The organism is Micromonospora psammae (assembly GCF_036902725.1).
GTDB lineage: Bacteria > Actinomycetota > Actinomycetes > Mycobacteriales > Micromonosporaceae > Micromonospora.
Genome location: NZ_JBAKHM010000012.1, coordinates 57,672 through 114,814, shown reverse-complemented (window position 1 = coordinate 114,814; position 57,143 = coordinate 57,672). Strand labels below are relative to the sequence as shown.

Genomic DNA, 57,143 nt, shown 5'->3' with positions numbered 1-57,143 from the left:
GAGGCGGCCGAGCGGACCCCCAGCGTCCGCATGTTGTGCAGCCGATCGGCCAGTTTGATGATCAGCACCCGGACGTCCTTGCCGGCCGCGATGATCATCTTGCGGATCGTCTCCGCCTCGGCGGCCTTGCCGTAGAACGCCTTGTCGAACTTGGTCACCCCGTCGACCAGGTGGGCCACCGCGTGGCCGAAGTCCTCGGCGAGCGCCTGGAGGGTGTAGCGGGTGTCCTCCACCGTGTCGTGCAGCAGCGCCGCCACCAGGGTGGTGGTGTCCATGCCGAGATCCGCGCAGATCTCGGCGACGGCCAGCGGGTGGGTGATGTACGGCTCGCCGCTCTTGCGGAACTGGCCGCGGTGCATGTTCTCCGCGATGGTGTACGCCCGGCGCAGCACCGACGGGTCCGCGCCGGAGTGGATGCTGCGGTGACTGCGCACCAGCCGGGCGACCGGATCGCCGTCGGTGGTCGGCCAGGTCAGCAGCGACCGCAGCCGGCGGGCCAGTGGCAGCTCTCCCGGCTGGGTCGGGAGCGCGCCCCCCAGGGCGGCGCCGTGTCCGGCGTCGACGTCCACGAGGGACACCTCCTCACCCCGGCTCCTCGGTCACCGTCACCAGTAACCGGAAGCAGGCCCACGAAACGGGCAGGACTGCACTCCTTCAACAGCCTAAGTGAGGCACGGTCGTCCGATCGGTCACTTGCTCATGAGCGTTCGGTCGAGAGTTGGTGGGATCCGCCGTTCTCGGCCTTCGCCAGCAGGTCCCGGAAGCGGGCCGCCCCGGAGACCGGGGACGACCACTCGGAGGACATCTCCACCAGCCGGGTCTCCGGCCGCTCCAACCAGGACAGGATGCGCTCGGTCTCCTCGGCCGAGGCGCGCGGCACCGGCCCGTGGCCGGGCTGCACCGTCTCGGCGGTGGCCCGGATCGCGGTGATGGTCGGTCGGGGGTGGACCCCCGGCGGGGAGACCCCCGCCCCGGCCAGCCGCCCGTGCCGGACCAGGGCCAGCTCCCAGCCGCCGCCGGCCGCCGGCCGGGCCGCGGCCAGCTCGGCGATCCGGGTCAGGCCGGCCAGCCGCTGCATCCGGACGGCCGCCCGGAGCACCGCGGCGAGCCGGGACCGCACCACCGCCGCCTCCTCGTACCGCTGGGCGGCCGAGAGCGCCTCGATCCGGGCCAGCAGGGCCTGCACCACGACCTGGGGGTCGCTCGCCGTCGCGGTGCGGAACGGGGCGGCGGCGCGGTGGTCGTACTCCTCGGGGGTGATCCGGTGCTCGCAGGGCGCCGGGCAGCGGCCCAGCTCGGCCAGCGCGCAGGCCGGCGTGACCGTGCGCAGCGAGAGCCGGTGCGTGCACTGGCGCAGCGGAACCGCGTCGTGGAAGCCGGCGGCGGCCAGCTCGGCGGCCTGTTTGGACCGGAACGGACCCAGGTAGGCGGTGTCGCCGGGGGAGAGGTTGCGCACCACCGACAGCCGCGGGTAGGGACCGTCGGTCAGCTTCAGCCACACCATCCGCTCGGGGAACTTGGACCGCCGGTTGTACGGCGGGGCGTGCGCGCCGATCAGGCGCAGCTCGCGGACCTCCGCCTCCAGGGAGTGGGCGCACTCGACCGCCTCCACCCGCTCGGCCGCGGCCAGCATCTCCGACATCCGGGCCCGCTTCTCCGCGGCGGTGAAGTAGCTGCGCACCCGGGTGGCGATGTCGCCGGAGGTGCCGACGTAGAGCGGCCGGTCGTCGGCGGCCCGGAAGATGTAGACCCCGGGCGCCTTGGGCAGCCCCTCGGCGAGGTGCCGCTTGCGGCGCTGGGTGGGGGTGACCGCGCGGGCGAACTCGATCGCGTCGCCGACCGTGTCGACCCGGTGCCCGCCCAGCCGGGCGATCAGCCCGTGCAGCACGTCGACGGTCGCCAGGGCGTCGTCCAGCGCCCGGTGGGTGGGCTGGGTGGCGGTGCGGAAGTAGGCGGCCAGGGTGCCGAGCTTGCGGTTGGGCACCTCGTCGCGGGTCAGCACCCGGCGGGCCAGCGCGGCGGTGTCCAGCACCCGGGGGTTGGGCCAGCGGTAGCCGTGCTTGGCGCAGGCCGCCTTGAGGAAGCCCACGTCGTAAGGGGCGTTGTGGGCGACCAGCACGGCGTCGGTGATGAACTCCAGGAAACTCGGCAGCACCTGCTCGATCGGCGGCGCCGGGATCAGCATGGCCTGGGTGATACCGGTCAGCACGGTGATGAACGGCGGGATCGGCACCCCTGGGTTGACCAGGGTGGCCAGCACCCCGAGCTGCTCGCCGCCGCGCACCTTGACCGCGCCGATCTCGGTGATGCCGCCGCCGTCCGGCGCGCCGCCGGTGGTCTCCAGGTCGACCACCACGAAGGTCGTCGCGTAGAGCGGCAGCGCCGGGTCGACCCCGCCGCCCGCCGTCGGATCCAGACCGGCCAGCGTCTGCTGGACGTACTCCCCAGGTGCCACGCGCGGCAGGCTAGCGGCCAGGTCCGACACTCCCGCCCCAGCAGCCTCACAGGTGGTCACGGGTCTAGGATGAGAGATCGGCTCACTCATCCGGCAGTGGGCCCGGTCGCGGTGGGAGACTTGCCACATGCCCCTCACCGAGCCGTACGACGACCACCTCCCGGAGGAGGGGTCGTCCGCCGCCGCGCCCGGGGCCGGCGTCGATCCGGGTGCGGGGGCGCCCGAGCCGGAGCCCACCCTGCCCGAGCCGGTCCGGCAGCGCATCGTCGCGCTCACCGCCGCCGTGCTGCCCGGACTGCCCGTCGACGAGGTGCCGGTGCCGCTGCGCCGGGTGGCCAAGTTCGCGCCGAACCGCCGCGCCCGGCTGGGCGCGCCCGCGATCGCCGCCCAGCTGACCGCCGACCCGCTGTTCCGGCAGCGGGTCACCGCCCGGGTGCTCGCCGACTCCGGCGACCTGGGCGCGGCCGTGGTCGAGGGCACCGCCCCGGCCGCCGCCGACCCGGTCGAGGTGGCCGCCCTGGCCTACCTGGCCCGGCCGCGCGGCTGGCGGGAGCTGATCGAGGCCAGCGGCGCCGCGGTGCGCGCCGAGGCGGACAGCGCGGTCGTCGCCGAGCTGGTCCGCGAGGCCGAGCAGCGGGCCACCCGCGCCGAGCACGACCGGGCGGTGGCCCGGGTCGAGGCGGAGAAGCTCCGCGACGAGCTGGCCCGGGTCCGCGAGGAGCTGGGGCAGCTGCGGGAGGAGGCCCGCCAGCTCCAGCGCACGTTGCGGGAGACCCAGGCCCGCGAGCGCAAGGCCACCGAGCTGCTCGCCACCGAGCGCGGCCGGGCCGCCCGGGCGGCCGCCGACAGCGACGCCGAGCTGCGCCGGGCGCGGGCCCGGCTGGCCGAGGCGGAGGCGGCGGCGGGGATGGCCCGGGCCAGCGCCAAGGAGGCCCGCTCGGTCGACGACGCCCGGCTCTGGCTGCTGCTGGAGACCATCGGGCAGGCCGCCGTCGGGCTCCGCCGCGAGCTGGCCCTCGACCCGGTCGAGAAGCTCCCCGCCGACTTCGTCGCCGACGCCTTCGCCGAGAACCCGGCCGCTGCTCCCACCGGTGGGCCGGCCGCCAGGGCCCGGGACACCGACGACCCGGCCCGCCTCGACCAGTTGCTCGCCCTGCCCCGCGCGCACCTGGTGGTGGACGGCTACAACGTGACCAAGCGGGGCTTCGGCGAGATGTCGCTGGAGCAGCAGCGCAAGCGGCTGATCACCGGGCTCGGCGGGATCGCCGCGCAGACCGGTGACGAGGTGACCGTGGTCTTCGACGGCGCCGAGCGGATGCACGGCCTGCCGCCGACCCCGCGCGGGGTACGGGTGCTCTTCTCCCGCAAGGGCGAGACCGCCGACGAGCTGATCCGGCGGCTGGTCCGCGCCGAGCCGTCGGGGCGCCCGGTGGTGGTGGTCTCCTCCGACCGGGAGGTCGCCGACGGGGTCCGCCGGCACGGGGCGTACCCGCTGGGTGCGGACTCGCTGCTGCGCCGGCTCTCCCGCTCCTGAGGTGTTGATCACCGGATGTCCGGTTCTGTCGTACCCGGGCTCTAGTGTCCGACCTGACCGACGGTGGCCGGGCGGTGACGAAGTCGTCGCCCCCGCCGCCGCACTGCGTCAGGAGGCACGATGCTCATCGACTGCGACGGCTGCGGGATCCGCGGCGCCGGCTGCGCCGACTGCCTGGTGACCGCCCTGCTCGACGACTCGCCGACGACCGGCCTGGACGCCGCCGAGCGCCGGGCGGTCGAGGTGTTCGCCCGGGCCGGCTTCGACGTGGAGGTGCTCGGCCACGAGCCCGGCCCGCCCGTGCGACGCCGCGTACCGGGTCGCCGCCGGGCGGCGTAGCCGCCCCCGTGCCGATGCGGCGGCTCCCGCTGACGGTGCCGCACACGGTGCGTGCCGGCGTGCCGACGTCCCGTCCAGGGTCGACCGCGCGGGCAATAGGATGGGCGCTCACGGCGGGAGGAGCGGTGGGATGACCGGGGGACGACGCCACGCCGGCAGGCCGACGACCGACGGGGTGCCGAGGTGACCCCGCGCGGTTGGGCGCTGCTCACCCTCGCCGGCCTGGTGCTGGCGCTGCTCGTGACGAGCGCGCTGCTGGTGCCCTGGCACCGCCCGCCGGCACCCCGCGCCGACCAGCTCGCCGCGCTGCGCGACCTCCCCGTCGACCAGGTCGACCGGAGCCGCGCCTTCCGCGCCGCGCTGCGTCCCGGCACGTACGGCGCACTCGTGGCCGGCCTGCTCGTGGCGCTGCTGCTCGGGCTCACCCCGCTCGGCGCCCACCTGGTCGAACTCGCCGGCCGTCCGTTCGGCGGCCACTGGGCCGCCCGCGCGGTGCTCGGCGGCCTCGCCGTGGTGCTCGTCGCCGACCTGCTCACTCTGCCCTTCGCCGCCTGGCGGCAGGCCGTGCTCACCCGCTACGGGCTCAGCACCCACGGCTGGAGCGGCTGGACGGTCGACCTGCTCAAGTCGTACGCGGTCAGCGCCGTGATCGGCGCGATCGCGCTGCTCGGCTTCTACACCGTCACCCGGCTCGCCCCGCGCTGGTGGTGGGCGTTCGGCGCGGCCGGCGCCGCCGGGCTGGTGGTGCTCCTCTCCTTCGTCCTGCCGGTCCTGGTGGAGCCGGTGTTCAACCGGTTCACCCCGATGGAGCAGGGCGCGCTGCGCACCGAGCTGATGGCCATGGCGGCCCGCGACGGCGTGCCGGTGCGGGACGTGCTGGTCGCCGACGCGTCGCGGCGGACCAGGGCGGTCAACGCGTACGTCTCGGGGCTGGGGCCGACCCGGCGGGTCGTCGTCTACGACACCCTGCTGCGCGAGGCCACCCCGGCGGAGGTGACCAGCGTGGTGGCGCACGAGCTGGGGCACGCGAAGGACCGGGACGTCACGGTCGGCACGCTGACCGGGGCGCTCGGCGCCGCCCTGACCGTGGTCGGGCTCTACCTGATCGGCTCCTGGGCGCCGCTGCTGCGGCTGGCCGGAGTCGACTCCGTCGCCGAGCCGCGCGCGCTCCCGCTGCTGATCGCCCTGGTGACGGTGACCGGGCTGATCGCCGGGCCGGTCCAGTCGCTGGTCTCCCGCCGGGTCGAGGCACGCGCCGACGCCCACGCGCTCGCGTTGACCGGCGACCCGGCCACCTTCGAGGCCATGCAGCGCCGGCTCGCCGGGATCAACCTGGCCGACCCCGATCCGCCGCGCTGGGAGTACCTCTGGGCGGCGTCGCACCCGTCCACCGTGGAGCGGATGGCCGCCGCCCGCGCCTACGCCAGGGAGGCCGGCCGATGAGCCGGACGTTGCTGATCACCAACGACTTCCCGCCCCGCCCCGGGGGCATCCAGTCCTTCGTGCACGGCCTCGCCGTGCAGCAGCCCGCCGGCTCGGTGGTGGTCTACGCCTCCAGCTGGAAGGGCGCCGAGAAGTTCGACGCCGACCAGCCCTTCCCGGTGGTCCGGGAGCGGACCCGGGTGCTGCTGCCCACCCCGCTGGTGGCCCGCCGGGCCGCCCGGCTGGCCCGGGAACACGAGTGCGACACCGTCTGGTTCGGCGCCGCCGCCCCGCTCGGCCTCCTCGCCGCCGGGCTGCGCCGGCGGGCCGGCGTCCGCCGGGTGGTCGCGCAGACCCACGGCCACGAGGTCGGCTGGGCGGCGCTGCCCGCCGCCCGCGCCGCGCTGCGCCGGATCGGCCGAGGCGCGGACGTCGTCACCTACCTCGGCGACTACACCCGGGTACGCCTCGAACGGGCGCTGCACGGGTTGACCGACCTGCGCCGGCTCGCCCCCGGCGTCGACGTGGACACCTACCACCCGTCGGTCGACGGCGAACCGGTCCGGGTCCGGCTCGGCCTGGCGGACCGGCCGGTGGTGGTCTGCGTGTCGCGGCTGGTGCCCCGCAAGGGCCAGGACATGCTGATCCGGGCCATGCCGGAGATCCGCCGTCGGGTCCCGGACGCGGCGCTGCTGATCGTGGGCGGCGGACCGTACCGGGCGACGCTGGAGAAGCTCGCCCGGCAGACCGGCGTCGAGCGGGACGTGGTCTTCACCGGCTCGGTGCCCGCCGTCGAACTGCCGGCGCACTACGCCGCCGGTGACGTGTACGCGATGCCCTGCCGCACCCGTAACCGGGGCCTCGACGTGGAGGGGCTCGGAATCGTCTACCTGGAAGCCTCCGCGACCGGCCTGCCGGTGGTGGCCGGTGACTCCGGCGGCGCGCCCGACGCGGTCCGCGAGGGCGAGACCGGGTACGTCGTGCGCGGCCGGGACGTCGCCCAGCTCGCCGACCGGGTGGCCACCCTCCTCGCCGACCGGGACCTGGCCCGCCAGCTCGGCGCGGCCGGCCGGGCCTGGGTGGAGAAGGAGTGGCGCTGGGAGACCCAGGCCCACCGGATGGCCGCCCTGCTCGCCGGCTGACGACCGGTCCGGATGCGCCGGTCCGGGGCGTGACACCACCGCGAGCGTGACACCGCAGAGGCATCGACATGCTTCTGCGGTGTCACGCTCGTTCGGCAACGGCCGGTCCGGCACGACATGCGCGTGGCGCCTCGAGGAGCGGTCGCGGTCAGGCTCCGGCGGGCACCGGCTCGGCCGGGGCGGTAGCGGCGTCCCGGCGGGACAGCTTCCCGGGCCACCAGGTGCGGGCGCCCAGGTCGAGCGCCAGCGCCGGGATGAGCAGGCTGCGCACCAGCAGCGCGTCGAGCAGGATGCCGACGGCCACGATCACCCCGGTCTGCATCGACGGCACCAGCGGCAGCACACCCAGCGCGCCGAAGGTGGCGGCGAGCACGACCCCCGCGCTGGTGATGACGCCGCCGGTGACGGTCAGCGCGTGCAGCACGCCCCGTCGGTGCCCCAGCCGCGCCGTCTCCTCCCGGGCCCGCGTCATCAGGAAGATCGTGTAGTCGACGCCGAGGGCGACGAGGAACAGGAACGCCTGCAGTGGGATGCCCACGTACAGCTTGGGGTGGCCCAGCGCCTCCAGGACGAGGCCGGCGGCCCCCATCGCGGCGGCGTACGACAGGACCACGCTCACCATCAGCAGCAGCGGCGCGACCAGCGCCCGCAGCAGGAGCACCAGGATGACGAGAACGACCGCGAGCACGAGCGGGATGATCACCCGGTTGTCCCGGCCGACGACGCGCTCCTCGTCCACCAGGACCGCGGTCCTGCCGCCGACCAGCGCCTGGGCGCCGGGCACCTCGTGGACCGTCGCGCGGAGCCGCTGCACGGTCGCCAGGGCGGCGTCGCTGTCCGGCGTGTCGGCCAGCACCGCCGGGATCCGCACCCAGGCGCCGTCGGCGGAACGCTCCGGCTCGTCGACCCGGGCCACGCCGGGCACCGCCCGGGCGGCGGTGGTCACCTCATCGGCCGTACCGGCCGTGGCCAGGATCTCGGCCGGGGACGCCGAACCGCTCGGGTAGTGCGCCGCGATCAGCCGCTGACCGGTCACCGAGCCGACCTCCGACGTGAAGGATTCCTCGTTGGGCAGGCCGATGCTCAGGTTGCCGATGCCGAAGGTCAGCGCGACGAGCGCCGCCGCGGTGCCGATCCAGACCGCGCGGGGCCGCCCCCCGACCAGCGCCGCGATCCGGCGCCAGAGCCCGTGGTCGCCGGTCGCGTCGGCGGTGGCGGCGGTCGGGGTGTGGCGCGGCACGAACGGCCAGAAGATCCACCGTCCGCACAGGACGAGCACCGCCGGCAGCAGGGTGGTCATGGCGAGCAGGGCGGCGCCGATGCCGACCGCGCCGACCGGGCCCAGCCCGCGGGTGGACGGCAGCTCGGCGGCGAGCAGGCAGAGCAGTCCGATCGCGACGGTCGCCGCCGAGGCGCAGATCGCGCCGAACGACCGGCGCAGCGCCACCCGCATCGCCTCGTGCCGGTCGGCGTGCCGGCGCAGCTCCTCCCGGTACCGGGCGATCAGCAGCAGGGCGTAGTCCACGCCGACGCCGAAGACCAGCACGGTCAGGATGGTCTGGCTCTGGAAGTCGACCGTCACCCCGCCGTACCGGGCCATCAGATAGACGATGCCGCCGGCGAACTGGTTGGCGATGCCGGCGGTGATCAGCGGGATCAGCCAGAGCACCGGGCTGCGGTAGGTGACCAGGAGCAGCACCGCGACGGTGGCCGCGGTCGCCAGCAGCAGCGTGAGGTCCATCCCGCCGAACGCGTCGAAGACGTCGCTCTCCGCCGCCGCGTCACCGGTCAGCGCGGTGCGCAGGCCGGCCGGCTGGTCGACGGCGAGCCGCTCCTTGACGTCGGTCACCGCCGCCAGGCGCCCGGTGTCGTCGCCGACGACCGGGAAGGACACCAGCAGGGCCTTCCCGTCCTCGCTGGGCACCGGGGGCGGCACCGCACCGCCGTCGGCGTACCGGGCGAACACGACGCGGTCGGCCTCGGCCTTGGCCCGGTCGGCGTCGGTGAGGCCGCCGTCGCGGACGTAGACGGCGATCGCCACCGGCTTCTCCGACTCCGGGAAGGCCGCCTGCGCCCGCGCGACGGCCCGGCTGCTCTCCACGCCGGCGGGCAGCAGGCCGAGCGTGTCGTTGTCCTGCACCTGGCTCAGCTTGACGGAGAGCGGGCCGGCCACCGCGACGAGGACGAGCCAGAAGACGATCAGGGCGTACTTGCTGCGTCGGCCGGACGGCAGACCGGCCAGTCTTTGCCGGGACATGTCGGGTTCCTCCGAGGATCGGGTTCGCTTCCTGCCTTCGATCCTTCTGGCCGGCGGGCGCCTGAACAGGAGTGTCACGTCCCCGACGCCGGTGGTCCTAGCACCACCGAACCCGCCACGGTCGTGACCGAGAATGGAAACCGTGGACAGCCCCGTACGAGAGTTCGCCCGCCAGACGCTCCGGCCCGGCGCGACCGCCGCCCTCCAGGGCCTGGCCGTGGCGGTGCTCTCGCTGACCACCAACCTCGCGCTGTTCGCGCTGTCGCTGGTGTCGCTGCTGCTCATCCCCGCCTTCGGCATCGGCTTCGCGCTGTTCCCGATGGTGACCGCGCTGGTACGGCTCTCGACCGGGCTGCAGCGCCAGCTCGCCCGGTGGGCCGGCGTGCCCATCGCCACGCCGTACCGGCCGCTGCCGGAGGGGGCGCAGTTCGGCACCTGGCGCCGCTTCCGGTGGGTGGTGGGCGATCCGGCCACCTGGCGGGACTTCGCCTGGCTGGTCCCCGGCGCGCTCACCGGCGGGGCGTGCCTGCTCGCCTTCGCCCTGCCGCTGTACGGGCTGGAGGGCGCGCTCGGGGTGCCGCTGCTGCTCTACCTGATCGCCGACTCGTACGGCTACGGCCTGTTCTGGCCGATGACCAACCTCGCCGAGGCGCTGGCCGCGCTGCCGCAGGGCTGGCTGCTGCTGCTCGGCGGCCTGGCCGTCGCCCCCTGGCTGGTCTGGCTGCACCTGGCCTTCGCCCGGCTCTTCCTGGCCCCGACCCGGGCGGCGGAGCTGGCGCTGCGGGTCCGCCAGCTCACCGTCACCCGGGCCGACACCGTCGACGCCCAGGCGGCCGAGCTGCGTCGCATCGAGCGGGACCTGCACGACGGGGCGCAGGCCCGGCTGGTCGCGTTGAGCATGAGCATCGGCCTGGCCGAGCAACTGCTGGCGCAGGACCCGGCCGCCGCCGGGAAGCTGCTGGCCGAGGCGCGGGAGACCAGCGGCCAGGCCCTGGTCGAGCTGCGCGACCTGGTACGCGGCATCCACCCGCCGGTGCTCGCCGAACGCGGTCTCGACGGCGCGGTCCGCGCGCTCGCGCTGGCCGTTCCGCTGCCGGTGGAGGTCGAGGTCGACCTGCCGGGCCGCCCGGAGGCGCCGATGGAGTCCGCGGCGTACTTCGCGGTGGCCGAGGGGCTGGCGAACATCACCAAGCACAGCGGCGCCGCGCACGCCTGGATCCGGCTGGGTCACGCCGACGGGCGGCTGAGCATCCTGGTGGGTGACGACGGCCGGGGCGGCGCCGATCCGGCGGCGGGCAGCGGACTGGCCGGTATCGGGCGACGGCTCGCGGCCTTTGATGGAACGATGGTGGTGACCAGTCCGCCCGGCGGGCCCACAGTCATGACCATGGAGCTGCCGTGCGAGTTGTCATCGCCGAAGACCTCGCCCTCCTCCGGGACGGGCTGACCCGCATCCTCGAGGCGTTCGGGTTCGAGGTGGTCGCGGCCGTCGACAACGGACCGTCGGTGCTGTCGGCCCTGGTGACCCACCGTCCGGACGTGGCCGTTCTCGACGTCCGACTGCCGCCGACCTTCACCGACGAGGGGTTGCAGGCGGCCATCCGGGCCCGCACCGAGATCCCCGGCCTGCCGATCCTGGTGCTCTCCCAGCACGTCGAGCAGCTCTACGCCCGGGAGCTGCTCTCCGACCGCGCCGGTGGCGTCGGCTACCTGCTCAAGGACCGGGTCTCCAACGTGGCCCAGTTCGTCGACGCGGTACGCCGGGTGGCCGGCGGTGGCACGGTGATGGACCCCGAGGTGGTCTCCCAGCTGCTGGCCAGCCGTTCCGGGGCCGAGCCGTTGCAGGAGCTGACCGCCCGGGAGCGCGAGGTGCTGGGCCTGATGGCCGAGGGGCGGTCCAACGCGGCGATCGCCGCCCGGCTCTTCGTCACCGAGAAGGCGGTCAGCAAGCACATCAACAACATCTTCAGCAAGCTGCGAATGCCGCCGTCGGACGACGACAACCGGCGGGTGCTGGCGGTGCTGACGTACCTCAACGGGGACGACGGCCGGTGGCCGGTGCCGGGGCGGGCCCCGCGTCGTACCGCCGCCGGGCCGTCACTACCCGCCTGAGCCGACCGCCCCGGCGCCGGCCAGGGTGGACAGCGCGGGGGAGCGGTCGAGGCAGCCCGCGGCCGGCCCCGGCCGACCGAAGTACCAGCCCTGGCCGGCGTCGCAGCCGATCGCCCGCAGCCGGTCGGCCTGCCCTTCGGTCTCCACCCCCTCGGCAGTCACCGTCAGGTCCAGCGCGTGGGCGAGCGAGACCAGCGAGGCGAGGATCCGCTCGTCGGTACGGCTGGTCGGGTCGGTCACCGGCGCGCGCAGCCCGGCCACGAACTCCCCGGCCACCTTCAGCTCGGTCACCGGCAGGTCCCGCAGGTACGCCAGGTTGCAGTAGCCGGTGCCGAAGTCGTCGATGGCGATCCGGACGCCCAGGTCGGCCAGGACCCGCAGGGCCCGGACCGGCTCCTCCGCGGTGCTCATCATGGTGCTCTCGGTGATCTCCAGCTGGAGCCGCTCGGGCGGCAGGCCGGTCTGCCGCAGCAGCCCGCCGACCTCCTGCACCAGGCCGGGCCGGTGCACCTGACGGACCGCCAGGTTGACGCTGACGAAGGGCGCCGGGGCGCCCCAGCTCTCGGCCTCCCGGCAGGCCTCGGCGAGCACCCACCCGCCGAGCCAGACGATCAACCCGGTCTCCTCGGCGAGCCCGATGAAGCGGTCCGGGCGCAACACCCCCAGCTCCGGGTGGCGCCACCGGACCAGCGCCTCCACGCCGAGCAGCGCCCCGTCGCGCAGCGAGGTGAGCGGCTGGTAGTCCAGGTAGAACTCGCCCCGGTCGATCGCCGCGGGGATGGCCGCCGAGAGGGCGTACCGGTCCAGCTCGTCGCGGTGCCGGTCGGGGTCGAAGATGGACCAGCGGGCCCCGCCGGCGGCCTTGGCCCAGTGCAGCGTGCTGTCGGCCGCGCGCATCAGCTCGACGGGCGAGGCGCCGGCCACCGGCCGCTCGACGATGCCGACGCTGGCCGACACGGTCAGCTCGTGCCCGTCCACCAGGGCGGGTTCGCCGACCGCGGCCAGCGCCGCCTCGGCGACCCGGACCACGTCGTGCGTGCCGGTGGTCCGCTCGACCAGGACGACGAACTCGTCCCCGCCGAGGCGGGCGACGAGGTGGTCGCCGAGGGTCCGGCGCAGCCGCGCCGCCACCGACACCAGCAGCGCGTCGCCGACCTGGTGCCCGAGCGAGTCGTTGACCACCTTGAACCGGTCGAGGTCGAGGAAGCAGACCCCGATCCGGTCGGCGCCCCGGCCGGGCCGGTCGATGGCGGCGGTGAGCCGCTCGGTGAACAGGGTGCGGTTGGGCAGGTCGGTCAGCGGGTCGTGGGTCGCCTGGTGGCGGAAGCGGGCCTCGCTGTCGCGCAGCGCCCGCTCGGCCTGCGCGCGGGCCGTCATCGCGGCCCGGCGGATCGACTCCTGCTCGTCGAGGGTCCGGTCCCGCAACGCGCGGGCGTACCCGGTGGTCACCGTGGCCAGCAGCCGGGCCATCCGGTCCTCGACGTCGTCGGCGACCAGCCCGAGGTCGCGGACCAGCCGGAGCTGGATGACCTCCACCGTGCGGCCCAGCCCCTCGGCGGAGGCGATGTGCGCGGCGACCAGTTCCGCGCCGACCTGGTGGCCGACGCGGGGGTCGAAGGGCTCCGCCCGCAGCGCGCCGGCCAGCCGCCCGGTGAGCCGGTGCAGCAGCGCTTCCAGCTGCGCCTGGGTCATCGGCAGGTAGCTGGTGCCGGAGACCGCCTTGGCCCAGGCGCGGGCGAACGTCCCCGGGCAGGACGTCGCCGCCGGCTCAGCCACCGAGACGTCCGACGCCACCGATGAAGACGGCCCGCTCGGCGTCCTCGGCGCTCTCCGCCGTCTCGGGGCGCCACTGGGGCACCCAGACCACGCCCGGTTCGACCGGCTCGAACCCGTCGAAGAACGCGGTCAGCTCGGCCCGGTCGCGGATCGACAGTGGATTGTCGGTGCGCCGGTAGACCCGCTCCGCCTCGGCCCGCTCGCCGGTGTGGCCGCGGCTCTCGTCGCTGGCCTGCGACAGCACCAGGTAGCTGCCGGGCGCGAGCGCCGCGCGCAGCGTCCGCAGGATCTCCTCGGGCCGGTCGGAGTCCGGGATGAAGTGCAGCACCGCCACGATCATCACGGCGACCGGCTGGGAGAAGTCGATCAGCCTGGTCACCTCGGGGTGGGCCAGGATCGCCGCCGGCCGGCGCAGGTCCTCCTGGATCACCGTGGCGCCCGGGTTGTCGCCGAGGATCTCCCGGCTGTGCGCCACGGCCACCGGGTCGACGTCGACGTAGACCACCCGGGCGTCGGGGGCGATCCGGTGGGCGATCTCGTGCACGTTGCCGACGGTGGGGATGCCCGAGCCGATGTCGAGGAACTGGCGTACGCCGGAGTCGACCAGGAACTGCACCACCCGGCGCAGGAAGGCCCGGTTGGCCTGGGCCATCAGCGGGGCGTCGGGCACCGCCTCCATCATCGCCCGGGCCGCCGCCCGGTCGGCGGCGAAGTTGTGCGAGCCGCCGAGGTAGTAGTCGTACATGCGGGCGACGCTGGGGCGCTCGATGTCGATGGTGTCGGGTGCCCAGTCCGGCCGCTGCATGCCCTACCTCTTTCGACAAACGCGAGAGCGTCGCCCGCGCGGGCCACCCGGGTATTCTGCCCCTCCGCCGCCCCGGTGCAAAGACCGCCGTCGCTGCGCGGTCGTCCGCTCACCCGGGGTTGTCGACGGCACCCGGACAGACCGAGGGGCCCGGGTCCGACGAGCGGACGCGGACCCCTCGGGCACGCTCGGGAGCGGTCAGAACTTCGGCGCGTCCGGGGCCTCGAGCAGGCCGAGCCGCAGCGCGGTCATCAGCGCCTGCGCCCGGTTGGCGGCACCCAGCTTCTCGTAGAGCTTGGAGATGTGGGTCTTGGCGGTGGACTCGCTGACGAAGAGCTGCTTGGCGATGCCGGCCACGCTCATGCCGTCGGCGAGCAGCCGCAGCACCTGGCCCTCCCGCGGGGAGAGCTGCGGGCCGGAGGGGGCCAGCCGGCGCTTCATCGCCTCGGCCAGGTCGGCCGCGGTGAACGCGCTGGGGGAGGAGGCGGCGTGCCGGGCGGCGGCCACCACCTCGTCGGCCGGCGCGGTCTTCGGCACGAACGCGCTCGCCCCCGCCTCCAGGGCGCCGAAGAGCTGGTCGTCGCCCGCGTACATGGTGAGCACGACGATGCCCATCGAGGCGCTGGACTTGCGCAGCGCCCGGGTGGCCTCCAGGCCACTGCCGTCGGGGAGCCGCAGATCCATGATCACGACGTCCGGCTGGAGCGCGCCGGCCTGGCGTACGCCCTCCGCCGCGGTGGCGGCCTCGCCGACGACCTCGAACTGCCGGTCGCGCTCGAAGGCGTGCCGAAGGCCCTTGCGGATCAGATCGTGATCGTCGACAAGGAGGACCTTGGTACGAGTTGCCGGTGTCGGACTTGTGGTCATCCTCGGGTTACTCCCCTTCTGCTGCTGCGCTGCCACGCACGGTATCGCGCCGGGGCGAAGAACCCACCACCACCGCCACGGTCGTGCCGCTGGGCTGGCGGGGCCTGATCTCCAACCGGCCCCGGATACGTTCCGCCCTCTCGGCCATGATCGCAAGACCGTAGTGCCCGTCCGTGCGCTGGTCACCGATGCCGTGACCGTCATCCGACACTTCGATCTGCGCGTACGGGGGGTCCACCTCGCAGGTGACCCAGAGGTTCGAGGCCCCAGCGTGCTTGCGGGCGTTGGTGACCGCCTCCTGGGCGATGCGCAGCAGCTCAGCCTCGGTGGCGGCGGGGAGTCGGGCGGTGGACTCGTCCAGCGACAGGTGCACCCGCAGGCCGCCGGAGGCGCCGACCGTGCGCGCGTACTCGGCGATCGCGGCGGCCAGCCCGCCGTGCCGGTCCACCTCGCTGCGCAGCTCGAACAGGCTCAGTCGCAGCTCGGTGATCACCCGCGTCACCTCGGCGCGCAGGGTGCGCAGCGCCTCGGCGGTCTCCTTCGGGTCCTCCTCGACGTAGGCCAGCGCGTTGTCGATGCCGTAGCCGACCATCACCAGCTCCTGGGCGACCCCGTCGTGGATCTCCCGGGCCAGCCGCTGCCGCTCCTCGTTGGTGGCCAGCGAGCGGACCTCGTCGAAGAGCAGCGCCGCCTCCAGCCGCAGCGCGGCCGGCCCGGTCAGCGCGGTCACCCGGGACACCACCGGCGGCGGGTACGCGTGCGCGGTGTCCGCCTCGATCACCACCAGGCCGATCGTGCGGACCCCGGCGACCAGCGGGACGATCAGCGCGGAGACGTCCCCCCGCCGGTGCGAGCGGGCCTGTGAGCGGGCCGCGGTCTGCGGCTGCTGGCTGGCCCAGGCGTCGGCGATCGCCGAGTCCGCGTCGAGCGTGGTCTCCCAGTCCACCCGGTCCACGCCCACCTGGGCGAGCACCACCAGCCGGCCGCCGCCGCTGGCCGACAGGACCGCCGCCCGGTCGCCGGGGGCGACGGTACGCAGCTCCTCCAGCAGGTGCTCGGAGATGCCGCCCGGGTCGAGGGTGGCGCCGGGCAGCTGCCGGGCCACCGTGCGCAGCTGGGTCAGCAGGCGGGTCGCCTCCGCGTACGGCTGGGGCTTGCCCTCGCCGCGGACCCGCATCACCTGGTGCAGGGTGCCCGCCGCGTAGAGCCCGAGCGCGGCCAGGATCAGCCACTGCGCGCAGACCGCGAGGTACCCGGGCTGGCCGAGCTGCCGCCCGCCGTCGACCTCGGTGAACGCCCCGGCGACGAGCAGGGTGGCCGCGGTGACCCCGAGCAGCGCGGCGCCCTCCCGGAACCGCCGGCGTAGCGCGGTGACGGTCACCGGCACCGCCAGGTACGGCAGCACCGCCGAGGCGCCGAGCCCGGCGACCGACCCACCCAACGCGGACTCGACGGCGACCTGGCTGGCGGCCAGCCCGATCACCACCGCCTCGGCGAGCCGGCTGAGCGGACCGAGCAGCCGGTGCTCGGGCGCGAGCAGCGAGGGCAGGCCGGCGACCGCCAGCAGGGCGATCCACCACAGCTGGCCGGGGTCCCGGGTGGCGGTCAGGGTCAGGACGGCCACCAGCGCGAGCAGGACGCCGCGGGCGGCGGCGGCGAGGGGACGCGTCTGCGGCCGGGCAGGTGTGGAGGCGGGCACGTGACGGATCGTAGTCAGCCTCGGTAGATGTCCGCGATCTCGGACGCGTACGTCTTGTGCACGATCTGCCGCTTGACCTTGAGCGACGGGGTCAGCTCGCCGGTCGCCTCGGTGAAGTCGCGGGGCAGGACGCGGAACACCTTGATCGCCTCGGCCTTGGAGACGGACTGGTTGGCCTGGTCGATCGCGCCCTGGATCTCGGCCCGCAGCGTCTCGTCGTCGCGCAGCTGCTCGACCGTGGTCTCCGCCGGCCGGTCGTGCGCGGCCAGCCACTTGGGCAGCGCCTCCTCGTCGATGGTGACCAGCGCGCCGATGAACGGCTTGGCGTCGCCGACCACCACGCACTGGCTGATCAGCGGGTGCGCCCGGACCTGGTCCTCCAGCACGGCCGGGGCGACGTTCTTGCCGCCGGCCGTCACGATGATCTCCTTCTTCCGGCCGGTGATGCTGAGGAAGCCGTCGTTGTCGAGCTGGCCCAGGTCGCCGGTGCGGAACCAGCCGTCGGCGCTGAGCGCCTCGGCGGTCGCCTGCTCGTTCTTCCAGTAGCCCTGGAAGATCAGGTCGCCGGAGAGCAGGATCTCGCCGTCGTCGTCGATCCGGACGGTGACGCCGGGCAGCGGCCGGCCGACGGTCCCGATCCTGGTCGCGGTGGGCAGGTTCGCGGCGGCGGCCGGGGAGGTCTCGGTCAGGCCGTACCCCTCGCAGATGGTCACCCCGATGCCGCGGAAGAAGTGCCCGAGCCGGGCCCCGAGGGGCGCGCCGCCGGAGATGGCGTCGCGGCACCGGCCGCCGAGCGCGGCGCGCAGCTTGCGGTAGACCAGCTTGTCGAAGAGCGCGTGCTGGGCGCGCAGCGCCAGACCCGGCCCGTCGGGGGTCTCCAGCGCCTCGCTGTACGCGATCGCCACCCGCTCGGCCCGGTCGAAGATGCCGCCCTTGCCGTCCGCCTCGGCCTTCTGCCGGGCGCCGTTGTAGACCTTCTCGAAGACCCGGGGCACGGAGAGCACGAAGGTCGGCTTGAACTCCTGGAGCTCGCCGACGAGGTTCTTGGTGTCGAGGCAGTGCGCCATGGTGGCCCGGGCCTGCACGACGCCGATCTGGATGAGCCGGGCGAAGGCGTGCGCCAGCGGGAGGAAGAGCAGGGTGGAGGCGCCCTCCCCGAAGAGGTTCGGCAGCACCGGCACGGCGTTGGCGATGTCGGCGTACATGTTGCGGTGGGTCAGCACGCAGCCCTTGGGCCGACCGGTGGTACCGCTGGTGTAGATGATCGTGGCCAGGTCATCGGCGCCGACGGCCTTGCGGCGTCGCTCGACCTCGGCCGGCTCCACCGCGGCGCCGGCCGCGACGATCTCGTCCACCCCGCCCAGCTCGATCTGCCACACCTGGCGCAGCTCCGGCAGCCGGTCCCGGACCCCGGCGACGAGGGTGGCGTGCGCGTTGGACTCGACCACGACGGCGACCGCGCCGGAGTCGGCGAGGATCCAGGCGGCCTGCTCGGCGCTGGAGGTCTCGTAGATCGGCACGGTCACCCCGCCGGCCGCCCAGATGGCGTAGTCGAGCAGGGTCCACTCGTACCGGGTGCGGCTCATCAAGCCGACCCGGTCGCCGGGGGAGACGCCGGCGGCGACCAGGCCCCGGGCGACCGCGATCACCTCGTCGCGGAACTGCCGGCAGGTCACCTCGGTCCGCGCGCCGTCCCCGCCGAGCCGGACGAACTGCACCGCGTCCGGCGCGGCCTCGGCGTTGTCCCAGACCGGGTCGGTCAGGTTGGCCGCATCGCCGATGGTGACGATCGGCGGAACGGAGAACTCGCGCACCTGCACTCCCTCGTGCTCGCACTGCCCTGGCGGGCCGCCCCGGGGGTCGGCTCTGTCGCAACCTACCCGTCCGCCCCGGCCAATGGGACAGGCAGGTTGCCCGCACGCCTACCGGGACGCGGCGACGGCCGCGTCCCGGCGCGGCGTGGCGGGGTGGAGCGGCGCGCGCGGGGGACGCGCCGGGTAGCCTCCCCCCATGGCGGACTCCTCCACCCAGTCGATCATCATCGGCGCGTCACCGGACCGGGTGGCCGCGGTCATCAGCGACTTCCCGAGCTACCCCCAGTGGACCGACGCGGTGCAGCGGGTGGAGGTGGTGGAGGAGTACGAGGACGGCTATGCCAGCCAGGTCCGCTTCACCATCGACGCCGGGGTGATGGCCGACGAGTACGTGCTGGCGTACGAGTACGCCGAGGACTTGTCCCGGATCGAGTGGCACCTGGTGGCGCCGTCGAAGATGCAGCGGTCCCAGCGGGGGTCGTACGACATCGTCGGCAACCCGGACGGCACCTCGACGGTGACCTACACCCTGGAGGTCGAGCTGTCCGTCGCGATGCTCGGGATGTTTCGCCGCAAGGCCGAGAAAATGATCATGGATACGGCGTTGAAGCAGCTCAAGCGCCGGGTAGAGACCTCCGGTGCGGCGCAGTGACGCGGCCGTCGGCGGCGGGGTAGGGGAGCCGGGCATGGGGAGCACGGATCCGGGCTCGGCCCGGGAGGAGGCCGAGCGGCTGGTGGCCACGCTGCTCGCGACGGCCCGGCTGGCCTCCGCCACGTCCGGGGCGGGCCCCTGGGGTCCGCTCGGTGGGATCCTGACGGGTGTCCTCGGTCACAGTGCCGGCGGTTCCCGATCCGCGGGCGCCCACCCAGGTCAGTCCGGGGGATTCGCCACCGGATCGCCCGAGTGCTGCATCTGTCCGGTCTGCCGCGGTATCGCGGCGTTGCGGGACCCGAGTCCCGAATTCGCCGAGCGGCTCGCCACCGGGGCGGGCGATCTGGCCGCCGGGATCGCCAGCCTGATGCGCGCGTTCGGCCCGCCCGGGGCCGGGGAACCCACCCCCGGGGCGCCGACCGCCGCCACCGAACCGCCCGGCGGGACCGCGGGCGGGGGCCCGGCCGCCGACCGCGTGTGGCGCGATGCCACCCGTACCGGGCATGATTCTCCGTCGGCGCCGCAGCGGGACGTCTGGTCCGCCGCCACCCGGGCGGAGGACGCGGTCGTGCCGGCCGCCGCCCCGCCCGGCGACGACGCCGGGCCGGTCACGCCGGCCCAGGCCCGGCCGACGGCCGATGCTCCGGTGGTGCCCGCCTCGCGTGCGCCGGCCGGCGCGGGCGGGGACGCACCAGGCGACGAGGCCTGACCACCGGACATCCCGGCATCGCACGGCCGGTTCCCGGCCGATGTCGGTCAGCACAGCAGAGGGGAGTGGCAGCGGTGACGCTGACCATCGGAGTCGACGTCGGTGGCACGAAGGTGGCCGGCGGTGTCGTGGACGACACCGGCAAGGTTCTCGTGCAGGCCCGACGGGACACCCCCGCGGACGACGTCGGCAAGACCCGGGACGTCATCATCGAGCTGGCCACCGAGCTGGCCGCCGGACACGACGTCGCGGCCGTCGGCATCGGCGCGGCCGGCTGGATCGACGCCTCCCGCTCCACCGTGCTCTTCGCCCCCAACCTCGCCTGGCGGGACGAGCCGCTGCGGGAGTACGTCAGCGCCGCGACCGGCCTGCCGGTGATCGTGGAGAACGACGGCAACGTGGCCGCCTGGGCGGAGTTCCGCTACGGCGCGGCCCGCGACGCCGACGACTCGATGGTCATGTTCACCATCGGCACCGGCGTCGGCGGCGGCATCGTGCTCGGCGGCGAGCTGGTCCGCGGCGCGAACGGCATCGCCGCCGAGCTGGGCCACATGCTGACCGTCCCGGACGGCCACCAGTGCGGCTGCGGCCGGCTCGGCTGCCTGGAGCAGTACGCCAGCGGCAGCGCCCTGGTCCGGTTCGCCCGCGCCGGCGCCCGCCAGGAGCCGCAGCGCGCCGTCGCCCTGCTCGAGCTGGCCGGCGGCGAGGCCGAGGCGATCACCGGCCCGATGGTCACCGCGGCGGCCCAGGGCGGCGACCCGATCTCCGCCGAGGCGTTCGCCCAGATCGGGCGCTGGCTCGGCACCAGCCTCGCCGACATGGCCCAGATCCTCGACCCGCAGGTGCTGGTGGTCGGCGGTGGCGTCGTCGAGGCCGGCGACCTGCTGCTCGGCCCCACCCGGCGCTCCTTCACCGACGCGCTGGCCCAGCGCAGCCGGCTGGCGGTCGCCGAGATCCGCCCCGCCGAGCTGGGCAACACCGCCGGCGTGATCGGCGCCGCCGACCTCGCCCGCCGGCTGTGAGCACCGCCGGATCGGAGGCCGCCGCGACGGGTGGCGTGCCGCTGCGGGTGGTGTCGTACAACATCCACAGCCAGCGCGACGACACCGCCGCGCTGGCGGCGGTGGTCCGCGCCGCCGCACCCGACGTCGTGATCGTGCAGGAGGCGCCGCGCCGGTTCCGGTGGCGGCAGAAGTCCGCCGCGCTGGCCGACTCCTTCGGCCTGGTGGTCGCCGCGGGCGGCTTGCCCTCGCTGGGCAACCTGCTGCTGACCAGCCTCCGGGTCCGGGTGACCGCGACCCGCTGCCAGCGGTTCCCGCTGACCCCCGGCCGGCACCTGCGCGGCGCGGCGTACGCGGAGTGCGTCGTGGGTGGCGCCCGTTTCCTGCTGGCCGGCTCCCACCTGTCCACCGACCCGGGGGAGCGCCCGGGCCAGGCCGCCCTGCTCAAGCGCGAACTGGCCCGGACCGGCCTGCCGGTGGTCTGCGGCGCCGACCTCAACGAGGGCCCGGACGGCCCGGCCTGGCGCACCGTCGGGGAGGGACTGACCGACGCGGCGGTGGCCGCGGACGCCGCCGACCGGCACACGTACTCGTGCGCCGACCCGCGCCGGCGGATCGACGCGCTCTTCGTCGACCCGCGCATGGCGGTGGTCGGCTACGACGTGGTCGACACCCCGCTGACCCGCCGGGCCAGCGACCACTTCCCGGTCCTGGTCGACCTGCTGCTGCCCACCGCAGGCTGACCCGCCGCTCAGGGCAGCGGCCGGCCGCCGCGCCGCGGCGGCCGGCCGTGCCCGTCGTCCCCGTTCCCCGCGGCGGGCTGGACAAGGGGTCGCCGGTGCGGGAAGGATGCTCGCCGGACCGGCGTTCGTGCCGCAGCCTAAGGAGATTCCCGGTGTCCTCCTCCACCGAGCACGGCCGGCCCGATCCGGAGACCACCACGCTCGCCCTGAGCCGGGACGGCCGCCCGGTCTCCGACCGGGGCGAGACGGTCTGCGTGATCGGCGCCGGCGCCAGCGGCCTCACGGCCGTGAAGAACCTCGCCGAGCACGGCTTCGGCGTCGACTGCTACGAGCGGGAGACCGGCGTCGGCGGCGCCTGGAACTGGCGGCACGACCGCAGCCCGGTCTACGCCAGCACCCACCTCATCTCGTCCCGGCCGTTCACCCAGTTCCCCGACTTCCCGATGCCGGACTCCTGGCCGGACTATCCGCACCACAGCCAGCTGCTGTCCTATTTCGAGCGCTACGCCGACCACTTCGACCTGCGCCGGCACATCTGGTTCGGCACCGAGGTGGTCCGGGTGGAGCCGGTGGCCGGGGACCGGTGGGACGTCACCACCCGCAGCACCGGCGGGTACGGCCCGGAGCGCACCTCCCGGTACGCCGCCGTGGTGGTCGCCAACGGGCACAACTGGTCGCCGAAGCTGCCCAGCTACGAGGGGCTGGAGGAGTTCCGCGGCGAGATCATGCACGCCTCGTCCTACAAGGACCCGGCGCAGCTGCGCGGCAAGCGGGTGCTGGTGGTCGGCGCCGGCAACACCGGCTGCGACATCGCGGTCGAGGCGGCCCAGCAGGCGTCCCACTGCTGGCACTCCACCCGCCGCGGCTACTGGTACGCCCCGAAGTACGTCCTCGGCCGCCCCGCCGACCAGGTCAACGACGCGCTGCTCGCGCTGCGGGTGCCGCTGCGGGTCCGGCAGTGGCTCTACCACTGGACGCTGCGGCTCACCGTCGGCGACCTGACCCGGTTCGGGCTGCCCAAGCCGGACCACCGGGTCTACGAGACCCACCCGATCGCCAACAGTCAGCTGGTCTACTACGTCGGCCACGGCGAGATCACCCCGGTGCTGGAGCTGGCCCGCTTCCACGCCGGCGGGGTGACCCTCACCGACGGCCGGGAGATCGACCCGGAGCTGGTGGTCTTCGCCACCGGCTACCTGCCGCGCTTCGAGTTCCTCGACCCGACGATCCTCGGTGACGCCGAGGGCGTGGGCCGGCCCCGGCTCTGGCTCAACGCCCTCGTCCCGGGCCACCCGACCCTCGCGGTGGCCGGTCTGGTGCAGCCCGACTCCGGCATCTTCACCCTGTCGCACTGGCAGACCGTCCTCTTCGCCCGGCTGCTCCAGCTGCGCGCGACCCGGCCGGACCGGGCGACGGCCTTCGGGGCGAAGGTGGCGGCCGGCGCGGGGGAGCGGTACGCGGGAAAGGTCAAGGACAGCAGCCGGCACTGGTTCGAGGTGGGCCACGCCGACTACCTGCGCGCCGTGCAGCGCGCCCTCGACGAGCTGGAGAAGACCCGGTGAGCGCGAGGAACGCAGCGCAGCGGAGTCCCGCAGTCGCGAACGAAAGGCAGACCCGGTGAGCGCGAGGAACGCAGCGCAGCGGAGTCCCGCAGTCGCGAACGAAAGGCAGACCCGGTGAGCGCGAGGAACGCAGCGCAGCGGAGTCCCGCAGTCGCGAACGAAAGGCAGACCCGGTGAGCGCGAGGAACGCAGCGCAGCGGAGTCCCGCAGTCGCGAACGAAAGGCAGACCCGATGAGTGAGCGGCTGCGGATCATGCGGGGCCGGGAGTGGGCCCGACCGGTCCGGCCGGTCCGGCGGGAGGTGCTGGGCGCGGCCCCGGAGCTGGAGGAGGGGCGCCCACCGATCCTGTTCGTGCCGGGCTTCGGCCACGGCGCCTGGGCGTTCGCCGAGCACTGGCTGGAGCACGCCGCGTCCCGCGGCTTCCCGGCGTACGCGCTGAGCCTGCGCGGGCACGGCGGCAGTGAGCCGGCGCCGGAGGCGACGCTGCGGGCGTACACCCATGACGTGGTCCAGGTGGCGGCGGGCCTGCCGCGCCGGGCGGTGCTGGTGGGGCACGGCGCCGGGGCGCTCGTGGTGACCCACGCGCTGGCCCGCTATCCGGCGCGGGCGGCGGTGCTGGCCGCCCCGGTGCTCGGCGGCTGGGCGACGGCCGGCACGGCGCTGCGCCGCAACCCCCTCGGCACGTTGCCCGCGCTGGTCGGCGGCCCGCTGCGGCTGCACCGCCGGCAGCTGTTCAGCCGGGAGCTGCCGGAGGCCGACGCCCGCCGGTACGTCTCCCGACTCGGCCGGGCGGGCCGGCGGGCACAGTGGCAGCTGCTGGCCGGCCGGGAGGCCGAGCCGGCGGTGGGCCGCCCGCCGGTGCTGGTGCTGGGCAGCCCCGACGACCGGGTGGTCCCCCCGGCCGCGCTGAACGAGGCCGCCCGCCGGTACGGGGCGGCGCCGCTGCTCTTTCCGGGGATGGGGCACGACCTGATGCTCGACGCCCGCTGGCGGGAGCCGATCGACGCGATCCTCGACTGGCTGGTCAAGGACCCGTCGGCCCGGTGACGGGGCGGCTCAGCCCGAGCCGCCCAACCGGGTCACCAGCGAGCCGGTGTCGTCCAGGGCGTTGAGGTAGGAGCGGGCCCAGGCCCGGATGTCGTGGCGGTGCAGGTGCGCGCGCATCGCCCGCATCCGGTCGCCGCGGTCCTCCGGGGCGGCCCGCAGCGCCGACAGCAGGCCCTGCTTGAGCCCCTCCAGGTCGTGCGGGTTGACCAGGTACGCCTGGGGCAGCTCGGCGGCCGCGCCGGCGAACTCGCTGAGCAGCAGCGCCCCGGTGTCGTCCACCCGGGCGGCGACGTACTCCTTGGCGACGAGGTTCATCCCGTCGCGCAGCGGCGTGACCGCCATGACGTCGGCGACCCGGTAGAGGGCGGCCAGCTCGGCCCGGTCGAAGGGCTGGGTGAGGTAGTGGATGGCCGGCTCGCCGACCCGGCCGAACTCGCCGTTGATCCGGCCCACCTCGCGTTCGATCCGCTCGCGCAGGATCTGGTACTGCCCGACGCGTTCCCGGCTCGGCATGGCGACCTGGACCAGCACGGTGTCCCGGACCTTGACGTCCCCGCTGGCGAGCAGCTCGCTGTAGGCCTTGAGCCGCTGCTCGATGCCCTTGGTGTAGTCCATCCGGTCGACGCTGAGGATGACGTGCTCGGGGGCGCCGAGGTCGCGGCGCAGCCGGGCGGCCCGGTCGGTCACCGTCGGGCGGCCGGCGAGCGCGGCCATCTCCGCGGTGTCGATCGACACCGGGTACGCCCCGATCCGGACCACCCGGTCGTCGACGCCGATCCGCCGGTCGGTGGCGGGCAGGTCGAGCACCTTCGCCACCAGCTGGGCGAAGTTGTGTGCCGCCTGGGCCCGCTGGAAGCCGATCAGGTCGGCGCCGAGCATGCCGCGCAGCAGCTCGGCCCGGCGGGGGAGCTGCATGAACAGCTCCGGCGGTGGGAACGGCACGTGCAGGAAGAAGCCGATCCGCAGGTCGGGGCGGAGCGCCCGGAGCAGGCCGGGGACCAGTTGCAGGTGGTAGTCCTGCACCCAGACCACGGCGCCCGGTTCAGCCACCTCGGCGGCCGCCTCGGCGAACCGTTGGTTGACCCGCTGGTACGCCTCCCACCAGCGGCGATGGTATTCCGGCTGCTCGACGGCGTCGTGGTAGAGCGGCCAGAGGGTGGCGTTGGCGAAGCCCTCGTAGTGGTCGCGCAGGTCGTCGGTGGTCAGGGCGACGCTGTGCAGGCGGACGCCGTCGACGTCGGCGAGGGTGGGGGCGGCGCCGGTGCCGCCGGCCCAGCCGACCCAGGTTGCCGGGCTGTGCCGCAGCAGCGGGTGCAGCGCGCTGACCAGCCCGCCGGGGCTGCGGCGCCACTCGCAGGCGCCGTCCGGTGCCGCGCTGTCGTCGATGGGGAGCCGGTGGGCCACCACCACTAGGGAAGTCTGTCGCATCTCGGGCATTCCGATCTGCAGCGGACCGGCCGGCCGACAGAAGGAAGAACCGGGCAGTCGGAGGGGGAAGTGACGGACAGCGGTATTCCTACTGACCGTAAGTTACACCACTGTTACGCCGTCGGCGGGTCGGCGACGTCCCGGGATGCGGGCGGCGGCGCTCAGACCACCGCGCCGTCGTCGGGGTCGTGGTCGTCCTCGTCACCGGGGCGCAGCCGCCAGACCAGCGTGACGAAGCCGGCCAGGATGCCGGTGAAGCCGAGCAGGGTCACCACCGAGGCGTCCACCGGCAGCAGCCCCGGGTTGAGGAAGAGCACGAACCCGACCACCACCGACAGCACGCCGACCACGGCGTACTTCGACACCCGGGGCAGCGGCGGGGGCGGGGGCGGGGTGTAGCCCTCCTCCGCGTCGTCGTCCGGCAGGTCGGCGCCGAAGGTGTCCAGCCCGTCCAGCAGCGACGGCTCCTCCTGCCGCCCCCGGCCCACCGAGATCCCGGAGATGTCCGCCGCGTACGGCAGCCGCCGCACGTCCGTGGCGGTCGGTCCGGTCGGCTCCTCGGCGCGGGCGGGCGGGCCGCCGCCGGGACCGGCCTGGTCGGCGGGCTCCTCGTCGACGTCCTCGGCGGCGGGCCACGGGTGGCTGCCGGCCGCCGGCGCGGTGTGGAAGGCGGCGACGATCCGGTCCCACTCGGCGTCGACGTCCGGCTCGCCGCGCGGCGGCTCCGGGGTCGACTCGTCGGTGAGCTGGGTGAGGTAGTCCCGGGCGGTGGTCAGGTGCGAGCGGTCCACGTAAAGCCGGTCGACCGGGCGGGACGGCACGGTGGTGGTGCGGGTGATCGGGTTGAGGTCGGCCGAGGGTTGCAGGTAGGCGGCGATCCCGCCGGCCGCGAGCACGTCGAGCAGATGCTCGCCGACGCGCGGGTCGACGTCGCCCGCGACGGCGTACTCGCTCGCGTCGAGCCCGTTGTCCCGCCGTCCCCGGCGGGCGCCACCCGCTGACACCCGGACATCCTCCTTGTCGCGCCCCGCGGCGCGGTCGTCCCGGCGCCCCGTACGCCGTGCTCTGAATCGTGACACGTCAGGACCCGGTTCCGGGAGTGCGTTGTGGCGTGCCGCTCCCGGTTCGTAGGCTCAGGGCGGACGTTCCCACCCACCGGCGCCCCCGACGGCGGCGCCGGTGCCCCCGGCGGCCCACCCGGCCCCGGTGGGATCGCCCGACCCCTGCTCTGGAAGGACCCCGTTGCTGTACTGGCTGATGAAGTACATCATCCTCGGCCCGCTGCTCAGGCTGATCTTCCGGCCGCAGGTGGAGGGGTTGGCGCACGTGCCGGAGACCGGTCCGGTGATCCTCGCCAGCAACCACCTCTCCTTCTCCGACTCGATCTTCACCCCGCTGATCGTCCCGCGAAAAGTGACATTCGTTGCCAAGGCGGAATACTTCACCGGTAAGGGCATCAAAGGCTGGCTCACCAAGGCGTTCTTCGCCGGGACCGGCTGCATCCCGGTGGACCGCTCCGGCGGCCGTGCCGCCCAGGCCGCCCTGGACACCCAGCTGAAGGTGCTGCGGGCCGGCGGCGTCGCCGGCATCTACCCGGAGGGGACCCGGTCGCCCGACGGCCGGCTCTACCGGGGCAAGACCGGCGTGGCCCGGCTGGCCCTGGAGAGCGGCGCCCCGGTGGTCCCGGTGGCGATGCTGAACCTCGACCACATCCAGCCGCCCGGCAAGCTGATCCCCAGGATCGCCCGGGTGCGGATCCGGTTCGGCCCGCCGCTCGACTTCTCCCGCTACGCCGGCCTGGCCGGCGACCGGTTCGTCGAGCGCGCGGTCACCGACGAGATCATGTACGAGCTGATGGAGCTCTCCGGCCGCGAGTACGTCGACATGTACGCGGCCAAGCTGAAGAGCCAGCCCGCCCCGGCCGAGCCCACCCCGACCCTGCCCGTCGCCGCCTGAGCGCCGCCCCGGCCGCTCAGCCGCCGTCCACCCCGGCCGGCGCGGCGAGCCGGAGCAGCCCGGGTACGTCGTTGCGGTCGGCGAACGCGCGCACCCGGTCCCGCGCGGCCGCCGCCCCGGCCGGATCGGCGGCGGCGAGCGCGCCCAGCGACAGCGCGGTGGTCAGCACGTGGTCCGTGGTGTCGGTCATCCGCGCGTAGCTCTGCGCCGCCGCCCCGAACAGCCGCGCGGCGGTGCCCGGATCCCCCTCGGCCAGGGCCAGCGTCGCGTCGGCGACCTGCCCGGCCGCGGCGGCCCAGGGCGTGCTGCGGGGCGCCCTGACGAGCATCCCGCCGACCAGCCGGGCCGCGTCCGGGCCGAGCACCGCGGCGACGTGCCCCACCGCCGGCACCCACTCGGCGAACGGAATCATCCGGGTCCGCCGCCAGTCCTCGTCCAGCTCCACCAGCAAGTCCATCGCCTCGTCCCGCAGCCCCCGCACCGCCCGGCAGAGCGCGGCGTGGGCCAGCGTCGAGCGCAGCACCCGGTGGAACCCGCTGCGCCGGGCGGCGGCCAGCGCCCGGGCCACGTGGTCCGGCTCCCCGACCCCCGACGCGGACTCCCCGCCCCCCGGCGGGGTACGCAGCGCCCGCATCCAGCCGGAGACCGCCACGATGTGCAGGTCCCACTCGGCGGTCGGCCGCCGGGTCGACTCGGCCGCCATCTCCAGCGCGGCCACCCAGTCACCGGCGTAGTACGCCCGGGCCCACTGGTCGGCGAAGCTCGTGGCGAGGCTGTGTCCACCGGCCAGGTCCAGCGAGAGCTGCTCCTCGACCAGCCGGGCCGAGCCGGTCAGGTCGCCCTCCTCCTGCGCGGCCCAGGCCAGGTTCTGCACCGCCCGGCGCCGGCTGGTCAGCCGCTCCACCCGGCAGTGCTCGGCCACCTCCGTCAGCTCCCCGTACGCCTCCCCGGCGCCGGCCAGGTAGCGGGCCACCGCCAGGGTGATCCGGGCGTTGGCCCGCACCTCCGGCAGCTCCAGCCGTTCGGCCAGCTCGGCCGCGGACCGGGCGGCCGCGCACGCCGGGTCGGTCTCGGCGTTGAGCATCCGCACCCGGGCCAGCTCCAGCAGCGCCTCCGCCTTCTCCTCGGTGTCCGGCAGGCCGGCGTAGATGCCGATCGCCCGGTCCAGGCAGCGCAACGTCTCCGACCGGTCGGCCCGGCTCCACGCGGCGGTGGCGAGCAGGGTCCAGGCCCGGGCCGCCCCGGTCCGGTCCCCGGCGGCGGCCAGCCGGTGGGCCAGCTCGGTCAGCCGCCCGGTGCCGCCGTCGACCAGGAACCCGTCGCCGTCGCGGAAGAGCGCCAGCTCCGCGTCGAAGAGCTCCAGCGCCGGGTCGGGCTCGGGGGAGACGGCGAGCGCCCGGCCGACCAGCGTGGCCGCGTTCTCCAGCGCGTGCAGCGCGTACGCCCGACGGGCGGCGCGGTGCAGGGCGGCCCGGGCGGCCAGCGCGTACGGGGCCGGGTCGAGGCCGATCGTGCGGGCGATCTCGTGCGCCGTCCAGCGGTGGTTGGCCAGCACCTCCGCCAGGTCGTGCTGGCGCGCGTCGGCCAGCTGCTCCAGCCACTCGGCGGTGCGCCGGTGTCGCAGCACCCGCTCCGCGCGGGGCAGCCGCTGGTAGCAGACGTCCCGCACCAGGATGTGCCGGAACCGGTACTCCGGCTGGCCGGGCATGGTGGAGGCCGGCAGCTCGTACACCATGTCGCGGCGGTGCAGCCGGTCCAGCGCCCGCTCCACCCACTCCACCGGCCGGCCCAGCGCGGTGGCCACCGGCGCCGGCCAGAACTGCACCCCGACCACCGCGGCGGCCTGCAACACCGCCCGGTCGGCCGGGTCGAGCAGGTCCAGCCGGTTGGCGATCACCGCCTGCACCGTGCGTGGCATGCCCGACGTCCCGGCCAGGTCCAGCCGGGCGGTCGGCTCCAGCAGGCCGCCGTCGAGCAGCATCCGGGCGTACTCCTGGGCGTAGAGCGGGTTGCCGTCGGCGAACTCGATCAGCGGCGTGCGCGCCGAGGCCGGCAGCGCGGCCTTCCCGAGCAGCAGCGAGTAGAGGGCGTCGATGTCCGTGTCGTGCATCGGCGGCACCGACAGGGACATCGCGCCGCTGATGGTGCCCGTCCAGGCCGGGTGCCGTTCCCGCAGCTCCGGCCGCGCCGTCGCCACGACCAGCAGGGGTACGCCGCGCGCCGCCGCGCCGAGCTGCTCGACGAAGGTGAGCATCGCCTGGTCGGCCCAGTGCATGTCCTCGAAGACCAGGACCGTCGGCCCCTGCGCGGCCAGCGTGAGCAGGAAACGCCGCCAGGCGGCCTCCGTCTCGCCCGGGCTGAGCCGCTCCCCGGGTACGCCCACCAGCGGCCCCAACGCGCCCGCCAGGTTGCCGGCGTGCGGGTCGGCGAGCTGGGCCAACCGCTGCCGCAGCCGCTCGCGCAGGACGGCCGGGTCGTCGGTCTCCGGCACGCCCACCCAGCCGCGGACGATGTCGGCGAGCGCGGCGTAGGTGACGTTCTCGCCGAACGGCGGGCACTGGCCGACCAGCCAGGTGACCCGGTGCCCGGGCAGGTTCGCGGCGTGCCGGGACAGCTCCCGCAGCAGCCGGCTCTTGCCCACCCCGGCCGGACCGAAGACGGTCACCAGTTGGGAGGCGCGTTCGGTGACCGTGCGGTGCAGCGCGCTGACCAGCAGGCCGCGCTCGTGGTCCCGGTCGACCATCGGGGTCAGCTCGGCGGTACGCGGATCGGCGCGCGGGCGGGCCCGCACCGCCAGCCAGAGCCGGCTGACCGCGGAGCGGCCGCGCAGCGTCACGGGTGGACGGTCGACGTACTCCATCTCGTGCCGGGTGGCCGACCAGGTGCTCTCGTCGACGACCACGCCGCCGGGCGGTGCGAGCGCCTGCAACCGGGAGGCGGTGTTCACCACGTCCCCGGTGACGAAGGCCTGCCCGCCGTCGCGGGTGGCGGAGAGGTCGACCAGCGCCTCGCCGCTGGCGATGCCGACCCGGAACTCGAGCGGCCGCCGCGGGCCGGCGGCCTGCCGGGCCAGGCTGCGCTGGAGCTCCAGCCCGGCCCGGACGCAGCGCAGCGCGTCGTTGTCGGTGGCGACGGGGGCGCCGAAGAGCGCCATCACCGCGTCGCCGATGTACTTCTCCACCACCCCGCCGTACTGGTGGACCAGCTTGCGCACGGTGGCGAAGTACGCCTGCTGGAGGCCGCGGGCCTGTTCCGGGTCGGCCTGTTCGGCGTACGTGGTGAAGTCGACGATGTCGATGAAGAGCACGCTGACCTGGCGACGGTCCTCCTGCACCACGGCGGCGTGGTCGCGCAGCGGCTGGCCGCAGTTGGTGCAGAAGTTCGCCTCGGTGCCGTTGGCGTGCCCGCAGGCGGCGCAGGCGAGCGTCAGCGCCTGTCCGCAGCCGCCGCAGAAGCGGTCGTCCGGCCCTGCCGCCCGGGAGCAGTGTCCACACTTGAGGTCGATGTCGGGCTCCGTACGTGAGGAGGTCCCAGTATCGGTGTCCGGCCGGTCAGTCGGGTACCCGACGTGCGGGCGGACCCTGCGGCTGATCGGCCGGGACTACCCTTCCTCACGAGGAAGGTTCACCCGTCAGGAGAGTGCCGTGCAGGTGAGACTGTCCGCCCCCTGGACCGACCCGGACGGGACGGTCCGGTCCCCGGGCGAAACGGTGGATGTCGACGCGGTCACTCTCGCCCGACTGGAGGAGCACGGAATGGTAGAGAACCCGGACGGCCAGAGCGCCGCCGACAACACCACCACGTCGACCACCACGTCGACCGATCCGCAGAAGATCGGTCCCGGTCCGGGCACGCCGCCGGAGAAGATCGGTCCCGGCCCGGGCGCCCCGCCCGCGGACGACACCACCAAGTGACCCACCGGCAGGGCCGGCGGACCGACGGTCCGCCGGCCCTGCCGTGTCCGGGGGCCGTTCCGTGGATCGTCGGGTCGGCAGCGGAGCCCGGCTGCGTCAGCGCTCGTTCATCCCGGCCCGGCGGCGCAGCGCCGAGACGTCGGTGACCACGATCCGGCGGCCCTCCGTGCGCAGCCAGCCCCGGCTGGCGAAGGAGCCGATGGCCTGGTTGACGCTCTGCCGCGAGCCGCCGGCCATCTCGGCCAGCTGGCTCTGGTTGAGCTCGATCGTGATCATCGGGGCCTGGCTCTCGCCGGCCAGCCGGACCAGCGTCTTGGCCACCCGGCCGGGCAGGTCGAGGAAGACGTGGTCGGCGTTCTGCTCGGTCAGCCGGCGGATCAGCGCGCCGAGAGAGCGCATCACCGCGTCGAGTATGCGCGGGTTGGAGTGCACCAGCTCCATGAAGGCGGGCCGGGACAGGGCGAGCGCGGCGCAGTCCTCGATGGCCTCCGCCGAGGCCGACCGGGTGGAGGCGTCCAACAGGGAGACCTCGCCCAGCACGTCGGGGGGTCGGATCACCGACAGCACGGCCCGCTCGCCGGTCGGTGCGGTGCGGAAGACCGCCACGGCGCCGCGGCGCAGCACGATCAGCGACTCGCCGGGGTCGTTCTCCACGAAGAGCAGCTGGCCCTTGCGGTAGGTGCGGGGCACCGCCGCGGCGATGACCCGCTGTCGCACCTCCGGCTCCAGCCCGGCGAACATCTCCACGCCCGTGAGGGCGTCACCCGGCTCCGGCAGGCGCATCTCCACGGCCCAACCCCTCCCCGGTCAAGGACCACCCCTCGCTGACCGGGTGAACTCCGATCTGCCCGGCGCGAGGTCGACTGAACCGAATCGGTGTCCGGTAGCGGTACACATCAGATCATGACGGCCCGGTCGCTTGCTGTACACCCCTCAATTCACTTCCGTGACGCCGCCGGGTCGTCGCGCGCACCGCGTTGAGGTGCGGATCCACCGCCAACCGGGCCCTGGCCAGGGTGCCCGCGGCGCGGCGGACGGACCCGGCCGGCGCCGGCCGGCGGCCATGGGTCAGGATGACCCCGATGGTCTACCGCTATTTCTACGACTGCGAATTCATCGAGGACGGCCGGATCGTCGACCTCGTGTCGATCGGTGTCGTCGACGAGTACGGCCGCGAGTTCTACGCGGTCTCCACCCAGTTCGACGACTCCCGGGCCGTGCCCTGGGTGCGCCGCAACGTGCTGGACAAGCTCCCGTCACCGGCCGACCGCGCCTGGCGTTCCCGCGAGCGCATCCGCGACGACCTGTACGAGTTCCTGATGGAGCCGATCCGGGACCGCCCGGGCGAGCAGCTCGAACTCTGGGCCTGGTACGCCGCCTACGACCACGTGGTGCTGGCCCAGCTCTGGGGGGCGATGCCGGCGCTGCCCCGGGAGATCCCCCGGTTCACCAAGGAGCTGCGTCAGCTCTGGGACGACCGGGGCCGGCCGGCCCTGCCGGACGCCGAGGCCGACCGGCACGACGCCCTGGTCGACGCCCGCCACAACCTGGCCCGCTGGCGGGCGATGACCGGCGGCTGAGCCGGCCGGCGGTGGCGGGTGTGCGCCAGTTCCCGCAGGTTTGACCCGGTCCGTCCAGGGCAGGGTCTGACGAGCCGACGCGAAGGGGATCGTCATGTCCAACGAGCCGACCACCGCCGCCGACGCCCGCCGGCGGGTCACCGAACTGATTCGTCAGGCGCGGATCTGCATGCTCACCACCATCGGGGTGGACGGCCGCATGGTGAGCCGCCCGATGGGCCTCCAGGAGGCCGAGTTCGACGGCGACCTGTGGTTCTTCGCCTACGCCGACTCGGCCAAGGTGCGCCAGATCCGGGTGAATCCTGAGGTCAACGTCGCCTTCTCCGACCAGCGGCACCACGCCTGGGTGTCGGTCTCCGGCACCGCCCGCGAGGGGTACGACCGGGCCCGCGCCGAGCAGTTGTGGAACCCGCTGTTGAAGACCTGGTTCCCGGACGGCCTGGACACCCCCGGACTCACCCTGATCAAGGTGCACGCCGGCTCCGCGGAGTACTGGGACTCGCCGAGCAGCACGGTGGTCAACCTGCTCGGGTTCGCCAAGGCGGCGGTGACCGGCAGGCCGCCCAGGGCCGGGGAGAACCACGAGGTCAGCTACTGACCGGTAGCCGGCCCGGCGGGTGGGACCGCCCGGGGTGCGGTGTGGTCGGACACCCGCGCCGACTACAGTGCGCACTGACGGCCCGCCCCGGGCCGGCAACGGCGCCGATGGTCTGATCTGACACATACCCTGGGGCTTAACCGGGCTTCACCTGATGCTCCAGGAGGATGAGCAGATCATGCGTATCGGCGTGCTCACCGGCGGCGGCGACTGCCCAGGTCTCAACGCGGTCATTCGGGCGGTGGTCCGCAAGGGCGTCGCCACCTACTCCCACGAGTTCGTGGGCTTCCAGGACGGTTGGAAGGGCCCGCTGGAGGGCCTGTCCCGGCCGCTGGGCATCGCGGAGGTCCGCGGCATCCTGCCCCGCGGCGGCACCATCCTCGGCTCGTCCCGGACCAACCCGTTCAAGATCGAGAACGGCGTCGAGCGGATCAAGGAGAACCTCGCCGCCCAGGGCGTGGACGCGCTGATCGCGATCGGCGGCGAGGACACCCTCGGCGTCGCCACCAAGCTGCACGAGCTCGGTGTCCACGTGATCGGCGTGCCGAAGACGATCGACAACGACCTCGGCGCCACCGACTACACCTTCGGCTTCGACACCGCCGTCAACATCGCGATGGAGGCGATCGACCGGCTGCACACCACCGCCGAGAGCCACCACCGCACCCTGGTGGTCGAGGTGATGGGCCGGCACGCCGGCTGGATCGCCCTGCACGCCGGCCTCGCCGGTGGCGCCAACGTGATCCTGCTGCCGGAGCGGCAGTTCGACGTCGAGCAGGTCGCCGGCTACGTCGAGAAGCGCTTCCAGCACCAGTACGCCCCGATCGTGGTGGTCGCCGAGGGCGCGCAGCCGCTCGACGGCCAGATGGTGCTGCACAACCAGGAGCTCGACGCGTTCGGCCACGTCCGCCTCGGCGGCATCGGCCAGTGGCTCGCCCAGCAACTGGAGGCCAAGACCGGCAAGGAGGCCCGCACCGTGGTGCTCGGCCACATCCAGCGCGGTGGCACCCCGACCGCCTTCGACCGGGTGCTCGCCACCCGGCTCGGCCTCCAGGCGATCGACGCGGCGCACGAGGGTGACTGGGGCAAGATGGTGGCGATGCAGAGCACCGACATCGTCCGCGTGCCGCTGGCCGAGGCCACCCGTGAGCTGAAGACCGTGCCGCTGGAGCGGTACGCCGAGGCCGAGGTCTTCTTCGGCAGCTGATCGCCCGGTGCCGGCGGCGCGGCGGGCCACCCGCCGCGTCGCCGGCCTCCGTCACGGAAGGGGTACGACTGCGATGGCACCCGGCAGGCACACGGTCGCGGTGATCGGCGCCGGCAAGATCGGCGAGTTGATGCTCTCCGGGCTGCTGCGCTCCGGCTGGCCGGTGGAGCGGCTGCTGGCCACCGCCCGGCGGCCGGCCCGCGCCGAGGAGCTGACCGCTCGGTACGGCGTACGGGTGGTCGACAACCTCACCGCGGTCGACGAGGCCGCCGTGCTCGCGATCTCGGTGAAGCCGCAGGACGCGGCGGTCCTGCTGGACGAGATCGGCCCCAAGGTGCCGCCGGACAAGCTGGTCATCTCGCTCTGCGCCGGGCTGCCCACCGGCTTCTTCGCCCGCCGGCTGCCCGAGGGCACCCCGGTGGTGCGGGTGATGACCAACACCCCGGCCCTGGTCGACCAGGCGATGACCGCCATCTCGGCCGGCGCGCACGCCTCCGGCGAGCACCTTGAGCTGGCCGAGGAGATGTTCAAGCCCCTCGGGGCGACGATCCGGGTGCCCGAGTCCCAGCAGGACGCGGTGACCGCCCTCTCCGGCTCCGGCCCGGCGTACTTCTACCTGCTGGTCGAGGCCATGATCGACGCCGGCATCCTGCTCGGCCTGCCCCGGCAGGTGGCGCACGAGCTGATCGTGCAGACCGCGATCGGCTCGGCGGTGATGCTGCGCGACTCCGGCGAACACCCGGTGAAGCTCCGCGAGGCGGTCACCTCACCCGCCGGCACCACCATCTCCGCCGTCCGGGAGCTGGAGAAGCACGGGGTGCGGGCGGCGCTGCTCGCCGCGCTGGAGGCGGCCCGCGACCGGGCCCGCGAGCTGGCCGCGCAGGCCGACTGAGGCGGGCCGCCGGGCACGCCAGGCGGCCCGTTCCCGGCGCGAGCCGGGGCACGCCGACCGTGCGCGGTCTCCGGCCGGTCGGCAGCGGCCCCGGTGGCCCATACTTGCCGGGTGTTCACACTCGCCCAGGCCCGGCACCTGGCGGCCACCCTGCGTCCCCGCGTCGACGAGCTGATCCGGCTCCGCGCCGACCTCGCCGAACTCCGCGCCGACCTGGCGGGCCCGGGCGTCTCGGCGCTCGGTGGCCGGGCCGAGATGAAGGCGCTGGAGGCCCGGCTGCACGCCGTGCTGGAGGAGCTGAACGGCCACGACATCCAGGTCAAGGGCATCGCCCCGGTGCTGCTGGACTTCCCCGGCGAACGCGACGGCCGGGCGGTGCTCTGGTGCTGGCTGGAGGGGGACACCGACGTGCGCTGGTACCACCGGGCCGAGTGCGGCTTCGCCGGCCGCCGGCCGGTCTGACGCTCAGCCGGCCGCCGAGCGGGGCAGTGGGTCGCCCGCCGCCCCGGCGACCGCGAAGACCACCACGTTGTCCCGGTAGTGGCCGGTGCGCCGGTCGAAGTCCCCGCCGCAGGTGATCAGGCGCAGCTCCGGGCCGGGGGTCGGGCCGTACACCCGGGCGGTGGGGAAGGCGTCCTTGCGGGTGCGCAGCGAAGCGGTGACCCGGAAGAACATCCACCGGTCGCCGCGCCGGACCTCGATCCGGTCGCCCGCGCGCAGCTCGCCGAGGCGGGCGAAGACGGCCGGCCCGCGGCGGGTGTCGAGGTGGCCGGCGATCACCGCCGGACCCGGGTCGCCCGGCGCGGGGCCGCCGCCGTACCAGCCGGCGCGGTCGTGGTCGGCCGGCGGCACCAGCTCGCCGGCCGCGTCCAGCCCGAGCACCGCGAGGTCGGCGTCGACGCCGATCCGCGCGACGCGTACCCGGGTGGGTGGACCGTGCGGCGTGGGCGGCGGGGCGGCGGTCGTGGCGCAACCGTCGGCGCAGCCCGGCCGCCAGCTCGCCGGTGGCACCGGCGGTGCCTCCCCGGCCAGCCCGACCCCGGTGCCGGCGGCGAGGCAGGCCGCCACGCCGGCGGCGGCCAGCACGGCCAGCGGTACCCGGCGGTCGCGGTGCCGCCGGATCGCGAAACCGGGCGGGGTCACCAGACCGGCCGCCGCCGGCGTCGCACCAGCAGCGCCACCCCGACCACCACGGCCGCCGCGAGCAGGCCGCCGGCGACCATCGGGTACGCCCCGCGCCCGCCCCCGGCCAACCCTCCCGCCCCGGCCGGCACCCCGCCCGCGGGGGTGACCACCCCGCCCCGGGCGTCCTCGCGCAGCTCGGTGGCGAGTCCGCCGCGCTCGGCGTCCAGCACCAGCAGCGAGTAGACCCGGCCGCCGCTGAGGGTGACCTCGACGTCCGTGGTCGGGCCGTTGTCGCCGCCCAGCCGCAGCCGCCAGCGTCCCGGCTCCACCTCGCGGTATCCGGTGGTGGTGGCGAAGCGGACCGCGTCGGCGATGGCCGGCCCGTCGGTCGCCGCGACGTCGATCACCGGCGCCCGGACCGACGCCTGCACCACGCGGATCTTGGCCTGCCCCGAGGCCGGGGCGCTGAGGTCGTCGGCGAGCACCCGCAGACCCAGGTCGGCGTGCCGGCCCACCCCGGCGACCGTGTACGCCGCGCCGGCCTCGACGGCCACCTCGGTGGTGAGCACCGGCGGCTGGCTGGCCGGGGCGCCCGCCTCGCGCATCGCCACCGCGTAGCGGCCGGCGGGCAGGGTCAGGTACTGGGAGACCACGCCGTAGCCGACGGCGGGGAAGACCCGCGGCTCGGCCGCGCCCGGCGCGGAGAGGTAGACGTCCACGGCGGGGGTGTCGGGGGAGAGGTGCGCGAGGCGCACGTACCCGACGTCGGGTCCGGCGGCGGCCCGGGCGGGCGGTGTGGCGGCGACGGTAAGCGCCGCGCCGAGCAGCAGCGCCCCGGTGGCGGCGACGAGCCGGCGGGGCACGGTACGGAGCGTGTACATGTCGCCTCCGGGGCGTGAGTGGACGGTCGTAGAGTCTCGCGGGCGGGACTTCGACGCAACCATCGGCGCGCGCGTGTCGCCGCGTGTCCGGTTGCCGGGATCGGCGGCCGGGCCGAGCCGGCACGGTGCGGTACGGTCCGGGGGTGATCAAGGTGCGCCGGGCCGGGCCCGGGGACGCGGGGGAGATCGTCCGGCTGCGCGGGGTGATGCTGGCGTCGATGGAGGGGGCGGAGCCGCCGCCCGGGCCGTGGCAGTCGGCCGCCCGGGAGGTGCTGCGCGAACGGCTCGCCGAACCGGCGGACCTGATGGCCGTGTTCGTGGTGGACGCTCCCGACCGGCCCGGGGTGCTCGCCGCCTGCGCGACCGGCACCATCGAGCGCCGCCTGGGCGGGCCGGGCAACCCCAGCGGCCTGACCGGCTACGTCTTCAACGTCGTCACCGACGCGGCGTACCGGCGGCGCGGCTACTCTCGGGCCTGCCTGACCGGGCTGCTGGACTGGTACCGCGACCGGGGCGTCCGCAAGATCGACCTGCGGGCTTCGGTGGCGGGCGAGTCGCTCTACCGCTCGCTCGGCTTCCGGGACACCCCCGGGCCCACCTTGCGCCTGAGCCTGCCCGCGTCCTGAGGAGTCGCCGTGTTCGCCCTGCCGTTGACCGCGACCGCCGAGCTGCGACCGCTGTCGCCCTGGCATGCGGAGGAGTTCCTGGCCCACCTCGACCGGGCCCGGGCGCACATCTCGCCCTGGGTCGGGGCGTCCTTCGTGGCCACCGACCTCGACTCGGCCCGTACCGTGCTGCGCCGCTACGCCGATCTGTGGGCGCGCGACGCCGGCGGCGTCTGGGGCATCTGGGACGGGGGCGTCCTGGTCGGCGGGGTGATGTTCGTGTCGTTCGACGCCGCACTCGGCGTCTGCGAGGCCGGCTGTTGGCTGGAGCCGGCGGCCGAGGGTCGAGGGCTGGTCACCCGCGCGGTCGGCCGGATCGTCGACTGGGCGGTCGGGGAGCGCGGCATCCGGCGGGTGGAGTGGCGTACCAACGCCGACAACGCGCGCAGCATCGCCGTGGCCCGGCGGCTCGGCATGCGCCGGGACGGCACGCTGCGGCAGCTCTACCCGGGGCCCGCCGGGCGGATCGACATCGAGGTCTGGTCGGTGCTCGCCCACGAGTGGCGCTCCCCGGCCTGACCGGGCTTCCCGGCGTCGACGCGCGTCAAAGCCTCTCGCCGGTGCTGGCGCGGAGGTGCGTCAGGGAGGAGCTACGGGCGGCTCAGGCCGGGAGCGACTTCTCGATCGCGGTGCGCAGCTCGGCGGAGTCCGGGGTGACCGTCGGGGCGAACCGGGCCGCGACCGTGCCGTCCGGCGCGACCAGGAACTTCTCGAAGTTCCACCGGACGTCGCCGGTGTGCCCCTCGGCGTCCGCGGTGGAGACCAGCTCGGTGTAGAGCGGGTGCCGCGCGGGCCCGTTGACGTCGACCTTCTCGGTCAGCGGGAAGGTCACCCCGTAGTTGACCTGGCAGAAATCGCTGATCTCCTCTGCGGTGCCCGGCTCCTGCCCGGCGAACTGGTTGGACGGCACCCCGAGCACCACCAGGCCGCGGTCGGCGTACTCCTCCTGGAGGTGCTGGAGGCCGGCGTACTGCGGGGTGAGGCCGCAGCGAGAAGCCACGTTCACCACCAGCAGCGCCTTGCCCCGGTGCCGGGCGAGGTCGGCCGGGCCGCCGGAGAGGGCGTCGATCTCGATGTCGAAGACGGTCATGCTGTGAGGCTACGCAGCGGCCCGGGCCCTTGAGTGCGCGCCGCGACAAATCGAGACATGCACATCTTGACTAAGTGATGACGAGCTGAGTAGCGTCTCCCCATCTTCTGGAAAGTTTCCTAACTGTTTGGGGAGGTGCCACATGAAGAGATCGCTCCGCCGCGCCCTCTGGGCCGGCGCCGTGGTCGCGGTGACCGTCGCTGCGGTACCGGTGACCTCGGCGTTCGGCGCCGGCAGCGTGACCGCCTCGTTCGCCAAGGCCCAGGACTGGGGGACCGGCCACGAGACCCGGGTCACCGTCGCCAACGGCTCCACCGCCAGCGTCGACACCTGGCGCATCGAGTTCGACCTGCCGGCCGGCACCACCGTCAGCAGCGCCTGGGACGCCGACATCACCAGCAGCGGCAACCACTACGTGGCGGTCAAGAAGAGCTGGGCCGGCCCGATCGCCCCCGGCGCCAGCTTCAGCTGGGGCTACAACGGCACCGGGCCGTACCAGGCCCCGCTGAACTGCACCATCAACGGCGCGCCGTGCGCCGGCGGCGGCACCCCGCCGACCACCACTCCGCCCACCACCACCCCGCCGACGACGCCGCCGCCCACCACGCCGCCGCCGACGACCCCGCCGCCCACCACCCCGCCGACCGGGGACAAGAAGATCGTCGGCTACTTCGCCGAGTGGGGCGTCTACCAGCGCAACTACCACGTCAAGAACATCCAGACCAGCGGCTCCGCCGCCAAGCTGACCCACATCCTGTACGCCTTCGGCAACACCACCGGCGGGCGCTGCACCATCGGCGACAGCTACGCCGCCTACGACAAGGCCTACACCGCGGCCGACAGTGTGGACGGCGTCGCCGACACCTGGGACCAGCCGCTGCGCGGCAACTTCAACCAGCTGCGCAAGCTCAAGAAGATGCACCCGCACCTGAAGGTGATCTGGTCCTTCGGCGGTTGGACCTGGTCGGGCGGCTTCACCCAGGCCGCGCAGAACCCGGCCGCCTTCGCCGACAGCTGCCACGCTCTGGTCGAGGACCCGCGCTGGGCGGACGTCTTCGACGGCATCGACGTCGACTGGGAGTACCCGAACGCCTGCGGTCTCTCCTGTGACACCAGCGGCCCGAACGCCTTCAAGAACGTGGTCAGCGCGCTGCGGTCGAAGTTCGGCTCGTCGGCGCTGGTCACCGCCGCGATCACCGCGGACGGCAGCAACGGCGGCAAGATCGACGCCACCGACTACGCCGGGGCCTCGTCGTACCTCAACTGGATCATGCCGATGACGTACGACTACTTCGGCGCCTTCAACGCGCAGGGCCCCACCGCCCCGCACTCCCCGCTCTACTCCTACCCCGGCATCCCGCAGCAGGGCTTCAACTCGGACGCGGCGATCCAGAAGCTCAAGAGCAAGGGCATCCCGGCCAACAAGCTGCTGCTCGGCATCGGCTTCTACGGCCGGGGCTGGACCGGGGTCACCCAGTCCGCCCCGGGCGGCACCGCCACCGGGGCGGCCCCGGGCACCTACGAGCCGGGCATCGAGGACTACAAGGTCCTCAAGAACACCTGCCCGGCGACCGGCACGGTGGCCGGCACGGCGTACGCCAAGTGCGGCAGCAACTGGTGGAGCTACGACACCCCGGCCACCATCAACGGCAAGATGACCTACGCCAAGAACCAGGGCCTCGGTGGCGCCTTCTTCTGGGAGCTCTCCGGCGACACCGGCAACGGCGAGCTGATCGGCGCCATCAAGGGCGGTCTCGGCTGAGCCGAGCCGACGCACCACCCACACGGCGGGGAGGGACCACGGCGGTCCCTCCCCGCCCGGCGTGTCCGCTCAGTCCCGGCCGGCCCGCTCCCGGTGCTCCCGGGGGGAGAGCCCGTAGGCGGTCCGGAACGCCCGGCTGAAGTGGGCCCGGTCGCGGAACCCGCAGCGCGCGGCGACCTCGTGGACGGTCAGGTGGGCCAGCCGGGGGTCGGTCAGGTCCCGGAAGCAGCGCTCCAGGCGGCGGGTCCGGATCAGGGCGGCGATCGTGGTGCCGGTGCCCTCGAACGACCGGTGCAGCGACCGCAGGGACACGTGGTACGCCTCGGCCACGGCGGCCGGAGTGAGCTCGGGATCGGCCAGGTGCCGCTGGACGAACGCCTCGACCCCGGTGCGCAGGCCGGTGGCCCGGACCTCCGCGGGCAGGGCAGGTTCCAGGTCCAACCGGCTGGCGAGGGCGCCGGTCAGCAGGTCGAGGACGGCCCGGTCGAGGTGGGGTGCGTCGGCCGGGGCGTACTGCTCGGGGTGCGTGGCCACCTGGCGCAGGATCTGAGCCAGCAGCAGGCCCATCCCGGTGGTGGCCGGGATCTCCGCGGCCAGCAGGGCGTCCAGCCGGTGCGCGGGCAGCGGCAGCGCCGCGCGCGGCACCAGGGCGGTGATCGTCCGCAGGAGCGCGTCGCCCGGTCCGTCCGGCCGGTGCGTCGACCCGTGCGGGCGGGCGGTGTCGATGAGGGCGAAGCCGGACGGACCGAGCGGGCCGGCACGCCGCCCCTGAGACACGCCGCCGTGGCCGGACAGGGGCAACGCCAGCTGGTACAGCTCCGGGTCGGTGCTGCGGATCATCCGGGACGTGCGGTGCAGCTCCAACGAGGGGTACTGCCAGACGGCGAGGCGGACCACCCCGAGCTCGACGACCCGGGCCGAGGCGGTGAAGTCGAGGGTGTGCGCGCTGCTGATCCGGGCCGGCACCGACTCGCGGGCGACGAGGTCCTGCCAGAAGTCGAACCGCTCCGCCGGGGGCAGCCCCGCGGTGTCGACCGACGCGACGGGAAGGATCGCCCTCACCCCCTGTCCTCGGCGTACGTTCCGCGATCCCCCGCAGAGTAGCCAGCCACCGACCCGCCGCCGCCTGCCCGGGCCCGCCGAGGCTTCCCCCCACCGGTGGTACGCCATGGCTGTCACCGGCGTCCGATGACAGCCATGGCGGACCGCTCGTGGGTGTCCGAGCCGTGGAGGCTGTGGTCAGGCGGGGAGCCAGAGGGCGGGGACGTTGGGCGGCTCCCACCCGGTGAGCGAGGTGTGCGCCTGGCGGCACCGCCAGGTCCGTCCGTCGTACGAGACCAGCGCGTCGACGGCGTACGCCGTGCCCGGCTGCCAGGCGGGCGCGGTGCCGGGCGGCGGGGTGCCGGGCGGCGGGGTGGTCGCGGGCGGGGGAGTGGTCGGCGGGGGTGTGGTCGGCGGCGGCGGGTTGGTGGCGGGCGGGGTGGTCGGGGTGCCGCCGAACGTCACGTCGGAGCAGGTGTAGAAGGCCTCCGGACTGTCCGAGCGCTGCCAGATCGAGTAGACGACGTGCCGCCCGGTCCGCTGCGGCAGCCGGGCCGTCATCCGGTACGCCCCGTCGGTGAGCGCCGGGTCGGTGGCGGTGTGGAAGAGCTCGAGGTCGGACCAGCGCAGCGGCTGGGTGGGGTCGTACCCGGCGCGGGTGACGTGCAGCTGGAAGGTGCCGCGGTGCGGCGCGGTGGCCCGGTAGGCGAACGTCCAGTTGCCGCCCGACGGCAGGGCGGTGGCCGGCCAGTCGGCGCGGGCCAGGTCGAAGCCGCGGTACTTGTCGCGGTTGGCGCTGCACAGGCGGCCGTCCGGGATGAGCTGGCGGTGCCGCCCGGCGGCGTCGGCGATGTTGACCTCGTTCCAGTCGTACAGCGCCTGGGTGCCGCCGGCCGCGACCGCCGCCCGGCAGGCCGGGGTGTCGGGCGACTCCGGTCCTTCCAGGAAGCAGGCGTACGTCCGGCTGACCGGGGACTGCATGGAGCCGTGCGCGCCGGCGGTGCCGACCAGCGCCAGCGTGGCCAGGGCCGGGAGACCGCCGAGCGCGGCCACGGTCAGGGCGCGACGTCGTCGTCGTTCCATCGCTCCTCCTGTAATAGTTAATAATATTAAATGAAAGTCTGGGCCATGACGGCGTGCCATGCAAGTGCGTCGATGTGACACACTCGCCGCTCGGAATCCGCGAGGTCCGCACCGAGGGGAGGGCCGATGGGCCCGAGGCACCGCACCGCCGGCGGCGTCGCCGTCCTGGCGCTCCTGCCGCTCACCCTGCTCGGCTGCGGCATCGGCGGGGACGACGAGGGTGGCGCCGCCGCGCCCCAGCGGGCCCCGGCCGAACAGGCCAGCGCCAAGTCCCGCGAGCGGGTGCAGGCCTACCTCGACGCGATGACCGCCAAGGACGTCACCGCCGGCCGCAGCCAGCTCTGTGCCCCCATGCACGAGGCCTTCGACGCCGCGGCGACCGGCCCCAACGGCGACTTCGCCGACCACTTCGAGGTCGTCGGCGCGACCATCACCGACATCCGTACCGGCCCGCGCGGGCAGGAGGTCAGCACCTCGGTGACGGTCACGGCGGGCGCCCGGGAACTGGTCCGGCCGCTGCTGTTCACCGTCACCCGGGCCGGCGCCGACTGGTGCATCTCGGGAGAGGCGCCCGGCGGGCACACCCCCGCCCCGGCCGGCACTCCCTGACCCTCCCATCTGCCGGAACCCTCACCCTCGGCGGCGGGTCGCGCCGGCAGTCGCCGTACGCTTTCTGTCATGCGCCATGAGTGGCATCAGCTGAGCTACCCCGCCGTGAGCAGCCCCGGGCTGCAGACCAGCCGGCCCACCGTCGACTCGGCCGAGGACGCGGCCCTCGGCCTGGACCGTTGGCGGGACCTGCCCCGCGCGCAGACCCCGCCGTGGCCCGACCCGGCCGCCGTCGCCGAGGTCTGCAAGGTGCTGGACACCGTCCCGTCGGTCGTCGCGCCCTACGAGGTCGACCAGCTCCGGCAGAAGCTCGCCCTGGTCTGCGAGGGCAAGGCGTTCCTGCTCCAGGGCGGTGACTGCGCCGAGACCTTCGCCGACAACACCGAGAGCCACCTGCTGGCCAACGCGCGGACGCTGCTCCAGATGGCGATCGTGCTGACCTACGGCGCCTCGCTGCCGGTGGTCAAGGTCGCCCGGGTCGCCGGGCAGTACACCAAGCCCCGGTCGCTGCCCACCGACGCCCGGGGCCTGCCCGCCTACCGCGGCGACCTGATCAACTCGCTGGAGGCCACGCCGGAGGCGCGGGTCGCCGACCCGCAGCGCATGATCCGGGCGTACGCGAACTCGGCCGCCGCGATGAACATGCTCCGCGCCTACCTCGCCGGTGGCCTGGCCGACCTGCACGCGGTGCACGACTGGAACAAGGGCTTCGTCCGCAACTCCCCGGCCGGCGAGCGCTACGAGGCGATCGCCCGGGAGATCGACCGGGCGCTGGCCTTCATCCGGGCCTGCGGGATGACCGACGACGAGGCGCTGCGCACCGTCACGCTCTACTGCTCCCACGAGGCGCTGGCCCTCGAGTACGACCGCGCGCTCACCCGGGTCTCCGACCGCCGGGCGTACGGGCTCTCCGGGCACTTCCTCTGGATCGGCGAGCGGACCCGGCAGATCGACGGGGCGCACATCGACTTCATCTCCCGGATCGCCAACCCGATCGGCGTGAAGCTCGGCCCGACCACCACCCCGGACGAGGCGATCGAGCTCTGCGAGAAGCTCAACCCGGACAACGTCCCCGGCCGGCTCACCCTGATCAGCCGGATGGGCAACCACCGGGTCCGCGACGCCCTGCCGCCGATCGTCGCCAAGGTCACCGCGGCGGGCGCCAAGGTGGTGTGGCAGTGCGACCCGATGCACGGCAACACCCACGAGTCGTCCAACGGCTACAAGACCCGGCACTTCGACCGCATCGTCGACGAGGTGCTCGGCTACTTCGAGGTGCACCGCGGCCTGGAGACCCATCCGGGCGGGCTGCACGTCGAGCTGACCGGCGAGGACGTCACCGAGTGCCTCGGCGGCGCCCAGGGCATCGAGGACCTCGACCTGCCCGACCGGTACGAAACCGCCTGCGACCCGCGGCTGAACACCCAGCAGTCGCTGGAGCTGGCCTTCCTCGTGGCGGAGATGCTCCGTGGCTGACGCGAGGAGTGAGCTTGCGAGCCCCGCAGTCGGCAGCCGAAAGGACAACCGTGGCTGACACCTTCATCGATCTTCGATCCGACACCGTGACCCGGCCCACCGCCGGGATGCGGGAGGCGATGGCCGCCGCCGAGGTCGGCGACGACGTGTACGGCGAGGACCCCACCGTCGAGGCGTTGGAGGCCGAGGTCGCCGCGCTCTTCGGGCACGAGGCGGCGCTCTTCGCCCCGACCGGTTCGATGGCCAACCAGCTCGCCCTCCAGCTCGTCGTACCGCCGGGGGAGGAGCTGCTCTGCGACGCCGACGCGCACGTGGTCACGTACGAGATCGGCGCCGCCGCCGCGTACGGCGGGATCTCCTCGCGGACCTGGCCGGCGGTCGGCGCGGACATCGACCCCGACGTGGTCGCCGGGATGATCCGGCCGGACGGCTACTTCGCGGTGCCGACCCGGGCGATCGCCGTCGAGCAGACCCACAACCGGGGTGGGGGTGGGGTGATCCCACTGGCGACCCTGCGGCAGCTGCGGCGGGTCGCCGACGACAACGGGCTCGCCCTGCACTGCGACGGCGCCCGGATCTGGCACGCGCACGTCGCCGACGGCGTGCCGCTGGCCGACTACGGCACCCTCTTCGACACCGTCAGCGTCTGCCTCTCCAAGGGCCTCGGCGCGCCCGTCGGCTCCCTGGTCGTCGGCAGCGCGGACAAGATCGCCCGGGCCCGGTTCCTGCGCAAGCGGATGGGTGGCGGCATGCGGCAGGTCGGCATCCTCGCCGCAGCCGGCCGGTACGCCCTCGCGCACCACGTCGAGCGGCTCGCCGAGGACCACACGAGGGCGGCCCGGCTGGCCGAGGCGGTCGCCCCGTTCGGGGTGCTGGCCGCCCCGGTCCGGACCAACCTGGTCCCGCTGGACCTGACCAAGCACCCGCTGGACGGGAAGGCCCTCGCGGCCGCCGCCCGCGCCGAGGGGCTGCTCATCTCGGTGCTCGGGCCGCGTACCGCCCGGCTGGTCACCCACATGGACGTCGACGACGACGGCGTCGACCGCGCCGCCGAGATCCTCACCCGCCTCCTGCGCGCCTGACGGGATCGGCAGGGCCCCCGGTCATGGGGGCCCTGCCCACCACGGCGCTGCGCCCGGGCACCCGGCCGGGCAGGCCGGTCAGGGGTGCAGCCGGTTGAGGGTGGCGATGTCGGCGGCGTGGCCCAGGTGCTTCTCCGACGGGGTCTCCACCACGATCGGCACCCCGGCGGTGGCCGGATGGGCCATCAGCTCCGCGAAGGCGGGCTCGCCGATGCTGCCCTTGCCGATGTTCTCGTGCCGGTCCCGGGTGGAGCCGCAGAGGTCCTTCGAGTCGTTGGCGTGCACCAGCCGCAGCCGGCCCGCGCCGACCGTGGCCACCAGCGTGTCCAGGGCTTCCGTCATGCCGCCCTGGGCGGCCAGGTCGTGCCCGGCCGCCCAGGCGTGGCAGGTGTCGAAGCAGACCCCGAGCCCGGGATGCCGGTCGACGGCGTCCAGGTAGGGGCCCAGCTGCTCCAGGCGGGAGGCCAGCGACCGGCCCCCGCCCGCGCTCGGCTCCACCAGCAGCATCGGCCCGCCGGCCGCCGTGGCGGCGTCCAGCAGCGGCAGCAGCGCCTCGCGTACCTGACGCATGGCCGCGTCGGCGTGCCCGGCGTCGACCGAGCTGCCGGCGTGGAAGACCACGCCGCGGGCGCCGATCTCCCGGCCCCGGCGCAGCGCGTGGGCGAGGGTCTCCGCGGACCGTTCCACCGTCGCCGCCGTCGGGGAGCCGAGATTGACCAGCAGCGACGCGTGGATGAAGACCGGTACGTCCCGGGCGGCGCAGCCGTCGCGGAAGAGCACGTCCTGCCCCGGGTCGCCGGCCGGCAACGCCCAGCCCCGGGAGTTGGAGACGTAGACCTGCGCCACCGCGGCGCCGACCGTGTCGAGGTAGGGCAGGGCCGTCTTCGCCAGACCGCCCGAGGTGGGGGTGTGCGTGCCGACCGGTCGGCGTGCCATGGCCGTGGTCACAGGCACCCCAGGGTGACCGGCGTGCCCGGCGGCACCGGCGTGTTCTCCGGGTTCTGGAACCGGACGATGCCGTTCGGGTTGAACTGCACGGTCACCGGGAAGCCCAGGCCCTGCAACTGCTGCTGCGCCTGGGCGCACGGCAGGTCGACCACCCGGGGGACGACCACCTCCGGCGGGCCCTTGCTGACGTCCAGCTTGACCTGGGCGCCCCTCTCCACTCCGGCCCCGTCGGACGGGCTCTGCCCGAGCACCTCGTCCTTGGGCTTGGCCGAGTCCTTGTACGTCTCCGCCGGCACCAGCCCGAGCTGCGCCAGCGTCGCCCGCGCCTCGTTGACGTTCTTGCCGACCAGGTTCGGCACCGTGATCGGCGCCCGGCCCTTGCTCAGCACGACGGTGATCTTCGCGCCCGGCTGCACCTCGACGCCCGCCTTCGGGTTGGTGGCCACCACCACACCCTCGGGCAGGTTGTCGTCGAACCGGGGCGGGCCCTTCACCACCACCAGCTTCGCGTCGGTCAGGTCCGCCTCGGCCAGCTCGAAGTCCTTGCCCAGCACGTCCGGCAGGGGGAAGCGCTCCGGCCCCAGCGAGAGGGTGAGGGTGATGGTGCCGCCCTTGAGGATCCGGCCCGCCGAACCCGGCTCCTGCGCCACCACGCTGTCCCGGGGGATCTTCTCGTCGTGGCGGGGCTCGGCGTAGCTGAGGGTGAACCCGGCCCGGTCGGCCTGCGCCTGCGCCTCGGCCTTGCTCAGGCTGACCAGCTGCGGCGCGACCGTGTAGCGGCCCACCCCGACCCACCAGCCACCCACGGCGGCGAGCAGGCCGAGCGCCACCACGGCGGCGGCCAGCGAGAGCCGGCCCCGTGGCGTGCCCCTGACCCGGGACCACAGCTCGGCCAGCCCGGCCAACGGGCCGGAGCTCGGGGCCCGCCGCCGGTGCGTCCGCTGCCCCTCCGGCAGCCGGGCCCACGCGGGGCGCTCGGCCGGGCGGACCGCCGACACCACCATGGTCGGCTGGGACACCGGCGAGGCGTCGTCGGACACCCGACGCAGCACCGCCGTGTGGCTGTTGGCGCTGCCCAGGTCGTCCCGGGCCACCTGGACCTCGGCGAGCAGCGCGCCCGCGTCCGTGGGCCGCGCACCGGGATCGCGTCGGGTGGCCCGCGCGACCAGGTCGTCCAGCCCCCTCGGCAGCCCGGGGACCAGGGTCGACGGCGCCGGGACGTCCCGGTCGACGTGCTGCCAGGCCACGTCCACCGGCCGGTCCCCGTCGTACGGCACCCGCCCGGTGAGCATCTCGAACAGCACGATGCCGGCGGAGTAGACGTCCGTGCGCGCGTCGGCGTGCCCGTCGGTGACCAGCTCCGGCGCCACGTACGCGACGGTCGCCATCAGCTGGTTGCCGTTCTCCTCGTCGCTGGCCTCGACCGCCCGGGCCAGGCCGAAGTCGGCCACCTTGACCACGCTGTCGACCAGGTTCGCCGCGCCGCCGGTGGGCGCCTCGGCGACCAGCACGTTCTCCGGCTTGACGTCCCGGTGGACCAGCCCGGCCCGGTGCGCGGCGCCGATCGCGGCGAGCATCTGCTCCATGATCGCCAACGCCTCGTCCGGGTTGAGCCGGCGCCGCTCGGCGAGCACGTCGCGCAGGGTGCGGCCGCGGACGTACTCCATGACCAGGTACGGCAGCCCGGCGTGGGTGCCCTGGTCGTAGACCGCCACCACGTTAGGGTGGGTCAGCCGGGCGATGGTCTTCGCCTCGTCGGTGAACCGCGCCACGAAGTTGGCCAGCCGCGACCGGGACTCGGGCGCCTGGGACGGGTGAATGATCTTGACCGCCACGGTGCGCTCGAGGCGCTCGTCGGTGGCGGTGTACACGGTCGCCATCCCGCCACGCGCGACGCGCCCGCGAATGCGGTAGCGCTCGTCGAGCAGCGAGCCCAGCAACGTGTCGGCGACCTGTGTGTCCATCGGCAGGCAGTCTATGTGTCCTGAGGGTGAAGGTTGAACAGGATGCTACAGCCGGGGGCCAATTCACTCCGTCCCCGCCGCGCGGACGCAGGCCGGCGGCCGTGCCGGGGGCGGCGTACCCGGGCAGGTCGACCGGGGTGCCGGTGCGACCCCGCCCGGCGGACGTGGCAGGGTGGTCGGGTGACCGATTCCGTACCCGCCGACCAGTCTCCCGGCGCCGACCTCGCCGGCCCGACCGGCCCGGCCGCCTGGCTGACCCTGCCCGACGTGGCCGAGCGCCTCGACCTGTCGATCAGCAAGGTCCACCAGATGATCCGGGACCGCGAGTTGATCGCCGTACGCCGCGACGGCGTCCGCAAGATCCCGGCCGACCTGGTGGCCAACAAGACGGTGCTCAAGCACCTGCCCGGCGTGCTGAACCTGCTGGCCGACGCCGGCTACGACGACGAGGCCGCCCTGCGCTGGCTCTACGAACCCGACGCCACCCTCTCCGGCGGCACCGGGGCGGCCACCCTCGGCGGCGACCACGCCCGCGAGGTCAAGCGCCGGGCCCAGGCCCTCGGCTTCTGACCCTCCCACGGGCTGATCATGGAGTTGGCGGCGGCTTCCGTTCTCCGGACGCCGTCAATTTCATGATCGCGCGGGATCCGCGCAGGGTGGCGGGTCAGTCGGCGCGGCGGGTGGCGGCGATGGCGAGGTCGACCAGGGCCTGACGGGCCTCGGTGTCCAGGTCGACGGCGCTCAGCGCGGCCAGCGCGGTGTCGGTGAGGGTGACGATCCGCTGCTCGGTACGCGCCAGCGCCCCGCAGCTTTTGATCAGCTCCCGCAGCCGGGCCACCCCGGCCTCGTCCAGTGCCGGATCGCCCAACTGCCCCAGCAGCAGCTCACGGCCGGCCTCGTCGAGCACCTCGAGGGCCGCCGCCACCAGGTAGGTGCGCTTGCCCTCGCGCAGGTCGTCGCCGGCCGGCTTGCCGGTCTGCGCCGGGTCCCCGAAGACCCCCAGCACGTCGTCGCGGAGCTGGAACGCCTCGCCCAGCGGCAATCCGTACGCCGAGTACGCCGTCCGCACGTCCGCCGACGCGTCGGCCAGCGCGGCGCCGAGCAGCAGCGGTCGCTCGACGGTGTACTTCGCCGACTTGTACCGGGCCACCTTGCCGGCCCGCTCCACCGAGGTGTCCCCGGTGGCCTGGGTCAGCACGTCCAGGTACTGCCCGACGGTGACCTCGCTGCGCATCCGGTCGAAGACCGGACGGGCCCGGGCCACCGTCCGCGGGTCCAGCCCGGCCGAGTGCAGCAGCTCGTCGGACCAGACCAGGCAGAGGTCGCCGAGGAGGATGGCCGCGGCGTCGCCGAACCCGTCCGGGTCACCGCCCCAGCCGGCGGCCCGGTGCCGGGCGGCGAACCGGCGGTGCACCGCCGGCTCGCCGCGACGGGTGTCCGAGCGGTCCATCAGGTCATCGTGGATCAGAGCGCTGGCCTGCACGAACTCCAACGCGGCCAGGGCGGTGACCACCTGGTCCGCGTCGACCCCGCCGGCCCCCCGGAACCCCCAGTACGCGAAGGCGGGACGCAACCGCTTGCCCCCGCCCAGCACGAACGCCTCGATCGCCTCGGCGACCGGTGCCAGGGCGTCGTCCACGCCACTCATCCAGGCGCGTTGGTTGGCCAGGAACTCGGTCAGTGCCTTGTCGACCCGCTGACGCAGGCCGACGCGGTCGACGGGGGAGACGGGAGCAGCGTGGGTCACGCCCCGACGCTAGCCGGTCCCCGGCGACAGCGCGCCACCACCGGGCCGACGGGTCGTGCCCGGCCGGCCCGGCGCCGCCGCCGGCCCCCGGGGGAGGAACCGGCGGGCGTCGCCGAGCAGGGTGGCGTACCGCCGGACCGCCGGCTCGGTGCGGTGCGCCCGCAGCCGCCGCTCCAGCTCGGCCAGCGGGGTCACGGCCCGGGCCGACCCGGCGCGGACCGCGTCCAGCACCGCGGCGCCGGCCACCGCGCAGGCCTGCTCCACCTCGCCGAGCTGGAGCAGGCCGCGGGCCAGCCAGCCGCCGTAGATGGCCGCGCTGCGCGGCCGGCCGGCGTCCCGCACGGCACGCAGCAGCGGCACGGCCGGCGCGGGGCGGCCGAGCGCGACCAGGGTGCGCCCGCGCATCGCGGCCAGCTCGACGTCGTCCAGCCAGTAGAGCCACGGCGGCTCGGTGCCCGGCCGGACGGCGTCGGCCGCGTGCCGCGCCGCGTCCAGCGCCTGCCGGGCGGCCCGGGCCCGTCCGCCGAGCGCCGCCGCGAGCGCCACCCGGTGCAGCAGCAGCGCCCGCAGCCCCGCACTGGCGGTGCGCCGGGCGCCGGCGTACCCGGTGCGGGCCAGCAGCAGCGCCCCCTCCGGGTCGCCCGCGCCGGCCAGCAGGTGACTGGCCGAGCCGAGCACGTGCCCGGCGAACGCCGGGTCCCGCGCGGCGGCCGCCGCCCGCAACCCCAGCCGGTAGGCGTCCAGCCCGGCCGCCGGGTCGCCGGCGTCGGCGTGCAGCCACCCGGCGAGCTGGGCCGTCTCGGCCAGCACCGGCAGCAGCCGCCGCCGGGCGGCCGGGCCGGCCCCGGAGAGGGCCCGGACCGTCCACCGCAGCCGGTACGCCGCGGTCGGCGCGAGGTCGCCCCCGCCGGCCAGGTCGTCGAGCCGGCGCAGCGCGGCGAGCCCGCCGGCGCCGGGCGGCTCCGCCGGCCCCGGCGTCGGGTCGCCGGGGCCGGGGAGCGGGCCACCGGACGGGGACGGCCCGGTCCGGTCGGCCGCCGCCGGGGCGACGAGCAGCGGGGCGGTCGGATCCACCGACCAGCGCTGCGCCAGGGCCAGCAGCGCCGAGCGGGACCGGGAGCCGGCGGGGCCGACCGGGCCCGGCCGGCCGGCGGGCCGGCTGCGCGCCGCCGCGTCGGCCAGCGAGCCGGCGGGCAGGCCGAGGACCTGGGCGAGCCGGCGCAGCCACCGGTCGCCCGGGAGCCGGGCCTGCCGCTCCCAGCGGGAGATCTCGTGCCGGGTCAGCGTCGGCGCCCCCACGGCGCAGAGCTCGTCGGCGAGCCGCTGCTGGCTCCAGCCGCGGGCCAGCCGCGACTGGGCGATCAGCGGCCCGAGCAGGCACGGGTCGGGCGAGGTCATCGGTCCTCCGGTCAGGCGTGGGTGCGGCCTCCCCGTCGTCCGGCAGGACGGGTCCGGTTGCCGCTGGTCGGTGCTGCTGACCCCCGCGCGTGCCCCCGGGCGCCGGCCTCCGACCGGCGCCACCCGCGCTGCTCTCTGTCTACCCCCGGGGTACGACGTCGCGCCGGACCCGGCGTCCGTCGCCGCGCGGCTCCCTTCCCGGCCTTCGGGCGCGGACGGGAAGCCCGTGGGTGCGGCGGACACCGCCCGCTAGAGTCGGGGCGTGGCGCTCGGTCTTCCCTCCGTCCTTCCCAACCCGCAGCCGGCGATCGGGGAGCTCATCCGCGACCACCGGCCGACCTTCTCCTTCGAGTTCTTTCCACCCAAGACCGCGGTGGGCGAGCGGCTGCTCTGGCAGGCGATCCGGGAGCTGGAGTCGCTGCGCCCCTCGTTCGTCTCGATCACCTACGGCGCCGGCGGGTCCACTCGGGACACCACCGTCGCGGTGACCGAGCGGATCGCCACCGAGACCACCCTGCTGCCGATGGCGCACCTGACCGCCGTCGACCACTCCGTGGCCGAGCTGCGGCACGTCATCGGCCGGCTCGCCGGGGTGGGGGTGCGCAACGTGCTGGCGGTGCGGGGCGACCCGCCCGGCAACCCCAACGGCGACTGGGTCCGCCACCCCGAGGGGGTCGACTACGCCGAGGAGCTGGTCCGGCTGGTACGCGACGCCGGTGACTTCAGCGTCGGGGTGGCCGCCTTCCCGTACAAGCACCCGCGCTCGCCCGACGTGGCCAGCGACACCGCGTACTTCGTCCGCAAGTGCCGCGCCGGCGCTGAGTTCGCGATCACGCAGATGTTCTTCGACGCCGACGACTACCTGCGGCTGCGCGACCGGGTGGCCGCCGCCGGCTGCGACACCCCGATCCTGGCCGGGGTGATGCCGGTGACCCAGATCGGCACCATCGAACGGTCCGTGCAGCTGTCCGGGGCGCCGTTCCCGCGGGCGCTCGCCGAACGGTTCGACCGGGTCGCCGACGACCCGGAGGCGGTCCGCCGGCTCGGCGTCGAGCAGGCCAGCGAGATGTGCGCCCGGCTGCTGGACGAGGGGGTGCCGGGAATCCACTTCATCACCCTCAACCGGTCGACCGCGACCCGGGAGGTCTGGCGCAGCCTCCAGGCCGGCGCCCGGGTGTGAACGCGCCGACGCCGACACCTCCACCACGCCGTGACGGTTGACCCCAGGGTGGGCACACAGCTGAAGTGGGACGAGTACGCGACCGCGTGGGCGCGGCTGCACGGCGGTTTCGACCCGCGGGTCGCCGCGCCGGTGGTGCGCGCCTGGCTGCGTTTCGCCTACCACCTCGGGTACATCCTCGGCCGGCTCCGGATCGCCCCGACCGCGGTGACGGTGGCCGGGGTGCTGCTCTGCTTCTGCGTGCCGCTGTTCGCGGTGCGCTCGCCGAACGGGCCGATCATCGGCGCGTTGTTCGTGCTGCTCGCCTCGGTGGCGGACAGCGTCGACGGCGCGGTCGCGGTGGCCACCGGCCGGACCTCCCGGCTCGGCTACGTCTACGACTCGGTCGCCGACCGGCTCGGCGAGATCGCCTGGCTGGTGGCGTTCTGGCTGGTCGGCGCGCCGGGGGCGCTGGTCGTGGCCGGAGGCGCGCTCTCCTGGCTGCACGAGTACGTCCGGGCCCGGGCCGTCGCCGCGGGCATGCGGGAGATCGGCGCGGTGACCGTGGGAGAGCGCCCCACCCGGGTCTGCGTGGCCCTGGTCGGGCTGCTGCTGGCCGGGCTGACCGGGTTGATCGACCCGGACCTGGCCGCCGGCACCATCACCATGGCCACCGCCGTCTGGGTGCTGCTGGCCGGCTTCGGCCTCGGCCAGCTCCTCTCCACCGTCCGCCGCGCCCTCGTCGACGCCGGCTGACCCCTCCCCGCCCCTGAACCGGACCGGCGCACGGCCGGCCCCGGCCGCCCCGGCCGTCATGATCGACGTCGTTTGCGGCGGGTCGCGGTATCCGGCGACGGGGACACCCCGACACGCCGCAAAGCGTGCGGCGGCGCGGGCGGCGCGGGCGGCGGGTCTACCAGGCCGGGCCGATCTGCTCGGCGACGATCTGCGCGGAGAGGGTCACCATGGGCAGGCCCCCGCCGGGGTGGCTGGAGCCGCCGACCAGCCACAGCCCGTGCGCCGGGCCGCGGTTGCCCGGCCGGAGCAGGCCGCCGGCCGTGCCGTAGATCGTCCCGCCGGGCGCGCCGGTGGCGGCGTCCAGGTCGGCCGGGGTGCGGATCTCCCGGAACACCAGCCGGTCCCGTACGTCCACGCCCCGCTCCGCGAGCACGTCGAGGATCCGGTCGGCGTACGCCTCGGCCAGCCCCGGCCGGCGCCAGTCCACCGCGCCGGTCGCGGTGCCGTGGCGGGCGGCGTTGACCAGCACGAACCACGCCTCGTGCCCGTCCGGGCGGACCATCGGGTCGTCGGCGGCGGTGACGAAGACGGTCGGGTCGAGCGCGGGCCGGGCCCGCACCCCCCGGCCCGGGTCGCCGAAGACGGCGTCGAACTCGGCGTCGTAGTCGCGGGGGAAGAAGACGTTGTGGTGGGCCAGCCCGCTGTCGCCGCGTACCCCGAGCAGCAGCACGAAGCCGGCGAGGCTGCGGTCGGTCAGCCCGGCCAGCCGGCGCGCGTGGGGCAGCAGGTCCCGATAGACGGTGAGCGCGTCGGTGTTGGCCACCACCACGTCGGCGGGGACGGGTGCGGCGACGCCGGCGAGGCGTACCCCGTGGACCCGGCCGCCGGCCGCGTCGATCCGGGTGACCGTGACGCCGGTCTGCACCACCACGCCGAGGTCCAGGCAGCGCGACAGCAGCGCGTCCGCGAGGGTGCCCAGCCCACCGCGCAGGTACCAGCCGCCGTAGGTCAGCTCGGCGTAGGGGACGGCGACCAGCGCGGCGGGGGCCCGGCGCGGGTCGGCGCCGGTGTAGGTGGCGTACCGGTCGAGCAGCATCCGCAGCCGCGGGTCGGACAGGTGGCTGCGGCCCAGCCCGCGCAGGGTGCGGCCGGGGCCGATGGCGGCCAGGTCGCCGAGCCGCCAGGCCAGCGCGGCCAGGTCGCGCGGGGAGTCGATGGGGCGGCGCAGGATGTCCCGGTGCGACGCCGCCCAGACCCGGGCGGCCCGCCGCCACAGCCGCTGCCAGTCGGCGGCGGCGCGGTCGCCGAGGGTGGCGCCGATCCGGGCGGCGAACTCGGCCGGGTCGGCGCAGGAGTCCAGCGCCGGCCCGCCGTCGGCGAAGACGTGCCGGACGATCGGGTCCAGCGGCACCAGGTCGAGGTACTCGTCGAGCTTGGCCCCGGTCGCCTCGAACAGGTCGTGGAAGACCTGGGGGAGGGTGAGCAGGCTCGGCCCGGTGTCGAAGTGGAACGACCCCTCGGGGGTGTCGCGGGTGTGGCGGCCGAGTTTGCCGCCGACGGTGTCGGCCCGTTCGAAGACGGTGACCTCGTGTCCGGTGACGGCCAGCCGGGCGGCGGTGGCCAGCCCGCCCACGCCGGCGCCGATGACCACGATCCGCGCCATGGCGTGCCTCCTAGCTGACCGGGCGGCCGCGCCAGGACAGGCGGCGCCGCTTCCGCAGATGGTACGACCGCAGGGTCAGCCAACCGAGGACCACGACCGACACGGGGTGTGCGAGCGCGTCGGGCCAGGCCGGGCCACCGGTCGCGCGGGCGCTGAGCACCCGCCCGGCGACCCCGAGCAGGTAGCCGGCTCCGGCCAGGGCGGCCACCGTCGGCGCGCCTGCCGCGAGCGCCGCCACGGCCAGCAGCGGCGGCGCGGTGTACAGCAGGAGCAGCAGGGTCACCACGACGGCCGCCGCGCTCGGGTGGCCGAACGAGGCCCAGAGCGACTTGGTGTAGCCGTCGCGCAGCTGCGGCCAGTTGTCGTACATCCGGCAGGAGGCCAGCCGGGAGCCGTCGGCGAGGGCGATCCGCCCGCCGGAGCGTTTGACCGCCCGGGCCAGCTCGATGTCCTCCAGCACCTTGTCGCGGACCGCGCCGTGCCCGCCGGCCGCGGTGTAGCCGGCCCGGTCCACCACCAGGAACTGCCCGCCCGCCGCGGCCAGCGACGGCCGCGGGGAGCGCTCCATCGCGCGCAGCGGCAGGAAGGTCAGCCACAACCACTGCAACAGCGGCTGGACCAGCCGGTCGGCCGCGGTCCGCACCACGATCCGGGGGTACGGCGACAGCAGCGTCGCCCCGGCGGCGCGCAGCCCGGTCACCGCCGCCGCGACCGCGTACGGGGTGAGCACCACGTCGGCGTCGACGAAGACCAGCGCGGTGGCGGCCGGGTCGGCGCGGGCGGCGAGCTGGTGGCAGGCGTGCGGCTTGCCCAGCCAGCCCGCCGGCGGGCTGACCCCTGTGAGCAGGGTGACCCGCGGGTCGTCGCCGGCGATCGCGCGGACCACGTCGGCGGTGCCGTCGGTCGAGCCGTCGTCGAGCACCACGATCCGCAGCCCGGGCACGCCCCGCTGGTCGAGCAGGGACCGCAGGCATCCGGTGACCCGGGCGGCCTCGTCGCGCAGCGGCAGCAGCACCGCCACCGCCTCGGCGACCTCGACCGGGCCGCCGGTGGGGCGGCGCAGCCAGCGGCCCGCGTTGACCCAGGTGTGCCCGGTCAGCGCGGCGACCGCGACGACCAGGGCGAGGAGCGCGGTCATGCCGTCGCGTCGACGCCGGGGCGTTGCGGCCGGGGCTGCGGTCGGTCGCCATCGTGGCGGCC

General features: G+C 74.9%; 52 protein-coding genes (2 of these 52 cut by a window edge). 28 read left to right on the top strand and 24 right to left on the bottom strand.

What is annotated here, in order from left to right:
• Positions 1–569: the beginning of a RelA/SpoT family protein gene (locus V6U79_RS16525; RefSeq protein WP_334529426.1), read on the bottom strand. Its footprint begins 1,219 nt before the window's first position; the window shows 569 of its 1,788 coding nt (coding positions 1–569); the start codon lies at positions 567–569; its stop codon lies beyond the left edge, outside the window.
• 128 nt (positions 570–697) lie between these two features.
• Positions 698–2,455: a DEDD exonuclease domain-containing protein gene (locus tag V6U79_RS16520; protein ID WP_334615130.1), complete on the bottom strand. Its 1,758-nt coding sequence runs from the start codon at positions 2,453–2,455 to the stop codon at positions 698–700.
• 127 nt (positions 2,456–2,582) lie between these two features.
• On the opposite strand from V6U79_RS16520, the gene V6U79_RS16515 reads away from it, so the two are divergent.
• From V6U79_RS16515 to V6U79_RS16500, 4 genes are all read left to right on the top strand, one after another.
• Positions 2,583–3,989, top strand: a complete 1,407-nt coding sequence (locus V6U79_RS16515) for an NYN domain-containing protein (RefSeq protein ID WP_334529380.1) — start codon at positions 2,583–2,585, stop codon at positions 3,987–3,989.
• Between the two features lie 120 nt (positions 3,990–4,109).
• The gene (locus V6U79_RS16510) at positions 4,110–4,328 is read left to right on the top strand and encodes a hypothetical protein (RefSeq protein WP_334529377.1); all 219 of its coding nucleotides are present in this window, start codon (positions 4,110–4,112) and stop codon (positions 4,326–4,328) included.
• Positions 4,329–4,511: 183 nt separating this feature from the next.
• Positions 4,512–5,771, top strand: a complete 1,260-nt coding sequence (locus tag V6U79_RS16505; RefSeq protein ID WP_334615129.1) for a M48 family metallopeptidase — start codon at positions 4,512–4,514, stop codon at positions 5,769–5,771.
• A complete protein-coding gene (locus tag V6U79_RS16500; RefSeq protein WP_334529371.1) occupies positions 5,768–6,892 on the top strand; it encodes a glycosyltransferase family 4 protein in 1,125 nt (374 codons plus the stop codon). Before V6U79_RS16505 ends, V6U79_RS16500 begins: the two co-directional genes overlap by 4 nt.
• Before the next feature lie 148 nt (positions 6,893–7,040).
• Here the strand turns inward: V6U79_RS16500 and V6U79_RS16495 are convergent, their stop codons facing one another.
• A complete protein-coding gene (locus tag V6U79_RS16495) occupies positions 7,041–9,149 on the bottom strand; it encodes an MMPL family transporter (RefSeq protein WP_334615128.1) in 2,109 nt (702 codons plus the stop codon).
• A gap of 142 nt (positions 9,150–9,291) precedes the next feature.
• Between V6U79_RS16495 and V6U79_RS16490 the strand changes: the two genes are divergently transcribed.
• Positions 9,292–10,596, top strand: a complete 1,305-nt coding sequence (locus V6U79_RS16490) for a sensor histidine kinase (protein WP_334615127.1) — start codon at positions 9,292–9,294, stop codon at positions 10,594–10,596.
• Positions 10,548–11,261, top strand: a complete 714-nt coding sequence (locus V6U79_RS16485; RefSeq protein ID WP_334615126.1) for a response regulator — start codon at positions 10,548–10,550, stop codon at positions 11,259–11,261. The genes V6U79_RS16490 and V6U79_RS16485 overlap by 49 nt, the downstream gene beginning before the upstream one ends.
• Here the strand turns inward: V6U79_RS16485 and V6U79_RS16480 are convergent.
• From V6U79_RS16480 to V6U79_RS16460, 5 genes are all read right to left on the bottom strand, one after another.
• Positions 11,250–12,953 carry a putative bifunctional diguanylate cyclase/phosphodiesterase gene (locus V6U79_RS16480; RefSeq protein WP_334615163.1) on the bottom strand — a complete coding sequence of 568 codons (1,704 nt, stop codon included), beginning with the start codon at positions 12,951–12,953 and terminating at the stop codon, positions 11,250–11,252. The genes V6U79_RS16485 and V6U79_RS16480 overlap by 12 nt on opposite strands.
• Before the next feature lie 76 nt (positions 12,954–13,029).
• Positions 13,030–13,842: an SAM-dependent methyltransferase gene (locus V6U79_RS16475; RefSeq protein ID WP_334615125.1), complete on the bottom strand. Its 813-nt coding sequence runs from the start codon at positions 13,840–13,842 to the stop codon at positions 13,030–13,032.
• A 198-nt stretch (positions 13,843–14,040) separates the two neighbouring features.
• Positions 14,041–14,709: a response regulator transcription factor gene (locus tag V6U79_RS16470; RefSeq protein ID WP_007072219.1), complete on the bottom strand. Its 669-nt coding sequence runs from the start codon at positions 14,707–14,709 to the stop codon at positions 14,041–14,043.
• Positions 14,710–14,716: 7 nt separating this feature from the next.
• On the bottom strand, positions 14,717–16,408 hold the full coding sequence (locus V6U79_RS16465) for a sensor histidine kinase (RefSeq protein ID WP_334529355.1): 1,692 nt from the start codon (positions 16,406–16,408) through the stop codon (positions 14,717–14,719).
• A gap of 14 nt (positions 16,409–16,422) precedes the next feature.
• On the bottom strand, positions 16,423–18,222 hold the full coding sequence (locus tag V6U79_RS16460; protein ID WP_334615124.1) for an AMP-dependent synthetase/ligase: 1,800 nt from the start codon (positions 18,220–18,222) through the stop codon (positions 16,423–16,425).
• A 196-nt stretch (positions 18,223–18,418) separates the two neighbouring features.
• On the opposite strand from V6U79_RS16460, the gene V6U79_RS16455 reads away from it, so the two are divergent.
• From V6U79_RS16455 to V6U79_RS16430, 6 genes are all read left to right on the top strand, one after another.
• Entirely contained in the window at positions 18,419–18,874 is a 456-nt protein-coding gene (locus tag V6U79_RS16455; RefSeq protein ID WP_334529349.1) for an SRPBCC family protein, read from the top strand.
• A 34-nt stretch (positions 18,875–18,908) separates the two neighbouring features.
• Positions 18,909–19,583 (top strand): hypothetical protein, encoded by a 675-nt coding sequence (locus V6U79_RS16450; protein WP_334615123.1) that lies wholly within the window; start codon positions 18,909–18,911, stop codon positions 19,581–19,583.
• Positions 19,584–19,657: 74 nt separating this feature from the next.
• Positions 19,658–20,605, top strand: coding sequence for an ROK family glucokinase (locus V6U79_RS16445; RefSeq protein ID WP_334529343.1), 948 nt, complete (start codon positions 19,658–19,660; stop codon positions 20,603–20,605).
• The gene (locus tag V6U79_RS16440; protein WP_334615122.1) at positions 20,602–21,327 is read left to right on the top strand and encodes an endonuclease/exonuclease/phosphatase family protein; all 726 of its coding nucleotides are present in this window, start codon (positions 20,602–20,604) and stop codon (positions 21,325–21,327) included. The genes V6U79_RS16445 and V6U79_RS16440 overlap by 4 nt, the downstream gene beginning before the upstream one ends.
• Positions 21,328–21,479: 152 nt before the next feature.
• Positions 21,480–22,889 (top strand): flavin-containing monooxygenase, encoded by a 1,410-nt coding sequence (locus tag V6U79_RS16435; protein WP_334615121.1) that lies wholly within the window; start codon positions 21,480–21,482, stop codon positions 22,887–22,889.
• A 232-nt stretch (positions 22,890–23,121) separates the two neighbouring features.
• Positions 23,122–23,937 (top strand): alpha/beta hydrolase, encoded by an 816-nt coding sequence (locus V6U79_RS16430; protein ID WP_334529325.1) that lies wholly within the window; start codon positions 23,122–23,124, stop codon positions 23,935–23,937.
• 9 nt (positions 23,938–23,946) lie between these two features.
• Here V6U79_RS16430 and V6U79_RS16425 read toward each other — a convergent pair whose 3' ends face one another.
• The gene (locus V6U79_RS16425) at positions 23,947–25,365 is read right to left on the bottom strand and encodes an alpha,alpha-trehalose-phosphate synthase (UDP-forming) (protein ID WP_334615120.1); all 1,419 of its coding nucleotides are present in this window, start codon (positions 25,363–25,365) and stop codon (positions 23,947–23,949) included.
• Positions 25,366–25,526: 161 nt separating this feature from the next.
• Complete coding sequence (locus tag V6U79_RS16420) at positions 25,527–26,369, bottom strand: DUF308 domain-containing protein (RefSeq protein ID WP_334615119.1); 843 nt, start codon at positions 26,367–26,369, stop codon at positions 25,527–25,529.
• A 238-nt stretch (positions 26,370–26,607) separates the two neighbouring features.
• Here V6U79_RS16420 and V6U79_RS16415 point away from each other — a divergent pair, with 238 nt between their 5' ends.
• The gene (locus V6U79_RS16415) at positions 26,608–27,321 is read left to right on the top strand and encodes a lysophospholipid acyltransferase family protein (protein WP_334615118.1); all 714 of its coding nucleotides are present in this window, start codon (positions 26,608–26,610) and stop codon (positions 27,319–27,321) included.
• A 16-nt stretch (positions 27,322–27,337) separates the two neighbouring features.
• Here the strand turns inward: V6U79_RS16415 and V6U79_RS16410 are convergent, their stop codons facing one another.
• Positions 27,338–30,826 (bottom strand): ATP-binding protein, encoded by a 3,489-nt coding sequence (locus V6U79_RS16410; RefSeq protein ID WP_334615162.1) that lies wholly within the window; start codon positions 30,824–30,826, stop codon positions 27,338–27,340.
• Between the two features lie 139 nt (positions 30,827–30,965).
• On the opposite strand from V6U79_RS16410, the gene V6U79_RS16405 reads away from it, so the two are divergent.
• The gene (locus V6U79_RS16405; RefSeq protein WP_334529313.1) at positions 30,966–31,235 is read left to right on the top strand and encodes a hypothetical protein; all 270 of its coding nucleotides are present in this window, start codon (positions 30,966–30,968) and stop codon (positions 31,233–31,235) included.
• 96 nt (positions 31,236–31,331) lie between these two features.
• On the opposite strand, the gene V6U79_RS16400 is transcribed toward V6U79_RS16405, so the two are convergent.
• On the bottom strand, positions 31,332–32,024 hold the full coding sequence (locus V6U79_RS16400) for a Crp/Fnr family transcriptional regulator (protein WP_334529310.1): 693 nt from the start codon (positions 32,022–32,024) through the stop codon (positions 31,332–31,334).
• A gap of 293 nt (positions 32,025–32,317) precedes the next feature.
• Here V6U79_RS16400 and V6U79_RS16395 point away from each other — a divergent pair, with 293 nt between their 5' ends.
• From V6U79_RS16395 to V6U79_RS16375, 5 genes are all read left to right on the top strand, one after another.
• Positions 32,318–32,815, top strand: a complete 498-nt coding sequence (locus tag V6U79_RS16395; protein ID WP_334529307.1) for a polyadenylate-specific 3'-exoribonuclease AS — start codon at positions 32,318–32,320, stop codon at positions 32,813–32,815.
• A gap of 94 nt (positions 32,816–32,909) precedes the next feature.
• Positions 32,910–33,413 (top strand): pyridoxamine 5'-phosphate oxidase family protein, encoded by a 504-nt coding sequence (locus V6U79_RS16390; protein ID WP_334529304.1) that lies wholly within the window; start codon positions 32,910–32,912, stop codon positions 33,411–33,413.
• A gap of 178 nt (positions 33,414–33,591) precedes the next feature.
• Entirely contained in the window at positions 33,592–34,620 is a 1,029-nt protein-coding gene (locus V6U79_RS16385; RefSeq protein ID WP_334529330.1) for a 6-phosphofructokinase, read from the top strand.
• Between the two features lie 73 nt (positions 34,621–34,693).
• A complete protein-coding gene (gene proC / locus V6U79_RS16380) occupies positions 34,694–35,512 on the top strand; it encodes a pyrroline-5-carboxylate reductase (protein WP_334529301.1) in 819 nt (272 codons plus the stop codon).
• 111 nt (positions 35,513–35,623) lie between these two features.
• Positions 35,624–35,974: a DUF2203 domain-containing protein gene (locus V6U79_RS16375; RefSeq protein WP_334615117.1), complete on the top strand. Its 351-nt coding sequence runs from the start codon at positions 35,624–35,626 to the stop codon at positions 35,972–35,974.
• 3 nt (positions 35,975–35,977) lie between these two features.
• Here the strand turns inward: V6U79_RS16375 and V6U79_RS16370 are convergent, their stop codons facing one another.
• Entirely contained in the window at positions 35,978–36,655 is a 678-nt protein-coding gene (locus V6U79_RS16370) for a class F sortase (protein WP_334615116.1), read from the bottom strand.
• Positions 36,652–37,518, bottom strand: a complete 867-nt coding sequence (locus tag V6U79_RS16365) for a DUF4397 domain-containing protein (protein WP_334615115.1) — start codon at positions 37,516–37,518, stop codon at positions 36,652–36,654. The genes V6U79_RS16370 and V6U79_RS16365 overlap by 4 nt, the downstream gene beginning before the upstream one ends.
• 143 nt (positions 37,519–37,661) lie before the next feature.
• Between V6U79_RS16365 and V6U79_RS16360 the strand changes: the two genes are divergently transcribed.
• Both V6U79_RS16360 and V6U79_RS16355 read left to right on the top strand, forming a co-directional pair.
• Positions 37,662–38,144, top strand: coding sequence for a GNAT family N-acetyltransferase (locus tag V6U79_RS16360; protein ID WP_334615114.1), 483 nt, complete (start codon positions 37,662–37,664; stop codon positions 38,142–38,144).
• 9 nt (positions 38,145–38,153) lie between these two features.
• A complete protein-coding gene (locus V6U79_RS16355) occupies positions 38,154–38,702 on the top strand; it encodes a GNAT family N-acetyltransferase (RefSeq protein ID WP_334529279.1) in 549 nt (182 codons plus the stop codon).
• A gap of 82 nt (positions 38,703–38,784) precedes the next feature.
• Here V6U79_RS16355 and V6U79_RS16350 read toward each other — a convergent pair whose 3' ends face one another.
• The gene (locus tag V6U79_RS16350; protein WP_334615113.1) at positions 38,785–39,273 is read right to left on the bottom strand and encodes a glutathione peroxidase; all 489 of its coding nucleotides are present in this window, start codon (positions 39,271–39,273) and stop codon (positions 38,785–38,787) included.
• A 142-nt stretch (positions 39,274–39,415) separates the two neighbouring features.
• Between V6U79_RS16350 and V6U79_RS16345 the strand changes: the two genes are divergently transcribed.
• On the top strand, positions 39,416–41,035 hold the full coding sequence (locus tag V6U79_RS16345; protein ID WP_334615112.1) for a glycosyl hydrolase family 18 protein: 1,620 nt from the start codon (positions 39,416–39,418) through the stop codon (positions 41,033–41,035).
• A gap of 69 nt (positions 41,036–41,104) precedes the next feature.
• Here V6U79_RS16345 and V6U79_RS16340 read toward each other — a convergent pair whose 3' ends face one another.
• Together V6U79_RS16340 and V6U79_RS16335 are read right to left on the bottom strand one after the other, a co-directional pair.
• Positions 41,105–42,097, bottom strand: coding sequence for an AraC-like ligand-binding domain-containing protein (locus V6U79_RS16340; protein ID WP_334615111.1), 993 nt, complete (start codon positions 42,095–42,097; stop codon positions 41,105–41,107).
• A gap of 177 nt (positions 42,098–42,274) precedes the next feature.
• Positions 42,275–43,159, bottom strand: a complete 885-nt coding sequence (locus V6U79_RS16335; RefSeq protein ID WP_334615110.1) for a lytic polysaccharide monooxygenase — start codon at positions 43,157–43,159, stop codon at positions 42,275–42,277.
• A gap of 126 nt (positions 43,160–43,285) precedes the next feature.
• On the opposite strand from V6U79_RS16335, the gene V6U79_RS16330 reads away from it, so the two are divergent.
• From V6U79_RS16330 to V6U79_RS16320, 3 genes are all read left to right on the top strand, one after another.
• Positions 43,286–43,768, top strand: coding sequence for a hypothetical protein (locus V6U79_RS16330; protein ID WP_334615109.1), 483 nt, complete (start codon positions 43,286–43,288; stop codon positions 43,766–43,768).
• Positions 43,769–43,837: 69 nt separating this feature from the next.
• The gene (locus V6U79_RS16325; protein ID WP_334529258.1) at positions 43,838–45,244 is read left to right on the top strand and encodes a class II 3-deoxy-7-phosphoheptulonate synthase; all 1,407 of its coding nucleotides are present in this window, start codon (positions 43,838–43,840) and stop codon (positions 45,242–45,244) included.
• A gap of 50 nt (positions 45,245–45,294) precedes the next feature.
• Positions 45,295–46,326: a threonine aldolase family protein gene (locus V6U79_RS16320; protein ID WP_334529255.1), complete on the top strand. Its 1,032-nt coding sequence runs from the start codon at positions 45,295–45,297 to the stop codon at positions 46,324–46,326.
• A gap of 78 nt (positions 46,327–46,404) precedes the next feature.
• On the opposite strand, the gene V6U79_RS16315 is transcribed toward V6U79_RS16320, so the two are convergent.
• Together V6U79_RS16315 and pknB are read right to left on the bottom strand one after the other, a co-directional pair.
• Positions 46,405–47,262, bottom strand: a complete 858-nt coding sequence (locus V6U79_RS16315) for a deoxyribonuclease IV (RefSeq protein ID WP_334529252.1) — start codon at positions 47,260–47,262, stop codon at positions 46,405–46,407.
• A gap of 8 nt (positions 47,263–47,270) precedes the next feature.
• The gene (gene pknB / locus V6U79_RS16310; protein WP_334529249.1) at positions 47,271–49,238 is read right to left on the bottom strand and encodes a Stk1 family PASTA domain-containing Ser/Thr kinase; all 1,968 of its coding nucleotides are present in this window, start codon (positions 49,236–49,238) and stop codon (positions 47,271–47,273) included.
• Positions 49,239–49,418: 180 nt separating this feature from the next.
• On the opposite strand from pknB, the gene V6U79_RS16305 reads away from it, so the two are divergent.
• On the top strand, positions 49,419–49,808 hold the full coding sequence (locus tag V6U79_RS16305) for an Rv2175c family DNA-binding protein (RefSeq protein ID WP_442933789.1): 390 nt from the start codon (positions 49,419–49,421) through the stop codon (positions 49,806–49,808).
• A gap of 94 nt (positions 49,809–49,902) precedes the next feature.
• On the opposite strand, the gene V6U79_RS16300 is transcribed toward V6U79_RS16305, so the two are convergent.
• Both V6U79_RS16300 and V6U79_RS16295 read right to left on the bottom strand, forming a co-directional pair.
• Positions 49,903–50,985 carry a polyprenyl synthetase family protein gene (locus V6U79_RS16300; RefSeq protein WP_334529244.1) on the bottom strand — a complete coding sequence of 361 codons (1,083 nt, stop codon included), beginning with the start codon at positions 50,983–50,985 and terminating at the stop codon, positions 49,903–49,905.
• 9 nt (positions 50,986–50,994) lie between these two features.
• Positions 50,995–52,383 carry an NsdA family TPR-like regulatory protein gene (locus V6U79_RS16295; protein ID WP_334615108.1) on the bottom strand — a complete coding sequence of 463 codons (1,389 nt, stop codon included), beginning with the start codon at positions 52,381–52,383 and terminating at the stop codon, positions 50,995–50,997.
• 262 nt (positions 52,384–52,645) lie between these two features.
• Here V6U79_RS16295 and metF point away from each other — a divergent pair, with 262 nt between their 5' ends.
• Positions 52,646–53,563, top strand: coding sequence for a methylenetetrahydrofolate reductase [NAD(P)H] (gene metF / locus V6U79_RS16290; RefSeq protein ID WP_334529819.1), 918 nt, complete (start codon positions 52,646–52,648; stop codon positions 53,561–53,563).
• A 48-nt stretch (positions 53,564–53,611) separates the two neighbouring features.
• Positions 53,612–54,298, top strand: coding sequence for a CDP-alcohol phosphatidyltransferase family protein (locus V6U79_RS16285; protein WP_334529822.1), 687 nt, complete (start codon positions 53,612–53,614; stop codon positions 54,296–54,298).
• Positions 54,299–54,455: 157 nt separating this feature from the next.
• Here the strand turns inward: V6U79_RS16285 and V6U79_RS16280 are convergent, their stop codons facing one another.
• The 3 genes in view from V6U79_RS16280 to V6U79_RS16270 are tightly spaced (at most 10 nt apart) and all read right to left on the bottom strand, a layout consistent with a single transcriptional unit that may run on beyond the window.
• Positions 54,456–55,943 (bottom strand): phytoene desaturase family protein, encoded by a 1,488-nt coding sequence (locus tag V6U79_RS16280; RefSeq protein WP_334529825.1) that lies wholly within the window; start codon positions 55,941–55,943, stop codon positions 54,456–54,458.
• 10 nt (positions 55,944–55,953) lie between these two features.
• Positions 55,954–57,081, bottom strand: coding sequence for a glycosyltransferase family 2 protein (locus tag V6U79_RS16275; RefSeq protein WP_334529828.1), 1,128 nt, complete (start codon positions 57,079–57,081; stop codon positions 55,954–55,956).
• Positions 57,078–57,143, bottom strand: partial view of a carotenoid biosynthesis protein gene (locus V6U79_RS16270; protein ID WP_334529831.1) — the final stretch only. Its footprint extends 750 nt past the window's final position; 66 of the gene's 816 nt are visible here — the last part of the coding sequence; the start codon falls outside the window, past its right edge; its stop codon occupies positions 57,078–57,080. Before V6U79_RS16270 ends, V6U79_RS16275 begins: the two co-directional genes overlap by 4 nt.

Coding starts and splice junctions, on each gene's coding strand:
- V6U79_RS16515 (WP_334529380.1), top strand. CDS start 2,583: ATGCCCCTCACCGAGCCGTACGACGACCACCTCCCGGAGGAGGGGTCG.
- V6U79_RS16510 (WP_334529377.1), top strand. CDS start 4,110: ATGCTCATCGACTGCGACGGCTGCGGGATCCGCGGCGCCGGCTGCGCC.
- V6U79_RS16500 (WP_334529371.1), top strand. CDS start 5,768: ATGAGCCGGACGTTGCTGATCACCAACGACTTCCCGCCCCGCCCCGGG.
- V6U79_RS16495 (WP_334615128.1), bottom strand. CDS start 9,149: ATGTCCCGGCAAAGACTGGCCGGTCTGCCGTCCGGCCGACGCAGCAAG.
- V6U79_RS16480 (WP_334615163.1), bottom strand. CDS start 12,953: ATGACCCAGGCGCAGCTGGAAGCGCTGCTGCACCGGCTCACCGGGCGG.
- V6U79_RS16475 (WP_334615125.1), bottom strand. CDS start 13,842: ATGCAGCGGCCGGACTGGGCACCCGACACCATCGACATCGAGCGCCCC.
- V6U79_RS16470 (WP_007072219.1), bottom strand. CDS start 14,709: ATGACCACAAGTCCGACACCGGCAACTCGTACCAAGGTCCTCCTTGTC.
- V6U79_RS16455 (WP_334529349.1), top strand. CDS start 18,419: ATGGCGGACTCCTCCACCCAGTCGATCATCATCGGCGCGTCACCGGAC.
- V6U79_RS16450 (WP_334615123.1), top strand. CDS start 18,909: ATGGGGAGCACGGATCCGGGCTCGGCCCGGGAGGAGGCCGAGCGGCTG.
- V6U79_RS16430 (WP_334529325.1), top strand. CDS start 23,122: ATGAGTGAGCGGCTGCGGATCATGCGGGGCCGGGAGTGGGCCCGACCG.
- V6U79_RS16425 (WP_334615120.1), bottom strand. CDS start 25,365: ATGCGACAGACTTCCCTAGTGGTGGTGGCCCACCGGCTCCCCATCGAC.
- V6U79_RS16395 (WP_334529307.1), top strand. CDS start 32,318: ATGGTCTACCGCTATTTCTACGACTGCGAATTCATCGAGGACGGCCGG.
- V6U79_RS16390 (WP_334529304.1), top strand. CDS start 32,910: ATGTCCAACGAGCCGACCACCGCCGCCGACGCCCGCCGGCGGGTCACC.
- V6U79_RS16385 (WP_334529330.1), top strand. CDS start 33,592: ATGCGTATCGGCGTGCTCACCGGCGGCGGCGACTGCCCAGGTCTCAAC.
- proC (WP_334529301.1), top strand. CDS start 34,694: ATGGCACCCGGCAGGCACACGGTCGCGGTGATCGGCGCCGGCAAGATC.
- V6U79_RS16365 (WP_334615115.1), bottom strand. CDS start 37,518: ATGTACACGCTCCGTACCGTGCCCCGCCGGCTCGTCGCCGCCACCGGG.
- V6U79_RS16350 (WP_334615113.1), bottom strand. CDS start 39,273: ATGACCGTCTTCGACATCGAGATCGACGCCCTCTCCGGCGGCCCGGCC.
- V6U79_RS16345 (WP_334615112.1), top strand. CDS start 39,416: ATGAAGAGATCGCTCCGCCGCGCCCTCTGGGCCGGCGCCGTGGTCGCG.
- V6U79_RS16335 (WP_334615110.1), bottom strand. CDS start 43,159: ATGGAACGACGACGACGTCGCGCCCTGACCGTGGCCGCGCTCGGCGGT.
- V6U79_RS16330 (WP_334615109.1), top strand. CDS start 43,286: ATGGGCCCGAGGCACCGCACCGCCGGCGGCGTCGCCGTCCTGGCGCTC.
- V6U79_RS16325 (WP_334529258.1), top strand. CDS start 43,838: ATGCGCCATGAGTGGCATCAGCTGAGCTACCCCGCCGTGAGCAGCCCC.
- V6U79_RS16315 (WP_334529252.1), bottom strand. CDS start 47,262: ATGGCACGCCGACCGGTCGGCACGCACACCCCCACCTCGGGCGGTCTG.
- pknB (WP_334529249.1), bottom strand. CDS start 49,238: ATGGACACACAGGTCGCCGACACGTTGCTGGGCTCGCTGCTCGACGAG.
- V6U79_RS16295 (WP_334615108.1), bottom strand. CDS start 52,383: ATGACCTCGCCCGACCCGTGCCTGCTCGGGCCGCTGATCGCCCAGTCG.
- V6U79_RS16280 (WP_334529825.1), bottom strand. CDS start 55,943: ATGGCGCGGATCGTGGTCATCGGCGCCGGCGTGGGCGGGCTGGCCACC.
- V6U79_RS16275 (WP_334529828.1), bottom strand. CDS start 57,081: ATGACCGCGCTCCTCGCCCTGGTCGTCGCGGTCGCCGCGCTGACCGGG.